This is a genomic window from Rhizobium sp. LARHSG275 (assembly GCF_052871115.1).
The window spans coordinates 1-56898 of sequence record NZ_JBIXJN010000018.1 but is presented as its reverse complement, the minus strand read 5'-3'; the positions used below and the strand labels follow the sequence as shown (position 1 = coordinate 56898).

Below are 56898 nucleotides of genomic sequence, written 5' to 3'. Positions count from 1 at the left end.
CCCTGCTGGCTGCTGCTCGACGAACCGGTCTCGAGCCTTGACATTAGCCACCAGCTGACCATCATGACGCTTGCCCGCAATTTCTGCGAACGTGGCGGCGGTGTCATCGCCGTCATGCACGATCTCAACCTGACGGCGCTCTTTGCCGACCGCATTGTGCTGATGAAATCCGGCCGGCTCGCCGCCGCTGGCAGCATCGGCGAAGTGCTGACGAACGAAACGATGCTCTCGGTGTTCGGCTGCGCGCTGCGGATCAACCAGGTACCGTCAGACGGCACGCCCTTCGTGCTCGCCCACAGCGCCGTTTCGCGCTCCTGAGCACCGCGCGAGCGGAACTTTTGATCGCCCGGCACGTTTCCGGCATGATCTGGGTCAATGCCGAGCGATATCATTCATGCAACGGACGGTGGTGACCCTCGTGCGAAACAGGCGGGCTTGTGCGCGCCCCAGCCAATGGAGACAGCCATGAGCTATTCTATCTTCCAGTCCGGCCGCAGCCGCCGCAACGGCACCTTCCACAATCTGGAATCCGGCATCGAGGAACAGATCGAAGCGTTGCGCGACGAACTCGCAGAACTGACGCGCCTCGTCGGCAAGAGTTCGCGCCACCAGGGTGAGAAAATCCGTAGTCAGGCCGGCGCCGGCTATGAGGAACTGCTCGGCCGCAGCGAGGATCTGCTGCGCGAATTGCAGCACGGCTATGAGCGTGGAGCGACGGAAATGCGGGAGACGGTGCGCAAGCATCCCTTAGCAACCATCGGCGCCGCAGCCGCTTTCGGCCTTGCCATCGCCTTCCTCGCCCGGCGCTGAGGAAGCGCGATGCTCTTCTCGATCCTCGGCCTGCTGACGGGCGCAAGCGTGCACCGAACCGTTGCGCGCGCCAAGCGCAATGGCATCTTCATTGCGTTTGCCGTGCTCTTCCTCCTTACTGCCTACGCGCTGGCCGTCACTGCCGGCGCCATCTGGCTCGCCGGCATATACGGTCCGATCGGCGCTGCTCTTTTCCTGGCCGCCTGCGCGCTGCTGATCGCCATCATCGCGCTGGTGGTAATGTCGATCATCAACGCCCGGGAAGCCCGCCGCACCCGGGAACGCCGCGCGGCGCTGGAATCGCTGGCAACGGTCGGGCTCGGCCTTATCCGTGCTCAGCCGCTCCTGACCGCCGGTGTTTTGGCAGCAATCGTCGCAGCCAATCTGGTGGGATCGAAGCGCGAGGATTGATTGAGGAGACGGCAACAGGCGGCGGCCCCTCACCCTAGCCCTCTCCCGGTAAAAACGGGGAGAGGGGACGTGCCATACGAGACGCGAGAGAGGGACGGAGAGGTTGCGGCATATCCCCTTCGCCCCGTTTATGGGGAGAAGGTGGCGGCAGCCGGATGAGGGGCGGATCCACAATCATATCAATGATATAGTCGACAACCCAAAAAAGCCCGCTCCCCGACGGGCGACCGGCTTTCTTCCCAAATGTAACTCTTTCAGAATGCGAAGGCCTTCGACGTCAGCGGCGCCGAGGTGGCGTCGGGGCCGAAATCGGCCTCGCCTGATATCTGCAGCAACTCTTGCAGCCGCTGCCGGGCTCGGTTGACGCGGCTCTTGATGGTACCCACGGCACAGCCGCAGATTTCGGCCGCCTCCTCGTAAGAAAAACCCGAGGCGCCGACGAGGATGATCGCCTCGCGTTGATCCGGCGGCAGCTGGTCGAGCGCCTTCTTGAAGTCCTGCAGATCGAGCGCGCCATATTGCGAGGGGTGCATCGCCATCGATTCAGTGAACAGCCCGTCGCTGTCCTGCACTTCGCGGCCGCTCTTGCGCATCTGGCTGTAGAGTTCATTGCGCAGGATCGTAAAGAGCCAGGCCTTCATATTGGTGCCCATCTCGAAATGATCCTGTTTGGCCCAGGCTTTCATGATGGTGTCCTGGACGAGATCGTCGGCACGGTCGTGCCGCCCGATGAGCGAGATCGCGAAGGCGCGAAGACTTGGGAGTGCCGCCAGCAGTTCCCGCTTGAAGCTGGGTTGCGATTTGTCTTCCATGCGGCGAGATCCTATTCGGCCATCTTGGCAGAAGCCATCATTTCAGCATGGTCGAGCTTTTCGAGAAGGTCGAGAAAACGATCGGGGATCGCCTCACCCTGTGCGGCCGCATAAAGCGACCGCAGCCTGACGCCGATCTGATTGTTCGGGTCCAGGATGTCGCTCGCCCGCAGCTCCAGCTTTCGCTGATCGGCTGCTTCTTTCTTGCGTGTAGTCATCAATTCGTCTTCTCGCCGGTTGTCTGTCCAGAGTATGATGCCGAAAAGTGTGAGCGGTTTTCGGATGACATCATGCCCTAACTTTCTAATTTAGAACAGGATTCGGATTTTAGGCCGACCCGGCCGAAAATCATCCTGTTCTAGGGGGCGTGGATGGGATCAATCACGATTTCAACCATCGACATCGAACGTTCGATCGATATCGCTGGTATTTGCCGCTGCATGGGTCAAAACGCTACGCCCTTTCTTCGTCGGCTGGAATAATGCGGCGCGACGAAAAAAGTTCCTGCCATTCCGGAACTTTTTTATGAAGGCAGCGTTAACCGCTCATTGAAGCCGATGCCGGTCTGCATTCAGGAGCCATTAATGACACTTTCTACTCGAATTGCGCCGCACCTTCCTTATCTGCGCCGCTATTCCCGCGCCCTTACCGGCACTCAGACTTCGGGCGACGCTTACGTCGCCGCCGTTCTCGAAGCCATCATCGCCGATCTGTCGATTTTCCCGGATACGGCGAATGACCGGGTCGCACTTTACAAACTGTTCACGCAACTGTTTGGTTCCACCGCAGTCCAGATTCCGGAGCCGACCTCGCCCTATGCCTGGGAGCAACGCGCCACGCTGAACCTTTCCAAGGTTTCGCCGCGCGCCCGTCAGGCCTTCCTGCTCGCCTCCGTGGAGAATTTCCGCGTCGCTGAAATTGCCGAAATCCTGGAAACCGAGGAGCAGGATGTCGTGCAGCTGCTCGACGTAGCGTCGCAGGAGATTTCCCGTCAGGTCGCAACCGATATCATGATCATCGAGGACGAACCGCTGATCGCCATGGATATCGAGCAGATGGTCGAGAGCCTCGGCCATCGCGTCACCGGCATTGCCCGTACGCATGCCGAGGCCGTGGCGCTCTACAATAAGACCAAGCCGAGCATGGTGCTGGCCGACATTCAGCTTGCCGACGGCAGCTCCGGTATCGACGCAGTCAACGACATCCTCAAGACGTCGAGCGTGCCGGTGATCTTCATCACCGCTTTCCCGGAACGCCTTCTGACCGGCGAGCGCCCGGAACCGACTTTCCTTGTCACCAAGCCCTTCAATCCGGACATGGTCAAGGCACTGATCAGCCAGGCTCTTTTCTTCAATGAATCGACCAGAGTGGCCGCCTGAGACGTAATTTTCCGGCTTTCGGAACCAAATCGCCAAAACAGGCGTTCCGGTGCTACCGGGACGCTCCGATGGCTTTAACGGTTTTTGCAGCGCTTTGTTCTAGAGTTGGCAGGCGCTGTATGGAAGGGCGCTCCCTTCAGCGACGGTCAAGATGTCACAAGGAAAGGCGGCCGAGTGAATACGACTGAACCATTGTCCGGCATGCCTTTTACCTTCGAAGGCAAAGCCGCAATGATGGAGCGCGCGCTCGGCAGCGCCGGGGTTTCGATCCTCTGCCAGGATGCTCGACTGTCGATCTTCTACGTCGAAAATCTGCCGCCGCATTTCGCGGCGCTCTTTATGCCCGGCGGCAGCGACGCCGCCCTTTTCGGCGAGGCCCATGGGCGATATCTGACAGCGCTGAAACACAAGGTCCTGGAAACCGGCATTCCCAACAATGCCGAAGTCGAAATCGATGTCGACGGCGAAAGGCGCACTTATGAACTGAAGATCCAGCGCACCGGCGAACGCAGCGCACATGGACTTCTGTCCGTCATGACTGAAGTCACCGAAAGCCGGCATCGCGAAAAAGTTCTGAAATCGCTGCTGCGCGAGCTCTCACACCGCTCGAAGAACCTTCTGGCCATCATCCAGGGCATTGCCACGCAGACGGCGCGCAACACGCTCTCTCTCGACAGCTTCCTCCTCAAGTTCCGCGGACGGCTGCAATCGCTTTCCAATTCGCAGGACCTGATCACTGATTCGAGCTGGCGCGGCGCCTACCTCTTCGAACTCGCCGAAAAGCAATTCGCCCCCTATTGGCCGGAGACGGCCGGCACCATGCCGATCTATGGCATCAACGCTCATCTGACACCGAATGCCGCCGTGCACCTCGGGCTCGCCCTCCACGAACTCATCGTCAATTCCGCCTCCTTCGGCGCAATATCAGGCGGCGCCGCCTCCATCACGCTGAATTGCCGCGAAGCCATGATCAACGACAGGAGGGCGATCGAAGTTGCCTGGGCGGAAGTTCTGCATGATCAGTCGGAAGTCCACGAATTCAGCGACAACAGCTTCGGCCGCACCGTGCTGGAGCGTGTCGTGCCTTCATCGGTCAATGGCAAAGCGGAGTTGAACCTCGTTCCCGGCCGCATCGAGTACCGTCTGACCATTCCGGAAACCGAATTCGAGATCTTCAAGCGGGTGTGACAAGCCCTGGAGACAGCCGAGAACGAAAAACAGCTGGTGCGAGGGCGGCGCACCAGCTGTCTTCACTCACCGGGAGGGGACCGTGAGTACGTCCGGATAGTGGGTTGGGGGCGCGCATGTTGGGTCGATGCGATCACCATCCGGATATCGCAATAACGACGACCTCAAACTTTGGTTCCCTGCCATCCGAAAAAAATTCGACTTTTTTGAATCTTTTTTCGGATGCCCTTCCCTCATCACTCGCTCAGCCGTTTCACCGATTTAGGTCGAATAAATTTTCTCAGCAAAAACAGAGGATTACTTGCGAGTCAGCAAGGGAAAATCGTCAAAATTTTACCGTTTGATAAATTTTTAAACCTGAGTTACGCTTTCCCTCACAGGCCGTTTACCAATAATGAGGGAACTTCAATGGAACGACTGGAAACCGGGATTCATCCCGGCCGGCTTTCGCCCGCCGAGTATGAGGCTAATTTTTCCGATCTTCATCCGCGCCTCGATAATCATGAGGCGCTGGTCGCCGCTGACCGCTGTTATTTCTGTTATGACGCGCCATGCATGACGGCCTGTCCCACCTCGATCGACATTCCGCTGTTCATCCGCCAGATTTCGACCGGCAATCCGATCGGCTCGGCAAAGACGATCTTCGACCAGAACATCCTCGGCGGCATGTGCGCCCGCGTCTGTCCCACCGAAGAACTCTGTGAACAGGCCTGTGTGCGCAACACGGCTGAAGAGCGGCCGGTCGAGATCGGCCGCCTGCAGCGTTATGCCACCGATGCCGCCATGCAGGCCGACAAACAATTCTATGCCAGGGCCGAGCCGACCGGAAAGACGATCGCCGTTGTCGGCGCCGGCCCGGCCGGCCTTGCCGCCGCCCATCGCCTGGCCGTGAATGGCCATTCCGTCGTCATCTATGATGCCAGGGAAAAATCCGGCGGTCTCAACGAATACGGTATCGCCACTTACAAGACCGTCGACGACTTCGCCCAGAAGGAAGTCGATTACGTCCTTTCGATCGGCGGTATCGAGGTTCGGCATGGCCAGTGTCTCGGCCGCGATTTTTCACTTTCCGATCTGCAGGCGCAATATGACGGCGTCTTCCTCGGTATCGGCCTTGCCGGCGTTAACGCGCTACGCATCGAGGGCGAAAACCTTGCAGGCGTCGACGACGCCGTCGATTTCATCGCCGCACTCCGCCAAGCCGAAGACAAGGGCGAAATCGCCATCGGCCGCCGCGTCGTCGTCCTTGGCGGCGGCATGACGGCGATCGACGCTGCCGTGCAGGCAAAGCTGCTCGGCGCCGAGGAGGTGACGATCTGTTACCGTCGCGGCAAGGAGCACATGAATGCCTCCGAATACGAGCAGGATCTGGCAAGCTCCAAGGGCGTCATCATCCGCCACTGGCTGGCGCCGAAATCGATCCTGTCGCAGGACGGCAAGGTCGCCGCGATCGAAGTGGAATATACCAAAATCCTCGATGGCCGTCTCGTCGGCACCGGCGAGACCGGTGTGATTGCCGCCGACCAGATCTTCAAGGCGATCGGCCAGAGCTTTGACGCCTCTGGTCTCGGTTCGCTGCGCATGGAATCCGGCCGCATCGCCGTCGATGGCGAAGGCCATACCTCGCTTGACGGCGTCTGGGCCGGCGGCGACTGCGTCTTCGGCGGCGACGATCTCACGGTTTCCGCCGTCGCCCACGGTCGCGATGCGGCTGAATCCATCCATCGTGCCCTCACCGCAGCAGCCGCTCCGGCTGTCGCGGTTGCCTAAAGGGGAGAATGAACAATGGCTGATCTCCGTAATAATTTTGTCGGCATCAAGTCCCCGAACCCATTCTGGCTGGCGTCTGCGCCGCCGACCGACAAGGCCTACAATGTCGAGCGCGCCTTCAAGGCCGGCTGGGGCGGCGTGGTCTGGAAGACGCTGGGCGAGGAAGGCCCGCCCGTCGTCAACGTCAACGGCCCGCGCTACGGCGCGATCTGGGGCGCCGACCGCCGCCTGCTCGGTTTGAACAATATCGAGCTCATCACCGACCGCGACCTCTACACCAACCTGCGCGAAATGAAGCAGGTGAAGATGAACTGGCCGGACCGGGCACTGATCGCCTCGATCATGGTACCTTGCGAGGAAGAGGCCTGGAAGGCGATCCTGCCCTTGGTCGAAGAAACCGGCGCCGACGGCATCGAGCTCAATTTCGGCTGTCCGCACGGCATGTCGGAGCGCGGCATGGGTTCCGCGGTCGGTCAGGTGCCGGAATATATCGAGATGGTCGTGCGCTGGTGCAAGCAGTACACCCGCATGCCCGTCATCACCAAGCTCACGCCCAACATCACCGATGTCCGCCGCCCCGCCCGCGCCGCCAAGGCCGGCGGCACCGATGCCGTCTCGCTGATCAACACGATCAATTCGATCGTCTCCGTCGATCTCGACAACTTCGCCCCTAACCCGACGGTCGGCGGCAAGGGCAGCCATGGTGGTTATTGCGGCCCGGCGGTAAAGCCGATCGCCCTCAACATGGTGGCCGAGATCGCCCGCGATCCCGAAACCTATGGCCTGCCGATCTCGGGCATCGGCGGCATCACCACCTGGCGGGACGCTGCCGAATTCCTCGTGCTCGGCGCCGGCAACGTCCAGGTCTGCACCGCGGCGATGACTTACGGCTTCAAGATCGTCCAGGAGATGATCACCGGCCTCTCCGACTGGATGGACGAAAAAGGCCACCGCAGCCTCGACGACATTACCGGCCGCGCCGTGCCCAACGTCACCGACTGGCAGTATCTGAACCTCAACTACATCGCCAAGGCCAAGATCGATCAGGACGCCTGCATCAAATGCGGCCGCTGCTACATCGCCTGCGAGGACACCTCGCACCAGGCGATCACCAACTTCGTCGATGGCGCTCGCCATTTCGAGGTGATGGATGAGGAATGCGTCGGCTGCAATCTCTGCGTCAGCGTCTGTCCGGTTGAGAACTGCATCACCATGGAGCAGCTTCCCACCGGCGCCCTCGACAAACGTACCGGCCGGGTCGTCGACCCCAACTACGCCAACTGGACCACGCACCCGAACAACCCGATGGCGCGCCAGGTGGCGGAGTAAGAATCTGCTACGCCGCGGAGAAGATCGATCCGCGGCGTTGTATCATGCCGCCAACATTCGAAGCGTCAGGCCAGTCTAACCACCGAATGATTTTCGATAGGCATGGGGGCTTGTCCCGAGCCGCCTGCGAAAATGATGCCGCATGGTTGCCAGTGTTCCAAAGCCGCTGGCAGCGGCGATGTCATCGAGCGAAACGGCAAGTTCCTTCTCCAGCAGATCGCGGGCATGCCGCAGCCGCTCCGTGAGCAGCCATTCGCCGACGCTGAGGCCCGTCGTCGCTTCGAAGCGCCGCTGGAAGGTGCGCATGCTCATGCCCGCTCTTTTCGCAAGCAGGCTGATCGGCTGGTCCTCGGAAAGGTTTTCGCGCATCCATTCGATCAGCGGCCCCAAGCGGATACCCTCGCGTTCCTCGGGAACCGGCGCGTGAATGAATTGCGCCTGTCCGCCTTCGCGGTGCGGCGGCACGACGAGGCGTCTTGCAACGCTGTTTGCGGCTTCCGAACCGAAATCGCCGCGCACCACATGCAGGCAGAGATCGATGCCGGCAGCACTGCCCGCCGCCGTCAACAGGCTGCCATCGTCCATGTAGAGAACGTCGGCATCGAGTGCGATATCGGGATAACGCGCGGCGATCGAGGCGACATAACGCCAATGCGTCGTCGCCCTGCGGTTCTTTAGCAGGCCCGACCCGGCAAGAACGGCAACACCCGAGCAAAGCGACATGATCCGTGCGCCGCGTTGATGCGCTGCCTTGAGCGCTGAAACAAGCGGCTCGGGAACGACGGCATCGATCGACCGCCAGCCCGGCACGACGATCAGGTCCGCTTCGTCAAGCACTTCCAGTCCCTGGTCGACTGCGACCGTCAGCCCTCCCGCTGCGCGAAGCGGACCCGGTTCGATGCCGCAGACCGAAAAGCGATACCAGCCTTCGCCCATTTCCGGCCGTGGCAGGCCGAAGACTTCGTAGGCGATGCCGAATTCGAAGGTGCAGAGCCCGTCATAGGCAAGTGCGGCGACCAGCGGTCCTTTCGTCTGCTGCGGCAATGAGTTTGGCATGATCTTTACGCTGTCAGACATGATGGCCAATTTCGCAAAGCTCTAGCATCGGCGATACCAGGCGGCAACTTCAGAAAAAGGAAGACCGATGCCAAGCCCCGTTTCCCAAACACCTGCTGCAGCTCCGGATGCCGCTGTCGCTCACTTTGCCGCCAAGCTCGCTTTCGAAACCGACTGCTCGGATGTGCATGCCGCCTTTGCGGCCGGCAACGTCGATTTCGTTCTCCTCGACGTGCGCTCGCCGCAGCTCTTCGCGGAATCCCATATTCCCGGCGCCATCAACCTGCCGCACGGCAAGATGACGGCGCACCGAATGTCGGCATGGGCAAGCGATACACTCTTCGTCGTCTATTGCGCCGGCCCGCATTGCAACGGCGCCGACAAGGCCGCCTTCCGCCTCGCCAATCTCGGCCTCCAGGCCAAGCTGATGATCGGCGGCATGACCGGATGGGCCGATGAAGGCTTCGCCTTCGAACAGGGCGTCCCTGCTGCCGCATGATGGCCTCCCGTCTCCCCCTGCAATTATGGCAACGGGGAGAAGGAAAATCGTGACCGTCAGAACTCGACGACCACCTTGCCGAAAGGCCCGCGATAGAGATGATCGAGCGCCTCAGGGAATTCGTCGAAGGCATAACGCTTGTCGATCACAGGCTTCAGCCCGGTCTGGTCGATTGCCCGCACCAGATCTTCAAGCGCACGGCGATGGCCGACGGAAATGCCCTGCACAACAGGCGCCTTGAGCAGCAACGGGCCGGCCGGGCCGGAAACCTCGAATCCCTCGAACACGCCGATGACGGAAATGCGGCCATTGATCGCCACCGCCTTCAGCGCCTGGCCGAGATGTGGGCCGCCGACGATCTCAAGCACGTGATCGGCCCCGTAGCCGCCGGTCAACTGATAGAGTTGTTCCACCCAGTCGCCCTCATGGCGATTGATCGCGTGATCGGCGCCAAGGGCAACGGCGCGGCCGAGCTTCTCGGCGCTGCCTGATGTGATGAAGACCTCCGCACCATGCGCCTTGGCGATCTGCAGACCGAAGAGCGCCACCCCGCCGGTGCCTTCCACCAGCACCTTGTCGCCGGCCTTCAGACCGCCGCGTTCGATCAGTGCGAACCAGGCAGTCAGCCCGGCGCAGGGCAAGGTGCTCGCCTGCGCCGCATCCAGCGTGTTAGGCGCGCGTGAATACCATTCTTCGGAAAGCACGGTGTATTGCGAGAGGACGCCGGGATAAAAGCCGCCGCGCGTCTTGTAAGGCGGCGTGCGCGCATCGCCTAACCCGCGTCCGTCGATCCAGTCGGGCGAAAACGTCGAGATGACCCGATCGCCCGGCTTGAAACGGCTGACCTCCGGTCCGACTGCCTCGACGACCCCCGCCATATCGGAAGCCGGCACGAAGGGAAACTGCAGCGGCAACCCCATGCCGCTCTCCATCACCAGCCGGTCGCGGAAATTGAGCGAAACGGCTTCCGTCCGGACCAGAATCCTGTTTCCCGAAACCGGTTCGAGCCTCCGCTCGCCGATCGTCAGCTGGCGCTCCGGCCCAACCGCGTCGATCTGCCATTGCCGTGTTGTTTGCATTGCCTTGCTCCTTGTTCATTGCAGGGAGGACAAGGATATCGTTGAATATTTCGCACCAGTTGCGATATTAATTCACCAGAATGGTTCCAAAGAGGAAACAAATGGAACAGCTGAAGGGTATCTCGATCTTTGTCGAAGCCGTTGAGGCAGGTGGCTTTTCGGCTGCCGCCGAGCGGCTCCATCTCACGCGTTCGGCCGTCGGCAAGACGATCGCACGTCTGGAACAGCGTCTCGGCGTGCGCCTCTTCAACCGTACGACACGCATGCAGAGCCTTACCGAGGAAGGCCGCTTCTTCTACGAGCGCTGCCTGCGGGCGGTCGAGGAAATCCGGCTCGGGGAAGCCATGCTGGAATCCGGCCGGCGTGACGTGCGCGGCCGATTGCGCATCTCGATGCCCGTGCTTTTCGGCCGCCACTGCATCGCGCCGATCCTCGCACGCCTGCTCGATGAACATCCGAACCTCGAACTCGACCTTTCCTTCAACGACCGTATCGTCGACCTGCTCGAGGACGGGTTCGATCTTGTCATCCGCAACGGGCCGCTGAAGGACAATCCGGATCTGATGGCCCGGGCGATCGCGCGCCAGCGCATGACGGTCTGCGCATCGCCCGCCTATCTGGAAAAACATGGCGCACCGCAGACGGTCTTCGATGTTCCGAGGTATGAGGGCATCGTCTACAGGCGGGGCGATGATGACAAGGGTTGGATCTTTCCGACTGCGACTGATCCCGGGCGGCGGCTGGTGCCAAAGGCGCGACTGCGGCTCGACGACCTCGCTTCGATTTCCGATGCCGCCGTCGCCGGGCGCGGTCTTGCCTGGCTGCCCTGCTGGCTGGTCCGCGAGGAGGTGCTGGCAGGCCGGCTCATTCAGGTATTGAAGCACGAACCGCCCAATATCTCCGATGCCCATGCCGTTTGGCTCCGCTCACCGGTCATGCTGCCGAAGGTGCGGCTCGCGATCGATACGCTCGCTGCGGGACTGCCGGCAATGATGGGCTGAAGCGCTCGACGTCGATCTTGGCGATGAGATGAGTTTCGGGATTGTCGATCGACTGGCTGCTGACGGCGTGCCCTTCGTTTTCGCCAGGGGGTATGGGGAGGGCATCACTCAGGCGAGTAGCCACTCCGACGCGCCCGTGCTGCAGAAGCCTTATACGATGGAGGGCATGACGCATATTCTTGCCCGGGTGCCGCTTCCGAGGAGAGGGTAAAGCCTCATCCTCCAAGGGAATCCGGTCGCAGCCCACCGATGAAGAGCTGTTCCAGAAACCGCGCCGCATCCTCGAAGCGCCCCTCACCCGAATGTTCCTGCCCCAGCACGGCACGCACCTGAACGTCGAAATCCGCGTAATGCTGCGTCGTCGACCAGATGGAGAAGATCAGGTGATAGGGATCGCATTTGACGATCTTGCCTGATTTCGCCCAGGCGCGGATGACCTCCGCCTTCTCGTCGACCAGTTCCTTCAGCGGCCCCTTCAACTCGTCTTCGATATGTGGCGCGCCCTGCAGCACCTCGTTGGCGAAGAGCCGGCTCTCGCGGGGAAAATCGCGGGCCATCTCCAGCTTGCGTCGGATGTAGCTGCGGATTTCTTCTTCCGGATTACCCTCGGCGTCGAAAGCCCGTAACGGCTCCAGCCAGGTATAGAGCACCCGGTCGATCAGCGCCCGGTGCATGGCTTCCTTGGTGCGGAAATAATAGAGCAGGTTGGGTTTCGACATGCCGGCCACTTCGGCAATCTGGTCGATTGTCGAGCCGCGAAAGCCGCTTGCCGAAAACACATCGAGGGCAGCTTCCAGGATCTGCTCTTCCTTCTCTTCCTGGATTCGCGTCCGCCTCAGGGTTTTCGCTGCTCTCGGTATTGTCACAGGCTGTCGTTTCCCCTTGAAATTCAACTTCTTCGCTCAAGTTTGCGTTGGGGACGACCCTCGCCGCTTCCTTGAGCAACTGCCCGCATTTTTATCGGCAATTTTCGTGATTTTCGTCTTGAGCCCGGCGGTGGAAGTTGTAATGTTTACCAATCGGTCAAATTATCCGTCAGATGTAAAACAAAGGCAACTGGCGATTTTCCGGCGCTCGACAAAACCAATAAGGGGGCGCAGGAAAGGACCACGGGAACGAGCGGGCATGCCTCTTTGCATGACCGCTGCAAACAGGTGAGGGCATAAAGAATGGTGGCAGCACCAGGCGAGAACATGCGCGTCAATGGCGACCGTCTCTGGGACAGTCTCATGGACATGGCGAAGATCGGCCCCGGCATAGCAGGCGGCAACAACCGCCAGACGCTGACGGATGCCGATGCGCAGGGCCGCAGCCTCTTCAAAAAATGGTGTGACGATGCCGGTTTGACCATGGGTGTTGACCGGATGGGCACGATGTTCGCCACCCGCCCCGGCACCGATCCCGATGCCTTGCCGGTCTATGTCGGCTCGCATCTCGACACCCAGCCGACCGGCGGCAAATATGACGGCGTGCTCGGCGTGCTTGCGGCCCTCGAAGTCGTGCGCACCATGAACGATCTCGGCATCAAGACCAAACATCCGATCGTCGTCACCAATTGGACGAATGAGGAAGGCGCGCGTTTTGCCCCTGCCATGCTGGCGTCAGGCGTCTTCGCCGGCGTGCACAGCCTGGACTTTGCCTATAATCGCAGGGACCCCGAGGGCAATCTGTTCGGCGACGAATTGAAGCGTATCGGCTGGGTCGGCGACGAAGAGGTCGGCGCCCGCAAGATGCACGCCTATTTCGAATATCACATCGAGCAGGGACCGATCCTCGAAGCCGAGGAAAAGCAGATCGGTGTCGTCACCCATTGCCAGGGCCTCTGGTGGCTGGAATTCACACTGACCGGCAAGGAAGCCCATACCGGCTCGACGCCGATGAACCTGCGCGTCAATGCCGGCCTTGCCATGGCCCGCATCCTGGAAATGGTCCAGGACGTGGCGATGGGCGAACAGCCGGGTGCCGTCGGCGGCGTCGGCCAGGTGTTCTTCTCGCCGAATTCCCGCAACGTGCTACCCGGCAAGGTGGTCTTCACCGTCGACATCCGCTCGCCCGACAAGGAGAAGCTCGACCGCATGCGGGCAAAGATCGAGGCAAAGGCGCCTGAGATCACCAATGCACTCGGCGTCGGCTGTTCCATCGAGGCGATCGGCCACTTCGAACCGATCACCTTCGATCCGAAACTGGTCACGTCGGTGCGCGAAGCCGCCGAGCGGCTCGGCTACAGCCACATGAACATCATCTCCGGCGCCGGCCACGACGCCTGCTGGGCCGCCAAAGTGGCACCTGCGACGATGGTCATGTGCCCCTGCGTCGGCGGGCTCTCGCATAACGAGGCTGAAGAAATCTCCAAGGAATGGGCGATGGCGGGCGCCGATGTGCTGTTTCATGCGGTGGTCGAGACGGCGGAGATTGTGGTGTGATGGCTTATGTCGAGCCCGGAGCCCCCTCATCCGCCCTTCGGGCACCTTCTCCCCGAGGGGAGAAGGGGGAGGCCGCGACGTCTACCGATCCCTTCTCCCCAGCGGGGAGAAGGTGGCCCGAAGGGTCGGATGAGGGGGCTCCGGGCGCGACGAAAATTATCAAGCAGGATATCCGGAAACATCGCATCAACAAGACCGACCAGGCCAGAACGCTTCGCCGCAACGAAACTGAAGAGGAATACCACCTCTGGAGCGACCTCCGCGCCCGCCGCTTGAACGGCTATAAGTTTGCAAGGCAAGTTCCCCTCGGCCCATTCATCGTCGATTTCCTCTGTCGTGAACAGCGATTGATCGTCGAATTCGACGGCTTCCAGCATGCTGATAGCACGTCGGATCAGCGCCGAACTGAATGGCTCAATGTGAATGGCTATTCCGTCCTACGCTTCTGGAATCGGGAAATCTCGCGCGAACGTCGCTCAGTACTCGAAACGATTCTAGCTGCCTTGCAGGGCCGGATCGAGGTCAGCTCAGAACTGCTCGGCTTCTATTCGCCGGCCCAAACTGCAGATAAGAACGGGGAATGATCATGACCACAGTCATCAAGAACGGCACCATCGTCACGGCCGACCTCACCTACAAGGCTGACGTGAAAATCGACGGCGGCAAGATCATCGAGATCGGGCAGAATCTCTCGGGCGACGAGACGCTGGATGCCACCGGCTGTTACGTCATGCCCGGCGGCATCGATCCGCACACTCATCTCGAAATGCCCTTCATGGGCACCTATTCCTCCGACGATTTCGAAAGCGGCACGCGCGCCGCCCTTTCCGGCGGCACCACCATGGTGGTCGATTTTGCCCTGCCCGCTCCCGGCCAGTCGCTGCTCGAAGCGCTGACCATGTGGGACAACAAATCGACCCGCGCCAATTGCGATTATTCCTTCCACATGGCAGTCACCTGGTGGAGTGAGCAGGTCTTCAAGGAGATGGAGACCATCGTCCGCGACAAGGGCATCAACACCTTCAAGCATTTCATGGCCTATAAGGGCGCGCTGATGGTCGACGATGACGAGATGTTCGCCTCTTTCCAGCGTTGCGCCGAACTCGGCGCGCTGCCGCTGGTGCACGCCGAAAACGGCGATGTTGTCGCCTCGATGTCGGCAAAGCTGCTCGCCGAAGGCAATAACGGCCCCGAGGCGCACGCCTATTCCCGCCCGGCCGAAGTCGAGGGCGAGGCGACCAACCGCGCCATCATGATCGCGGACATGGCCGGCTGCCCGGTCTATATCGTCCACACCTCTTGCGAACAAGCGCACGAGGCGATCCGCCGTGCGCGCAGCAAGGGCATGCGCGTCTATGGCGAACCGCTGATCCAGCACCTGACGCTCGACGAGAGCGAATATTCCAATCCCGACTGGGATCATGCGGCCCGCCGGGTGATGTCGCCGCCCTTCCGCAACAAGCAGCATCAGGATTCGCTCTGGGCAGGTCTCGCCTCCGGCTCGCTGCAGGTCGTCGCCACTGACCATTGCGCCTTCACCACGGCGCAGAAGCGCTTCGGCGTTGGCGATTTCACCAAGATCCCGAACGGCACCGGCGGCCTCGAAGACCGCATGCCGATGCTCTGGACGCATGGTGTCAACACCGGGCGGCTGACGATGAACGAATTCGTCGCCGTCACATCGACCAACATCGCCAAGATCCTCAACATCTATCCCAAGAAGGGCGCGATCCTTGTCGGCGCCGATGCCGATATCGTCGTCTGGGACCCGCAACGTTCCAAGACCATTTCGTCCAAAGCCCAGCAGTCGGCGATCGACTACAACGTCTTCGAAGGCAAGGAAGTGACCGGCCTGCCGCGCTATACGCTGACGCGCGGCGTCCTCGCGATCGAGGAAGGCGCGATCAAGACCCGCCAGGGCCACGGCGAATTCGTCAGGCGCGAGCCGGTCACGGCCGTCAGCAAGGCGCTTTCCCAGTGGAAGGATATCACCGCACCGCGCAAGGTGACGCGTAGCGGCATTCCGGCAAGCGGCGTATGACGATGGCGCATGACGATACGGCCATCAATCGGGGACCGCTGCCTCTATGCCAATGACCTCACGCCGGCACCAAAGCGTCCAACTCCGGCAGAAGCACGACGCTTTCCTGCTCGTTCGGATCGGTGCGCGCGATGATCGCTGTGCACGGCGTGCTGCTGAGGTTGGCCGGCAGGTGCGGCACGCCGGCCGGGATATAGAAAAGTTCGCCGGCATGAACGATGACGTGATGCTCGAGCCGGTCTCCGTACCAGGTATGAGCCTCGCCGGAGAGCATGTAGATCGCCGTCTCGTGCGCCTCGTGCAGATGCGCCTTGGCGCGCACGCCGGGCGGGATCGTCAAAAGATGCATGCAGATGCCCTTGGCGCCGACCGTTTCGGCGGCGATGCCTGCGAAATAGCTCAGCCCCTGCTTGCCGTCATAGGCATGATTGGGGCGAACGATGTGGCAGGTGGGCTTTGATGTCACGTCCATCCTCATCCTCCATGGAGTGTGTCGTCGATAAAACCGGCGGTAATGATAGCACGCAAACCGCGTTCAAGCGGGGAAAACAAGACTGGTCGCATTGATGCAAGCACCCTCCGTCGTATCCGCCAAGGATCTCTGTCTCACCTACCAGGCCAATGATGGCCCGGTGAGTGCACTGAGCAATGTCAATCTCGATGTTCGCAAGGGCGATTTCGTCTCTTTCATCGGCCCGTCGGGCTGCGGCAAGACCACCTTCCTGCGTGTCATCGCCGATCTCGAAAAGAGCACCTCGGGCGAGATCTCGATCAACGGCATGACGCCGGAGGAGGCTCGCAAGGCCCGCGCCTATGGCTATGTCTTCCAGGCGCCGGCGCTCTATCCCTGGCGCACCATCGAAAACAACATCGCTCTGCCCTTGGAGATTATGGGCTATTCCGGCGCCGAGCGGACGCGGCGCATCGCCGAAGCGCTCGATCTCGTCAGTCTTTCGGGCTTCGAGAAGAAATTCCCCTGGCAGCTTTCCGGCGGCATGCAGCAGCGGGCCTCGATCGCCCGCGCACTCGCCTTCGACGCGGACCTGCTGCTGATGGATGAGCCCTTCGGCGCCTTGGACGAGATCGTCCGCGACCATCTGAATGAAGAGCTGCTGAAACTCTGGACCCGTACGAACAAGACGATCTGCTTCGTCACCCATTCCATCCCCGAGGCGGTCTATCTCTCGACCAAGATCGTGGTGATGTCTCCGCGACCGGGCCGGGTGACCGATGTGATCGACTCGACCCTGCCGGCCGAGCGCCCACTCGACATCCGCGAAACCCCCGAGTTCCTGGAGATTGCCCACCGCGTTCGCGAGGGACTGAGGACGGGGCACGCATGAGGAGCGGGCGCGTGTTGTTTGGCAAGACCCCTCCCCAACCCCTCCCCACAAGGGGGAGGGGCTTGAGCGCCGAATTCTTTGGCAACCTCGCTACTCATCCGCAACGGTGGAAAGAGAATTCGCCGAGCGCCGCGAGCTTGCCCCTCCCCCTTGTGGGGAGGGGTTGGGGAGGGGTCTAGATGCCACACTCAAACATCACCCTCAAAACCCGCCAAACGGCAAAACGGCTCCGCCGTGAGCTGACAAAGGCGGAGGCTGCCATGTGGGATATGCTTCGCGATCTCAGGCCGTATGGCGCCCGATTCAGGCGCGAGACGCCGATAGGCCCCTATATCGCCGATTTCGCCTGGCTTTCAGCACGACTGATCGGCGAGGTCGACGGTGACAGCCACGAGACTGCCGACGGCCGCCGCCACGATCTTGCCAGGGATGCATTCCTGCGCAACGAGGGTTTCAAAGTGCTGCGCTTCGACAATGCCCAAGTACTTGATGGACCCGATTACGTGTTTCTCACCGTCGAGAAATATGCCGCGCCATTCTTGAAGGAGCCTTTGGCATGAAACCCGACACCTTCAAGGACAAGATCGTCCCGGTCACCACCATCCTGCTGGCCCTCGTCGTCATCTGGTATGTCGCCGCCATCCTCATGAACGCGCCGTTCCAGCGCGACATGGACGGCCGCGCCGGCGTCACACCTTCGACCCTCGAATTCATCGGCAAGACGCTGGCGCAGCCGAAGCCGGTCCTGCCGGCGCCGCATCAGGTGGCGCAAAACGTCTACGAGAACACATTTCTGCGCAGCCTTTCGAGCAACCGCAGCCTCGTCTATCACAGCTGGGTAACGCTCTCCTCCACCCTGCTCGGCTTTGGCTTCGGCATGCTGCTCGGCATCCTTCTCGCCGTGCTGATCGTCCACAACCGCGCCATGGACCGCTCGCTGATGCCCTGGCTGGTGGCCAGCCAGACCATACCGATCCTCGCCATCGCACCGATGATCGTCATCATCTCCTATAACGTGCTGACCGGCGACAATGCTATTGCACATCTCCTCAATCTCGATTCCGACGCTTCCCGGCTCGTGTCGAAGGCGCTGATCTCCACCTACCTCTCCTTCTTTCCGGTCGCCGTCGGCATGGTGAAAGGGTTGCGTTCGCCTGAGATCATGCATCTCGACCTGATGCGCACCTATTATGCCAGCCCTATGCAGACTTTCTGGAAGCTGCGCGTTCCAGCCTCGATCCCTTTCCTCTTCACCTCGATGAAGGTAGCGATTGCCGCCAGCCTCGTCGGCGCCATCGTCGGCGAGTTGCCGACGGGTGCTGTCGCCGGCATCGGCTCGAAGCTGCTCGCCGGCTCCTATTACAGCCAGACCATCGATATCTGGGCGGCCCTCGTCGCCGGATCGCTGCTTGCCGGCATCCTGGTCGCGATTGTCGGCGTTGCGGCGAAAATCGTTGACCGCGCCATGGGCGGGAGGCCGGCATGAGACATTTGACCTTCACCTGGCAAGGCGTGGTTGCTCTCCTCCTCTGCATCGGAGCACTGATGGCCCTGCCGCTCCTGGCCGACGGCGCGACGCGACCCCTCACCGATGGCACGGCAAGCCTCATTTTCATCATCGTCATCGCGGCTGCCCTGCTGTCTCTAGCGCCGCAGCCGCCGGCCTATCGGGCCACCGTGCTGTTTATCGGCGCGCATGGCGCCGCCTGGATGCTGCTTTCGGCTCTTTCCGGCAACGATGGTGCGGCGACGCGGGCCTTCTTCCTGCTGCTGTTCGCCTGCTGGCTGCTTGCCTGGCGATGCGTCACCGAGCTGTCGAAAATGCAGCCCGTCAAAACGTCCGGCAAGTCGGCACTCCAGCTCCTGATCCCAGCGATCTTCGGCGCCTGGATCCTCATTCTCTGGGAGGCGGTCACGCGTGGCGCCGGCGTTCCCTTCATCCTGCTGCCGCCGCCGAGCGCCATCGGCGCGCGGTTCATGGCATCGCTGCCGATCCTCGGCGCAGACGTCAGACAGACGATCTTCAAGGCGGTGCTGATCGGTTATATCGTCGGCTGCCTCAGCGGCTTCGTCGTCGCGGTGCTGGCCGACCGCATCGCCTTCCTGCGCCGCGGCCTTCTGCCGATCGGCAACATGGTTTCGGCCCTGCCGATCATCGGCGTCGCCCCTGTCATGGTCATGTGGTTCGGCTTCGATTGGCCGTCGAAGGCCGCCGTCGTCATCATCATGACCTTCTTCCCCATGCTGGTGAATACCGTCGCCGGCCTTGCCGCCTCAGGGAACATGGAGCGCGACCTGATGCGCACCTATGCGTCCGGCTATTGGCAGACGCTGCTGAAGCTCAGGCTTCCCTCAGCAATGCCCTTCATTTTCAACGCACTGAAGATCAACTCGACGCTGGCGCTGATTGGTGCCATCGTTGCGGAATTCTTCGGAACGCCGATCGTCGGCATGGGCTTCCGCATCTCCACCGAGATCGGCCGCATGAATGTCGACATGGTCTGGGCGGAAATCGCCGTCGCGGCGCTGGCCGGCTCGATCTTCTATGGCATCATCGCCCTGACCGAACGGGCGGTGACGTTCTGGCATCCGTCTATCCGTGGTGGCTAGGCGCGCGCGGGCTCCAGAAACGGGTCCGGGCATAACTTCAGAGGGTAAGGATAAGAAAATGAGAAAGTTGATGGTTGCAATGATGGCGAGCGCGATGTCGCTTGCATCGGCCCATGCCATGGCCGCCGACAAGGTGGTGCTGCAGCTGAAATGGGTCACGCAGAGCCAGTTCGGCGGTTACTACGTCGCCAAGGAAAAGGGCTTCTATAAGGAAGAAGGCCTTGACGTCGACATCAAGCCAGGTGGCCCTGATATCGCCCCCGAGCAGGTGATCGCCGGCGGTGGCGCCGATGTCATCGTCGACTGGATGGGCGGCGCCCTTGTTGCCCGCGAAAAGGGCGTTCCGCTCGTTAACATCGCCCAACCCTACCAGAAGGCGGGCCTGGAAATGGTCTGCCGCAAGGATGGCCCGGTCAAGACCGAAGCCGACTTCAAGGGCCACACGCTCGGCGTCTGGTTCTTCGGCAACGAGTATCCCTTCTTCGCCTGGATGAACAAGCTCGGCCTGTCCACAGAAGGCGGTCCGAACGGCGTCACCGTGCTGAAGCAGAGCTTCGACGTGCAGCCGCTTGTCCAGAAGCAGGCGGACTGCATCTCCGTCATGACTTATAACGAATACTGGCAGGCGATCGATGCCGGCTTCAAGCCGGAAGAACTGACGGTCTTCAACTACACTGAAATGGGCAACGACCTTCTTGAAGACGGTCTCTATGCGATGGAAGACAAGCTGAAGGACCCCGCCTTCAAGAAGAAGATGGTCAAGTTCGTCCGCGCTTCGATGAAGGGCTGGAAATATGCCACCAAGAATCCCGACGAAGCCGCCGAGATCGTCATGGACAACGGCGGCCAGGACGAGAACCATCAGAAGCGTATGATGGGTGAAGTCGCCAAGCTGGTCGGCGACAGCTCCGGCAAGCTGGACGAGGCACTCTATGCCCGCACCGCAAAGGCGCTGCTCGACCAGAAGATCATCAGCAAGGAGCCGTCGGGCGCCTGGACGCACGACATCACCGACGCCGCTTCCAAGTAGGTTCGTCAACGCGGCGAAGCGAAACGCGCGGGAGATTTTCCGCGCGTTTCGTGTTTTTCCGTGCGAGGTGGAAAAAACGCCTTGCAGCTGTCGCATTTATCGGACGTCAAACGTCATGGGGTAAGAGCGCGATCAATCTTCGTAATGTTGACATAACCTTGCGGTGATTGATTGACGTCGGAATGGTAATTATTATCGCCTGATGGGGAATTGTTTTCTGCCGGACTTGTAGATTGAGCAAATCGATACCACCTACAAGCCGAATTTGCCGGCGAGGGATGAAGACGGCAAAGGATCGGCGGAAACCTCTGAGAATGCAGGAAGGGCAATGGCCTGATCGCGCGCTGAGTGGCAGACGCTCGAGTTCGGCCAACCTTATCATAAGATTGGACGAAGACGCATGGCACGCAAGCCGACTGGAATTCTAGGCGCCTCTACTCTTTTTGCAGCGGCACTTGCTGCATCCACCGCATTTTCGCAGGAAGCGCCGGTCGCAAAACCGCAACAGAACCTGCCGGCGATCGTCGTCACCACGGCTGTCAATCGCACCCTCGTCGACCGTGTCATCGGCACCGGAACAGTCAAACCCGTCGAAGAAGTCTATATCCAACCGCAGGTCGAAGGCCTCTCGATTCGCACCCTGAAAGCCGATGTCGGCGACAAGGTTCAGGCCGAAAGCACGCTGGCGACGCTCAACGATGACGCGCTGGTCCTGGAAAAGAGCCAGATGATGGCGACGAGGGCCAAGGGCGAGGCAAGCCTCGCCCAGCTGCGCGCCCAGCTCATCGAGGCGCAGGCCAATGCCGAACAGGCAAGGCAGCAGCAGGCCCGCGCCCAGGAAATGGTCAAGAAGGGCACGGTTTCCACCGCCCAGGTCGAACAGGCCGATGCGACTGCTGCCGCCGCCAATGCTCGCGTCGTCTCCGCCGAACAGGCGATCGAGGTCGCCGAAGCGGATCTCAAGGTCTTCGACAGCCAGATCGCCGATGCGGATTTGAAGCTGGCGCGCACCGATGTGAAGACGCCGGTCGCCGGCACGGTCTCGGCGAAGAACGCCAAGGTCGGCGCCATTGCCGCCGGCAACGGCGATCCGCTGTTTACTATCATCCGCGACGGCGATATCGAGCTTGTCGCTGAGGTCGCCGAAAGCGATGTTGTCAGGATCGAGGCCGGCCAAAAGGCAACGATTTCGCTTTCCGGCAGCCGTGAGAAACTTTCCGGCGCCGTACGCCTGGTTTCGCCGACCGTCGATCCGGTCACCCGCCTCGGCCTCGTGCATATCTCCATCGATGATGACAGCAAGGCGCGTTCCGGCATGTATGGCAGCGCCGAAATCATCGTGCGCGAGACTGAAGGCGTAGCGCTTCCTCTGACCGCAGTACTCACCGGCAACGAAGGCTCCTCCGCCCGCAAAGTCGAGGACGGCGTGGTGAAATTCGCCAAGATCGAGACCGGCATCCAGGACGGCGCCTATGTCGAGGTCGTCAATGGATTGAAGACCGGCGACGAGGTCGTAGCCAAGGCGGGCGCTTATGTCCGCGACGGCGACCACATCACGCCGGTGCGTGAACAGCCCCCGGCTTCCAACTAAAGAGACCATCCGATGAATTTCTCAGCCTGGTCCATTCGAAATCCCGTTGCGCCGCTGCTGGCCTTCTGCCTGCTGGTGTTCATCGGCATGCAGTCATTTAATTCGCTGCCGATCACGCGTTTTCCCAATATCGACGTGCCGCTCGTCTCGATCAGCGTGACGCAGAGCGGCGCTTCGCCGGCTGAACTCGAAATGCAGGTAACGAAGGAGATCGAAGACGCGGTCGCCTCCATCACCGGCATCGACGAAATCCAATCGACGGTCACCGACGGCAGCTCGCAAACGAACGTCATGTTCCGGATGGAAGTGCCGACCGAACAGGCTGTGCAGGACACCAAGGATGCGATCGACCGCATCCGCAGCGATCTGCCGGCGACGGCCGAAGCACCGATCGTCTCCAAGGTCGATGTCGAGGGACAGGCGATCCAGACCTTCGCCGTTTCCTCGCCTGCGATGTCGCTGGAAGAACTTTCCTGGTTCGTCGACGATACGATCAAGCGTTCGTTGCAGGGCCAGGCCGGCATCGGCCGTGTCGACCGTTACGGCGGCGCAGAACGCGAAGTACGCATCGAACTCACCCCTGACAAGCTCAATGCCTATGGTATCACCGCCGCCAGCGTGAACCAGCAGCTGCGCGGCACCAACATCGACCTCGGCTCGGGCCGCGGCCAGGTGGCGGGCAGCGAACAGGCGATCCGTGTTCTCGGTGACGCCCGCAACGTCGCCGACCTCGCCAATACGACCATTGGCCTGCCGAACGGCCGCTTCGTCAAACTATCCGATCTCGGCGTTATCAAGGACACTTATGAGGAGCCGAAATCCTTCTCGCGCTTCAACGCCACGCCGGTCGTTACCTTCGGCGTTTTCCGCTCGAAGGGCGCCAGCGAGGTCAGCGTCGCCGAAACCGTGGCGCAGAACCTCGACAAAGTGCGAGCCGAAAATCCCAATGTGAAGATCGAACTGATCGATGATTCGGTCTATTTCACCTACGGCAACTACGAAGCCGCCATTCATACGCTCCTCGAGGGTGCGCTGCTCGCTGTCATTGTCGTCCTCCTGTTCCTCAGGAACTGGCGTGCGACCCTGATCTCTGCAATCGCCCTTCCGCTGTCTGCGATCCCAACCTTCTGGGTCATGGACATGATGGGCTTCTCGCTGAACCTCGTCAGCTTCCTTGCTCTGACGCTCGCCACCGGCATTCTCGTCGACGATGCGATCGTCGAAATCGAAAACATCGCCCGCCACATCAAGATGGGCAAGACGCCCTATCGGGCGGCGATCGAGGCAGCCGACGAAATCGGCCTTGCCGTCATCGCCACCACCTTCACGATCATCGCTGTCTTCGTGCCCGTTTCCTTCATGCCGGGTATTCCGGGCCAGTATTTCATCCAGTTCGGCCTGACCGTCGCCTTCTCCGTCTTCTTCTCGCTGATGGTGGCGCGCCTCATCACCCCGATGATGGCCGCCTATCTCATGCGCGCCGAGGACGGAATAGAAGATCATCACGACAATGACGGCCTGCTGATGCGGGGATACACGCGTCTCATACGTGGCACGACCGGCCGCTGGTACACGCGTTATGCGACTCTGCTTGTCGCGTTCGGCTTCCTCGCCGGCTCCATTATGCTGCTGATGCAGGTTCCGGGCAGCTTCCTGCCGCCCGAAGACGCCTCGCGCATCGTGCTCTCTGTCGAGCTGCCGCCCAATGCACGGCTTGACGACACCGAGAAGACGACCGATGCGATCTATGACAGGGTCAAGGACATCAACGGCGTCGAAAGCGTCTTCGTCCTCGGCGGCGCGTCGCCGAAGGGCGATCTCGAACTGCGCCGTGCGACCATCACGCTGGCACTCGACAAGCTCGACCAATCGCTGGTCAAGAAGATGGTCAACGACGTGCTCGGCCGTATCCCCGTCATTGGCCCGAAACTGCCGAAGGTGGAGGTCCACGGCCGTGAACGCCCGCAGTGGGATATCGAAAAGGAAGTCTTCGCCAAGCTGCGTGACATTCCCGACGTCCGGATCCTGAAGCTCAATGACCGCGGCGAACGCGACCTCTCCTTCAACTTCCTTTCCAAGAACGACAAGGACCTGAACGACGCCGTCGGCATTCTGGAATCCAAACTGCGCGCCGATCCGCTGCTTGCCAATGTCAGCGCTGACGGCTCGCTGCCCCGTCCGGAACTGCAGGTTCACCCGCGCATGGATGAGGCCGCCCGCTTGGGCATTACGCCACAGCAGATCTCTGAGACGATCCGCGTTGCCACCATTGGCGATGTCGATGCCGCCCTTGCCAAGATCTCGCTCGATGATCGCCAGATCCCGATCCGCGTTCAGGCCGCACTCGACATGCGTCGCGATCTCGCGGCCATCCGGACGTTGAAGATCCAGACCGCCAGCGGCGGCACCGTTCCGCTCGCAAGCGTCGCCAATATCGACTATTCGGAAGGCGTAAGCTCGATCAAGCGCAACAACCGCAACCGCGTCGTTTCGATCGGTTCCGACCTGCCGCAGGGCGTCGCACTCGACACGGCTTCGGCCCGCTTCCGCCAGATCGTCAATGACGCAAATATCCCGGCCACGGTGCACCTTGCCGAAAGCGGCGACACCAAGGTGCAGAGCGAGATGCAGCAGAGTTTCGTCAACGCCATGTTGATGGGCCTGCTGCTGGTGCTGACGGTGCTGATCCTGCTCTTCAAGGACGTGATCCAGCCTTTCACCATCCTGTTCTCGCTGCCGCTCGCCATCGGCGGCGTCGCAGCCGGCCTGATCATCACCAGCAATCCGCTGTCGATGCCGGTCATGATCGGCATTCTGATGCTGATGGGTATCGTCACCAAGAACGCCATCCTGCTCGTCGATTTTGCAATCGAGATGCGCCACCAGGGCATGTCCCGCGTCGAGGCCATGGTCGAAGCCGGCCGCAAACGCGCCCGGCCGATCATCATGACCTCGATCGCCATGTCGGCAGGCATGCTGCCTTCCGCGCTCGGCGTCGGCGAAGGCGGCTCGTTCCGCGCGCCGATGGCGATCGCCGTGATCGGCGGCATCATCGTCTCGACCGTGCTCTCGCTCGTCGTCGTGCCCTCCTTCTTCCTGATCATGGACGATCTGTCCCGCCTGCTCGGCTGGGCTTTCGGCCGCCTGGTCGGCAAGAAGGACAACGAGGAACTGCCGCTGTCGCGCGAGGATCTCACCCGCGTCACCCGGGAGAACCGCGGCGACATCGACGCGCTGGAGGAGCGCCTGACGGCGATCGAAAAGCCGGAAGACAAACGCAAGAGCGCCAAGGGCAACGACACCAACGTGCTGCGCCTGCCGCCCTTCGCGGCGGAATAAGCAAAACCCAGGAAACGAACGGGCCGGGAGCGATCTCCCGGCCCGTTTCGTTTTCGTTCATTTCCAACGCATGTCGCGCAAAAGTGTGCAGCGGCTTTGTGCGACATGCGTAAAAACAAAGACCTGAAGCGGGCGGTGTTCGGACGACATGCTCTAATTCTTTGATTTTGATCCGGATGTTTTAGGCCGATCCGGCCTAAAATCCGGATCTAGAGTCCGCCCTGCTCCCTGAGGAAGCTGACGATCGAGCTGACGCCGTCGCCGCGCTTCATGTCGGAGAAGACGAAGGGGCGCGAAGCGCGCATGCGCGTCGCATCCCGGTCCATCACGTCGAGATCGGCGCCGACATAGGGCGCCAGATCCTTCTTGTTGATGACGAGCAGGTCCGACCGGGTGATACCCGGCCCGCCCTTGCGCGGGATTTCCTCGCCCTGGCAAACGGAGATGACATAGATGGTGATATCGGCAAGATCGGGCGAAAAGGTCGCCGCTAGATTGTCGCCGCCGGATTCGATGAAGACGACGTCGAGATCGGGGATCCGCTGGTTGAGGCCGGCGATCGCCTGCAAATTGATCGTCGCATCCTCACGAATGGCGGTATGCGGGCAGCCGCCTGTCTCGACGCCGACGATGCGGTCCGAAGTCAATGCCTGCATCCGCACCAGCGCCTCGGCATCCTCGGTCGTATAGATATCGTTGGTGACGACGGCGACGGAATAGTCGTCGCGCATCGCCTTGCAGAGCTTTTCGGTCAGCGCTGTCTTGCCCGAGCCGACTGGCCCGCCGATGCCGACACGCAAAGGTCCGTTTCTTGATTTCATGTGCCTTACTCCAATCGAACCCCGATGATAACGAAGCCGCCCGCCCGCGCCACCGTCAAATGACTTAGAGCGCTTGTTTTTCTTCGAATCACCGAAGCGCTCTATCTCTTTGTTTTCACGCAATTCCGGACGCAAAACCGCTGCGCACTTTTGCTGGAATTGCTCTCGCCGCCGCGATAATTTCGGACAATCACGAGCGGAACAGCCGCGTCGCCTGCGTCTCATGGCGCAGGCTTGCAATATCGGCCTGCACCGTCGCCGAACCCAGATCATCGAGCGTCGAGATAGCCGCCCGCCGGGCGATCTTCGCGAGGTGCTCTTCAAGGCCGGCAAGCACGACAACGCCATCCCTCTGCCCAGCGATGCCGAGGCGGATGCCTGACGAAACCGCTTGCGAGGCATAGGCGTGCAGGAAGACTGCGAGCACCTTCTCGGATCCTATGCCATGTGCACCCGCAACCGCTCCCACCGCGACAGGATAAGCGGCCTTGCCGGGCAGCCTCTCGAACACATCGTCCGGCCAAGCGCCTGCCGCCGCCAGGAAAGCCTCGCCGAGCAGCATCGTTTCCTGATGGCGCTCGCGTGATCCGGCAAGCGCCTCGGCGAGCGCGGCGATCTCGGCAAGGCGCGCGGCTTCAGCCTGGTGCCTGTGGCTTTCGGCCAGCAGCACCGCATCGTTCCAGACCGAACCATTGCCGATTAAAGTGCCGGTCCAGGCCGCAAGCGAGGCCGCATCCGTGACCAACCCGTCGGCAACCGCCCGCTCCAGCCCGCCCGAATAGGCAAAGCTGCCGATCGGAAAGGCCGGTGAGAGCCATGCCGTCAGGCGCAGCAGTGCCTGCAACTCGCGATCCCCAGTCATCAAGGCTCAGTCGTGCTTGTGGTCGTGATGTCCGTGGTCATGACTATGATCCCGTCCGTGCTCATGACCATGATCCCGCCCGTGGTCATGATCATGACCGCGATCGTGGCGGTGCTCATGCTCATGCTCGTAGCCATGTTCGTGATCATGGTCATGGCCGTGATCATGGCCGTGGTCATGATTGTGATCGTGATCATGCCCATGCGAATGCCCGCCTTGGGAATGGTAGGCGCCGCGTGCCGGCTGGAACGGCTCGTCGATCTCGAGGACGACGGCGCCGAGGCCCTGCAGCATGGTGCGGATGACATGATCGCGCAGGATGACGATGCGATCTTCCTCGATCTGGGCCGCAAGATGCCGGTTGCCGAGATGCCAGGCGAGCTCGACCAGATGGGTGCGGTCGCGTCCGCGAACCTCGAAGAGCTTCTCGTCGGCGGCGAGGATCTCGATCAGTTCGCCGTCGTCGCGCACCAAGAGGTCGCCATTGGCGAAAAGCACCGGATCCTTGAGATCGAGCATGACCATTTCGCCATTTTCCAAATGCAGCAGCTTGCGGCGCAGATGGCGCAGATCATGCGGCAGCTTGACTTGGGCGATCGGATGGGAGGAAGGGGTTCCGGCGGGAAGATAGGACGTGACGCGCTGCATGATATGTCCGTTTTGCTGAGAGGACGACCATGCAAAATAGCTCTTCCCGATGCAAGCACCAATGCCCTTTCGTCCGGGTGTGACTTTTATATTCCGTAAGCCTGCATCACGTTGTCGCTCTCCGGCCCTCTGTTCTCGCCATCGGCGCCGTTGTCGACAAGCCCGTGCCAGGCGTGATGCAGACCTTCTCGTTCGTGGACGACGCGATTGCGCCCAAGTGCCTTGGCGAGATAGAGCGCCCGGTCGGCGGAAGCATAGACCGCCTGCTTGGTGCGCCCGGTGACGAGATCGGCAACGCCGCCGGAAACAGTGATGCGGATATCGTGCCCCTCGGCTTTCATGGCGCCGCCGGCGATCCGGGCCCGGACGCTTTCGACGCGCTCCATACGCGCATCGAGCGGCTCGCCGGAGACGATGACGCCGAACTCCTCCCCACCCAGCCGTGCGACGACGGACATCTCATCGAAGGCGGATCTCAGCATGGCCGAAACGGCGATGATGACGGCATCGCCGCAGCCATGGCCGAAGCGGTCGTTGATCGCCTTGAAACGGTCGACGTCAAAAATCACCAGCGACGCATCGCCATCGGTATTCTCAAGCGCCTCGGTAAAAGCGCGCCGGTTGAGCAGCCCGGAAAGCGTATCCGTGCGGCTGAGCTTTTCGAATTCCGCCCGCGAGAGCGCGAGATCGCGCATGGCAAAGCCGGCAAACAGTGACAGCATGCCGGAAACGGTACCGCCGATCAGCCAGGAAAAGATCGCGCTGAAGCCGATTGCATGGGCGAGCGTCACCGGTAGAAGCCCGAGAAGATCGAGCGACGGCATCGTCAATGCGATAATGACTCCTGAGAGAATAACGGCAAGAAAAGCCATCTTCAGGGCGAAGACATAGACGTTTCTGCGGTATTGAAGATCGCCGAAATCGGCCTGCAGCAAAATCCAGTTTCTCATGAGAATCAACCTTCCTGCTCGGCGTTTCCAGGCATTGATAAGAGCCCAATTGCTGCGGGTGTCTTAATCGACCCGTTAAAATTCGAACGGTTCGGACGTTTCGGTGGACAGAATTTTTCTAGCAGGGGATGCAGCTTTCCAATCCCTGAATCGAACAGCGCGAAGAGACAGTTAAACGACTGATATAAAAGGGGTTCATCAGGTTTCGTGATGCAGTTGTTCCAGAATGGATTAGCTTGACAAAATACCGGGTTTTCCACCGATTTTTACAACCATATGGAGAGCGCTATTCACAATTCACTTTAAGAGCGGACCGACCCGACGGCTGCTTCAATTGTAGACCGCAACAGACAACCGCAATGTTTGTGGAAGCGGGTTCCATATGCCGGTTCGAAACCCAGCCGAGCGCAGGGCAGCGGCGGTCCAGGTGTTGCAGCCGAAGAGTGCGTTGAAGTATCCCCTGGCTTCGAAGAACCGGTCGATCTCGCCGTAACCCGCATCCGGAATCGGCACCACCGCGCCCGCGTCGCGGACGAAACTCTCGGAGATAAAATCGCGCAGCTGCGCCAATTGATCCTCACTGACATTGAATGCCGTAACGGTGGACTGCGGCTCGGTGATATGACCGGCAAGGTCCACATGCAGCACTGAACGGTCGATCGTCAGCGCGCGCAACACCGGCAGCGGCTTCAGCTCCGCCCATGTGGGAGTTTCCAGATAGAAGGCACGTCCGCCCCAGCCGATAATTAGCCACTCCGCATTCGGATGGCCGAGCGGAAAACCAGTATTGTCGAGGAAGGAAAAGGCAGCCCGCGTTTCCGCGTCGAGCGGAATGGCAATATCGGTATGGATCGGGCCCCACAGCAGCAGAATTCGATGCGTCACTGCGGCAGACGACGCCTCGACCGGCGCAATCAGCGGCCGGGGAATAAAGGTGCCGCAGGCCGCCGAGAGCACAAGCAGAAATACGATCCGCAACAACCAGCGGATACCGGTCCTCATCGAGGCCGTCCGTCGCACATGGGCGTGGGCTTAGAACAGGAAATAGCGCTGCGCCATCGGCAGCACCGTCGCCGGCTCGCATGTCAGCAATTCGCCGTTCGCCCTGACCTCGTAGGTCTCCGGATCGACCTCGATCTCGGGTGTCAGGTCGTTGTGGATCATCGATGCCTTGGAGATGCCGCCGCGCGTATTCCTCACCGCGACCAGTTCCTTGGCAACGCCGAGCCGGCCCTTCAGGCCGGCGTCAAGCGAGGCCTGGCTGACGAAAGTGACGGAGGAATTGGTGAGGCTCTTGCCATAGGAGGCAAACATCGGCCGGTAGTGTACCGGCTGCGGCGTCGGGATCGAGGCGTTCGGATCGCCCATCGGCGCGGCCGCGATCGACCCACCGAGCAGTACCATATCGGGCTTCACGCCGAAAAAGGCAGGATTCCACAGCACGAGATCGGCGCGCTTGCCGACTTCGACCGAGCCGATCTCACGGCTGAGACCGTGGGCGATCGCCGGGTTGATCGTATATTTGGCGATATAGCGGCGAACGCGGAAATTGTCGTTGTCGCCCTTTTCCTCCTTCAGCCGGCCGCGCTGACGCTTCATCTTGTCGGCCGTCTGCCAAGTGCGGATCGCCACCTCGCCGACGCGGCCCATGGCTTGGCTGTCGGACGAGATGATCGAGAAGGCGCCGATATCGTGCAGGATGTCTTCGGCGGCGATCGTCTCCTTGCGGATCCGGCTTTCGGCAAAGGCGATATCTTCGGGGATCGACGGCGACAGATGGTGGCAGACCATCAGCATGTCGAGATGCTCGGCGATGGTATTGACCGTATAGGGACGCGTCGGATTGGTCGACGACGGGATGACGTTCGGCTGGCCGCAGATCTTGATGATGTCAGGCGCATGCCCGCCGCCGGCTCCTTCCGTGTGGAAGGCATGGATGGTGCGGCCCTTGATGGCACCGATCGTATCCTCGACGAAGCCGCTTTCATTCAGCGTATCGGTGTGGATCATCACCTGCACGTCGTATTCGTCGGCAACCGACAGGCAGCAGTCGATGGCGCCTGGTGTCGTGCCCCAATCCTCGTGCAGCTTCAGCGACGTGGCGCCGGCCAGCACCATTTCGGTCAGCGCCCCTGGCAGCGAGGCATTGCCCTTGCCGGCAAAGGCAAGGTTCATCGGGAAGGCGTCGGCCGCTTCGATCATGCGCGCGAGATGCCAGGGACCGGGCGTGCAGGTGGTGGCAAGCGTGCCGTGCGCCGGTCCCGTACCGCCGCCGAGCATGCAGGTCATGCCGCTCATCAGCGCTTCCTCGATCTGCTGCGGTGCGATGAAATGGATATGGCTGTCCATACCGCCTGCGGTGACGATCTTGCCTTCGGCAGCGATCGCCTCCGTGCCGGGGCCGACGATGATGTTGACACCCGGCTGCATGTCGGGATTACCGGCCTTGCCGATCGCAAAGATGCGACCGTCTTTGAGGCCGATATCGGCCTTGTAGATGCCCGAATGATCGACGATCACCGCATTGGTGATGACCGTATCGACCGCGCCATCCGCCCGCGTCACCTGGCTCTGTCCCATGCCGTCGCGGATCACCTTGCCGCCGCCGAACTTCACCTCCTCACCATAGGTGGTGAAATCCTTCTCGATCTCGATGAAGAGCTCCGTATCGGCAAGGCGCACCTTGTCGCCGGTGGTCGGTCCAAACATGCCAGCATAGGCGGCGCGCGAGATCTTGTAGGGCATCTATCAGGCTCCTTGGGAGGAAGAGACGAGTGTTTCTCCGCCGAGCCGCTTGAGGCGGCCAGCGGCAATATAGCTATCGACAAGCTGTCGTTCGGCCGAAAACGGGTGCCATTCCCAGCCGGCGTGGCCAAAGCCGGCAAGTGTCGCCTCGGCCTCGGCATATGTGTTTAGCACCTCGGCAATGACGATCATCCCGCTGCTCGGCACGACATAGGGCGCTGGAGAAAACGCCGAAAGCGACGCATCCACGGCCTCGTGAACCGATTTGCCGATAATGACGTGCCTTTTGCCGGTGTCTGCGCAAAAGGCGCTGAACTCAGCGGTATAGTCGTCGCAAAAATCATCAAGTTCGGGATGAGAGACGGCAAGCGGCGCCCGCATCGCGGCGAATTTTTCCGGGTCGCGCACGCTCCAGATTTCGCCAGCCGAAACGACGCCCGGATGGGCGCGCCACTCACGCGAACCGAGCATCGCCTTTGCCGGCCTACCGGTGTTGCAGACCGCGACGGCATCCGTGCGGCTGCCGCCGGCGCCATAGGAGCGGCAATCATTGAAGCGGATGACAATATCGGCGGCATCGATGATGCCAGCCCCACCCTCCTCGATATCGCCATTGCCGACGATCATGATTTTTCTGATCACCCTAGTTGCTCATCGTATCTTCGAGCTCTTTCAGCTCTTTCGTGCGTTTGTCCGTAATGTTGGCGAGACACCCGGCGACCAGCATCGGCTCCATCGTGCCGCCACGGGCCTGAAAGCCAAAGGCGTCGCATTCGGCGTCGCGATAGTCGATCCAGGCGCGTTGCGCCTTGACCAGCGCCTGCTCTGCGCCCTTCATGTCGCCATCCAGGTCCTTGTCGATCGCCGCCAGGGCGGCGCGCGTCTTCTTATACTGCGCATTCAGCGCCTTGTCGGCAGTCTCGTGGCGCGCCGCCTCGCAGCCAGTCATGTCCGATTGCGTCTTGGGATTGTTGCAATCGATATCCTGAGCAGAGGCAGCACCTGCCGTCATCAGCATCGCCGCCCCGACGAGGCAGATATTCAAGCGCATGCACTTCTCCCGTATTTTGTTCTTAAAGCTTGCCCATCACCAGTTGACGGAAACCGTAGACCTCGCGCTTGCCGGAAAGCGGGATCAGCGTCACCGAGCGCGTCTGCCCCGGCTCGAAGCGCACCGCCGTCCCCGCCGGGATATCGAGCCGCTTGCCGTGTGCTACCGCGCGATCGAAGGAAAGCCCGGCATTGGTCTCGGCGAAATGATAATGGCTGCCGACCTGCACCGGCCGATCGCCCGTATTGGAAACCTCCAGCGTCACCGTCGGCGCGCCGGCATTCAGTTCGATGTCGCCGCTTGCGGCAATGATCTCGCCTGGAATCATCTCGTCCTCCTTAAGCCGCCTTGGGCGCGCAGCCCTCGGCCTTCAGTACGCGCTTCGTCGATGCCGGATTTTTGGCGAGCATCGCCGCCGGCCGAATAGGCCTCGCGACGAGATTGCCGCCGCAGTTCGGGCAGACACCCTTCAGCACGCCGTCTACGCAATCGGCGCAGAAGGTGCATTCATAGGTGCAGATCCGTGCTTCAATGCTATCAGGCGGCAGATCCTTGTCGCAGCATTCGCAATTGGGCCTGAGCTCGAGCATTCCTATCTCCTCAACGGATCGGCTCGTGCACGGTGACGAGCTTGGTTCCATCAGGGAACGTCGCCTCCACCTGCACGTCGTGGATCATCTCGGCAATCCCCTCCATCACCTGGTCGCGGCCGATCACATGGGCGCCTGCTTCCATCAACTCGGCAACCGGGCGGCCGTCGCGGGCGCCTTCGACGACGAAGTCGCTGATCAGCGCGATCGCTTCGGGATAATTCAGCTTGACGCCGCGCTCCAGCCGCCGCCGCGCCACCATCGCCGCCATCGAAATCAACAGCTTGTCTTTTTCTCTCGGAGTGAGGTTCATCGCTTGTCCATCTGCTTGATCGAATGCTGAAGTTCATAGATTCCAGACTTTCGGCACAGGCGCACCATTGCGCAAGGCGGAAATGACCGGGATCAGGATTTTTCTGAGTGAGAAGCCGTCGGCCGCTGCCAGGCGGACGACGAGCTTGCCATTCCAAGCGCTCGCACCGCCCATCGATCCTTCGACGAGCGGCCGGACCTTGCCGAGATAGGCTTCTGAAAGCGGCCCTGCATAAAACAGCGTCACAAAGGCCACCTGTCCGCCGAGCACGGCCTGCCGCGCCGCCAGCGCCGCCACGCCTTCGGAAAGTCTGAGTTCTTCGGCGTGGATCAGTTGACCCGAGCGGCGGACGCGCCAGCGGTCACGGAACAGCCCTGATATCACCGCCTCACCCATCGCCTTGCGGCCGAGCAGCACGGCTTCGACGGCCAGAAATTCGCCGCTCTCGTCAAGATCGACGTCCAGCCGGCGAAAAAGTGCGGCCCGGTCGAAGAGGATCGTTTCCTGCGGCAGCCAGTCGACGCGGGCTTGGGCTCCGACCGTGATGCTGGTCGCCACCTCGGCGATGCCGGCCGATGCCTTGTAGATCTTCTCGCAAGCTTGGGTGGTGACGTCGATGCGCGTGCCGGCACCGGCAACGACGCTCCAGGACATGCGGTCACCGCCTGTCAAACCGCCAGCAGTGTTGATGATGACGGCTTCCATGGAGGCATCGAAGGTATCGGGCAGGCGGATTTTCGCTGCCCCCTCCTGATAGAGTTCACGGATGCGCGTGCGGCCATCGAACAGCTTTGCCGCCAGATGCCCGCGCCCTTCCGCTCTTTGCGGTCTCGTGCCTGCCGCCGCAATCGTCATATCGTCCCTTTCGGTCGCGCCCCTGGTTTTCATTCAAGCGCGCGGACAGCGGAAAGCAAGCAATTCCTATGCCGCACCGGGCAGACCTTTGGCGGCGGCGGAAGGTTTTCCAGGCGCCGCGCCCTCTGCTGCAAATTGCGGCATCTGCCGATCAGACAGTCAGGTGGCGGCGGGCCTCCGGCGTATCCAGCGTCTCGGCAAGCCCTTCATGCACGATTTCGCCGCGGTCCATGATGTAAACATAGTCGGCAAGCTCGCGGCAGAAATCGAGATACTGCTCGACGAGCAGGATCGCCATGCCGGTGGAGTCGCGCAGGTAACGGATCGCCCGGCCGATATCCTTGATGATCGACGGCTGAATGCCCTCGGTCGGCTCGTCGAGCACGAGAATCCGAGGCCGCGTCACCATGGCCCGCCCGATCGCCAACTGCTGCTGCTGCCCGCCGGAAAGATCGCCGCCGCGACGTGACAACATCGACTTCAGCACCGGGAAGAGACTGAAGATGTCATCGGGGATGTTGCGGTCGCGGCGGCCAAGCGGAGCAAAGCCGGTTTCGAGATTTTCCTTGACGGTGAGCAGCGGGAAGATTTCGCGCCCCTGCGGCACATAGCCGATACCCTGCTTGGCGCGGGCAAAGGGCGGCAGGCCGTTGAGCTTGGTATCATTGAAGGTGACGGTACCGGCCGACAGCGGATGCTGGCCGGTAACGGCGCGAAGAAGAGAACTCTTCCCCACGCCGTTACGCCCCAGCACGCAGGTGATCTTGCCCATCTCCGCTTTGATCGAGATGCCGCGCAGCGCCTGAGCGGCACCGTAGTGGAGGTTTGCGTTTTCGATTGTCAGCATGATGCCGTCTCCTGAATCTTTGCGGGTCCAAAAAAGACCCCTCCCCAACCCCTCCCCACAAGGGGGAGGGGCAAACTCGGAGCTGCCCTCCCACTCCCCAGGAGATCATAGACAAGCTGGCGCTCGTAGCGATGAGCGAGCCTCTTGGTTAAGCCCCTCCCCCTTGTGGGGAGGGGTTGGGGAGGGGCAACACACCCACAAACATCCGATGCATCCATCGTCCCTCACCGCCCCAAATAGTTCTCGATGACCTTCGGATCCGAACTCACAAAGTCGATCGAGCCTTCCGCCAACACCGAGCCTTCAGCAAGGCAGGTCACCTTGACGCCGAGGTCTCGGATGAAGCCCATGTCATGTTCGACGACGACGACCGACCGGGTTTTGGCGATATCCTTGAGCAGGATTGCAGTTTCCGCCGTCTCCGCATCGGTCATGCCGGCCACCGGCTCGTCGACCAGCAGGAGCTTCGGCTCCTGCGCCAGCAGCATGCCGATCTCCAGCCATTGTTTCTGCCCGTGCGAGAGATTGGCGGCGAATTCGTCGCGGCGATGCGTCAGCCGCACCGTTTCGAGGATCTCCTCGATGCGCGTCTTGTCCTCGCCCGAAAGCCGGTAGAACAGCGTTGAGAACACGCCGCGACGGCGGTTCAACGCCAGCTCCAGATTGTCCCAGACCGTATGGCTCTCGAAGACCGTCGGCTTCTGGAACTTGCGGCCGATGCCGAGCTGGGCGATATCGGCCTCGTCCTTCTTGGTGAGATCGATCGTGCCGTTGAAGAAAACTTCGCCCTCGTCGGGCCTGGTCTTGCCGGTGATGATATCCATCATCGTCGTCTTGCCGGCGCCGTTCGGGCCGATGATGGCTCTGAGTTCACCGGGTTCGATGACGATCGACAGCGAATTCAGCGCCTTGAAGCCGTCGAAGGAAACCGAGACGCCGTTGAGATAAAGCACGCTGGTGGGTTTGACGTCGGGGATCATGGCGCTCACTCCGCTGCCTGGATTTTCGGCTCGATACCGTCTTCCTCAACAGCCGGCGGGGCAGCCTTGGAGACGACCTTCCGCTTGCCGAGATATTGCGAAATCGTGCCGACGACGCCCTTCGGCAGGAACAGCGTGACGGCGACGAAGAGACCGCCCAGCGCAAACAGCCAGAACTCCGGGAAGAGGCCGGTGAAGATCGTCTTGCCGCCGTTGACGAGGATCGCGCCGATGATCGGACCGATCAGCGTCGCCCGCCCGCCCACCGCCGTCCAGATGACGACTTCGATCGAATTGGCAGGCGCGAATTCGCCGGGATTGATAATGCCGACCTGCGGCACGTAGAGCGCACCGGCAATACCAGCCATCATCGCCGAGACGACGAAGGTGAAGAGCTTGAAGTGCTCGACGCGGTAGCCGAGGAAGCGCGTGCGGCTTTCCGCATCGCGCAGGCCGACCAGCACCTTGCCGAACTTCGAGCGCACGATCGCCGAGGCAAGCAGCAGCGACAGAGCCAGGAAGATCGCAGTTGCCGCAAAGAGGACTGCACGCGTGCCGTCAGCCTGGACGTTGAAACCGATAATGTCCTTGAAATCGGTAAGGCCGTTATTGCCGCCGAAGCCCATGTCGTTGCGGAAGAAGGCCAGCAGCAGCGCGTAAGTCATCGCCTGGGTAATGATCGAGAGATAGACGCCATTGACGCGTGAGCGGAAGGCAAACCAGCCGAAGACGAAGGCGAGCAGGCCGGGCACAACGAGCACCATCAGCGCCGCAAACCAGAAATGGTTGAAGCCGTACCAGAACCAGGGCAGATCCTTCCAGTTCAGGAACACCATGAAGTCGGGCAGAACAGGGTCTCCGTAGCTGCCGCGCGTGCCGATCTGGCGCATCAGATACATGCCCATCGCATAGCCACCGAGCGCAAAGAAGGCACCGTGGCCGAGGGAGAGGATGCCGCAGAAGCCCCAGACGAGATCAAGCGCCAGCGCCAGCAGCGCATAGGTCAGATACTTGCCGAACAGCGACATGATATAAGTCGGCACGTGCAGCGGATTGGCCGGCCCCGTCATCAGGTTCAGGACCGGCACGAGGACCGCGACCAGAAGCAGGAGGGCGATGGCAACGACGATCTTGCGATCGAGTGATCGGAGAAGGAAGGCCGTTATCATGCTTCCACCGCCCTTCCTTTGAGTGCGAAGAGCCCGCGGGGACGCTTCTGGATGAAGAGAATGATGAGGACGAGCACCAGAATTTTGCCGAGCACGGCGCCGGCGAAGGGCTCGAGGAACTTGTTGACGACACCGAGGGAGAGTGCACCGACCAGCGTACCCCAGAGATTACCGACACCGCCGAAGACGACGACCATGAAGCTGTCGATGATGTAGGATTGACCGAGGTTCGGCGAGACATTGTCGATCTGACTGAGCGCCACGCCGGCGATGCCGGCAATGCCCGAGCCGAGCGCGAAGGTGAAGGCATCAACCCAGCCGGTGCGGATGCCCATCGACGACGCCATGCGCCGGTTCTGCGTAACCGCACGCATCTGCAGGCCGAAGGCGGACCGCTTGAGCAGCAGGAGCAGCGCCACAAAGACCACCATCGAAAAGACGATGATCCACAGTCGGTTCCAGGTGATGGAGAGCCCGCCGAGATCGAAGACGCCGGACATCCAGGTCGGATTGCGGACCTCGCGGTTGGTCGGGCCGAAGATGCTGCGCACCGCCTGCTGCAGGATGAGCGACACGCCCCAGGTGGCGAGCAGCGTTTCGAGCGGCCGGCCGTAGAGATAGCGGATGACGGCGCGCTCGATCACCAGACCGACGAAGCCGGTAAAGACGAAGGCCGCAGGCACGGCAAAGGCCAGCGAATAATCGGCAAGTTCAGGAAAGGCGGAGGTGATGTACTCCTGCACCACATAGGTGGTGTAGGCGCCGATCATCACCATCTCGCCATGCGCCATGTTGATGACGCCCATGACGCCGAAAGTGATGGCAAGGCCGATCGCGGCAAGCAGCAGTACCGAGCCGAGAGACAATCCGTACCAGATGTTCTGGACGACATCCCACAGCGCCAGGCTGCGATTGATGGTGCTGATATCCGCCTGGATCGCCGGCTTCAGGTCGTCAGGCGCGGTTTCGAGAGTGGTCGTGAGGATGGTCAGTGCATCGCGGTTACCGCGCGCCGCGATCGTATCGATCGCAGCCTTCTTGTCTTCGACGCTCGCATCCGTCTTGAGCAGCAGCACTGCGCGCGCCGCTTCCATCGTATTCTTGATCTCAGCGTCCTTTTCGGCCGCAAGCGCCGAGTTCAGCAGGTCGAGATTGGCGGGATCGGCATCTTTCAGAAGGCCCTGCGCCGCGGCAAGCCGCGCGGAACGGTCCGGGCTCATCAGCGTCAGCTGGCTGGTAGCGGCGCCGATGACGCCGCGAAGCGCGTTGTTGATCTTGACCTTCGTCATCAGATCCGGATCGACATCGGCAGCGGCTTCGCCGGTGATCGGATCGGAATAGGTCGGTTCGTCATCGGTACCGCCCTGGAGGAGAACCGGGCCGCCATCGGAATTGACGTAGAGAAGGCCGTCGCTCAACTGCTGCAGGATCTGGCTGACATGCTGGTCCTTGGATGCGACCAGCGCTTTGATGGCCGCTTCCCGTTCCGGGAAATCGCCGACGCCGAGCGCGTCGACAAGCACGTGGATATCGTCCTGGGCCTGGACTTCGCTCGAGATTATCACGCCCGAAAAAGCAAAGCCTGAAAATACGAGGCCCGAAAATGTCAGGCAAATCGTGATGAGGAAAATCTTTATGGCGCGATACATCGGCTTTCTCGCCCTTGATAGTGTTGGCCTCGCGGCGCAATCGCTGGGACGGAGCTTCCGCCCGGGATCAAACCGGACGGAAGCCTTCATGCAATCATCGGATCGCGGTCGTACTCAGGAGCCCTTGCCACCGCACTTGCCGGTAGCGACGTTGAAGTTGCCGCAGGACATCGGCTTGCGCCAATCGGAGATCAGGTCCTTGGAGTCAGGGAGGAAGTCCGACCATTCGTCGCCGACGACGGCAGGTGTCTGCTGGACGATTTCGAACTGGCCGTCGGCCTGGATTTCACCGATCAGCACCGGCTTGGTGATGTGGTGGTTCGGCATGACCGTCGCATAACCGCCGGAGAGGTTCGGAACGCTGACGCCGATGATGGTGTCGAGAACCTTGTCGGTATCGGTCGTGCCGGCAGCCTGGACGGCCTTAACCCATGCATTGAAGCCGATATACGCAGCTTCCATCGGGTCGTTCGTCACGCGCTTGTCGTTCTTGGTGAAGGCGTGCCAGTCCTTGATGAACTTCTTGTTGGCAGGGCTTTCGACCGACTCGAAGTAGTTCCAGGCAGCGAGATGGCCGACGAGCGGCTTGGTGTCGAGGCCGGCAAGCTCTTCTTCGCCAACCGAGAAGGCGACGACGGGGATGTCTGTTGCCTTGATGCCCTTGTTGCCCAGTTCCTTGTAGAACGGAACGTTGGCATCGCCGTTGATCGTGGAGACGACGGCGGTCTTCTTGCCGGCCGAACCGAATTCCTTGATCTTGGAAACTTCGGTTTGCCAGTCGGAGAAGCCGAACGGCGTGTAGTTGGTCATGATGTCTTCTTTCGGAATACCCTTCGAAATCAGGTATGCCTCGAGAATCTTGTTGGTCGTGCGCGGATAAACGTAGTCCGTACCTTCGAGAACGAAGCGCTTGACGCCTTCTTTTTCCATCAGGTAGTCGACGGCAGGGATGGCCTGCTGGTTCGGAGCAGCACCGGTGTAGAAGATGTTGCGCGAGGACTCTTCGCCTTCATACTGGACCGGGTAGAAGAGGATCGAGTTGGTCTCTTCGAAAACCGGCAGAACGGACTTGCGCGACGAGGACGTCCAGCAACCGAAGACGGCGGCAACCTTGTCCTTCTGGATCAGCTCACGTGCCTTTTCGGCAAACAGCGGCCAGTCGGAAGCCGGGTCGACGACGACAGCCTCGAGCTTCTTGCCGAGAAGGCCGCCCTTCTTGTTCTGCTCGTCGATGAGCATCAGCATGGCATCCTTGAGCGTGGTCTCGGAGATCGCCATGGTGCCGGAGAGCGAGTGCAGAATGCCGACCTTGATCGTGTCGTCGGCGGCAACTGCACTGCCGAAGGCAGCCGACGCCGCCATGATGGCGCCGAGCGCTGCGCCCGTAATAGTGGATTTGAGATTCATCTGGTTGAACTCCCCTCTTCTTGTTCCGCAACAGACCGGAAACGGAGATTAACTGTTGCTTAAAGAACTATCGGGTGCTGCAGCGCGAAAACACATACGTCGATTGACGTAGGCGCCGGGGGCAAACAGGCAGGCCGGAAGAGGTGGCATCCCCACGAAGCGGGAGATGCCCGGTCGATCCTCTCGCAGGAATTATCCGTCGATCGTCAAGACGATCGACGTCGGACCGTAAGAGAGGCTCGCCCTATGGCCTGCGACGGTCAGCTTTTCGAAGGCGCCAGTCACGGCGCTCGCCTTCAGGATCTCGATCTTGGTTCCAGGCGTCGGGACAAACCCGTCGGCAAGCGTCACATCGAGCTCGCCGGCCAGCACCGCCTTGCCATGGACGATCAGCGTACCCTCGCCGTTCGCGCCGAGCCTCGGCTTCAACACGGCCGTGGCAAGCTGCTGATAGTCGCCGCCGACGGTCACGGGCTTTTCCGCCGCCAGAACGAGCGAACCGCGGTCGGCCGTCAGGCCGCCTGTACCGAAGGCCGAGGGCGATAGGGCCACCAGTGCGCCCTCTTCCAGCACGGTACCGCCGGCATAGCTGTTGGCGCCCGACAGCCCGAGAATGCCGCTGCCGCGCTTCACCAGCCTGCCATTGCCGGTGATGTCGTTCCGCCAGGTGTCGATCGAATTGAAACCGCCCTTTGCCGCGTCCATCGTCACGGTCACGTCCTGTTCGAACGCACCGTAACCGTCGGCCGCCGCAAAGAGGTTGAGACGGCCGTAACCTTCCGCATCGTCGAGCAGCGGGTAGCCGGAGGCGATCTCCGTCGACTTCAGCACGGCGCGGCGCTGCTCGCCGCCCAGATAGGGCAGACGCGTTTCGAGAAGCGCTTCGGCGCCCTGCGGCACGCGCGCCGGCTGATCGGTCGCATGGATCGTCGGCAGGCCGTAGCTCAAGCGCTGCAGCACGTAGGCGCGATTGGCGTCATGATCGGCGAAACGGTCTGCGGCCAACGGTGCTGCATGGGCCGCAACCTCGAGTGCACCCGCATCCGCAACGCCTGATTTGGCGACGAGCCATGACTGCGCTTGGGCGTAGGCATCGCTCTTCAGCGCGGCATTGTCGGCCTTGTTCAGATTGTAGACGACCGTGGCCGTGCCAAGCATCCGGCCGCCCATCACGTCGAGAGGAGAATGCATGCCGGCGAGGATGCGGTCTTCGCCCAGCTCGCTGGCACCCGTGATCATTTCCTGAAAGCGCTGCGGCACGAGATAGGCCATGGCCAGTGCATCCCGCCAGGCTTCCGCCGTATGCCCGCTCGGGAAACCGCCGTCCTCGGCCGGCTTGCCACCCTTGGCCGGCTCCAGCGTTGGGACGACCGATACGTCCTGGCTCCAGCGGTAGGGGCGGGCATATTTGAAATAGCGTTTGGCCGGCTCCGTCGAGCCGTCACCGCTGGCGGCGTTGATGAAGTCGATCGCAAGTCCCATATCGGGGTTAGCGTCGGTCTTGTTTTCCGCATCCGGCTTGCTGCCGGCGCCGCGATTGTTGCCCTTGTCATCATATTTGACCGTCGTCGCATCGGCTGCCACCTCGGTGATCGTGGTGGTCTGCTTCGAGCCGGCCTTCCAGGCATCCGTCAGCGGACCGAGGCCATCGACGATGCTGGCATTCTTGCCGCGCCGATCGTCGAGATAGGCGGCGACGGCCTGATCGGCCGTCCGCGCCCGCGTCGCTTTGACGACATAGGCGATGTTGGCGTCATGGACGGCCTGGTTGACGATATGGCCGTCGGTCTTGCTGGAAGGAATGCCGTCCCAATCCGTCTTGGCGACCGCCGGGCAATTATGCTTGGCCGGGGCCTCGACACCCGCATCGACGAAAGGCGTGCGCGGGGTCCAGATTTCGAGGAAGCCGGAGAGAAGATGAACGGCGGCGTTGGTGTCCACCGTCGAGAAGCAGGCGTCACCACGTTTGTTGGTGTTTCCGGCCTGCGCATAAGGCGCTTTCGCCGCCGTCGCCTGCTCGGCGCTGGCAAGCGATGGCACGATGGAAAGAAGGCAGACGAGGGCGGTGCTCAGGCGGCAAAGGCTTAAAACAGACATGGTGATACCCGAAATGATTGAACGAACGCCGGGAGAGTTAGAGCTCTCATGTGACAGATCAATTGCAAAAATATTGCCATTCTGTGAACCTGTCGGTGCCCGCCTCTTGCCTTTCCCAACCATCCCGCCAAAACTGCCGGAGAGACGATGAGCCCAACCGGAATGCCGGAAAGGAAGACATGGCAGCGCGCCAACGCATCATTCCGGTGAGACGCGAATACAATCGCTGGGTCGCCAACCAGACGCTGGAAGATTACGCGTTGCGCTTCACCGCAAAGAGCGCTCGCCATTTCTCCTCGCAGCGGATCTCGCAGACGGCGATCGGCGCGATCTCCTTTCTGGCGCTGGAGGCGATCGGCGGCGCGATCACTCTTTCCTACGGCACGACCAACGCCTTTTACGCCATTATCGTCGCCTCGGTCGCCATGCTGGCGATCGGCCTGCCGATCAGCCGCTACGCCATCCGCCACGGCGTCGACATCGATCTTCTGACGCGTGGCGCGGGCTTCGGCTATATCGGCTCGACCATCACCTCGCTGATCTATGCGAGCTTCACCTTCATGCTGTTTGCGATCGAGGCATCGATCATGTCCGGCGCGCTGGAGCTCACCCTCGGCATCCCGCTCTGGATCGGCTACATCATCAGCGCCGTCATGGTAATCCCGCTGGTGACGCACGGCGTGCGGCTGATCAGCAAGTTCCAGCTGATGACCCAGCCCTTTTGGATCGTGCTGAATATCCTTCCCTTGATCTTCATCGCCTTGTTGGACTGGGAAAAATTCGATCTCTGGCGCGCCTTCGCCGGCATCCGCCATGCCTCCGGCCCGCCCGGCACCATCGCCGAATTCGATCTGGTGGAATTCGGCGCTGCCTCCGCCGTCATCCTGGCGCTGATGTCGCAGATCGGCGAACAGGCCGACTTCCTGCGCTTCCTGCCGCCGGACCCGCAGCGCAAGTGGCGCCACCGCCTGGCGATCTTTCTCGCCGGGCCCGGCTGGGTCATCATCGGCGCGCCGAAGCTGCTTGCCGGTTCATTTCTGGTCGTGCTGACCTTCACCTCGGGCGTCCCCCTCGATCGCGCCGCCGACCCGGCGCAAATGTATCTGACCGCCTTCGGCTACATGGTCCCCTGGCACAATGCCGCGCTGCTGTTGATGGCCGCCTTCGTCGTCGTCTCGCAGCTGAAGATCAACGTGATGAACGCCTATGCCGGCTCGCTCGCCTGGTCCAACTTCTTCTCGCGGCTAACCCACAGCCATCCCGGCCGCGTCATCTGGCTGGTGTTCAACGTCGCAATCGCCCTGCTTCTGATGGAACTCGGCATCTACCGGCTGCTGGAGGAAACACTCGGCATCTTCTCGATCATTGCGATGGCCTGGCTCTGCACGATCTCCGCCGATCTCTTCATCAACAAGCCGCTGGGCCTTGCTCCCCCCGGCATCGAGTTCAAGCGCGCCCATCTCTACGACATCAACCCCGTCGGCCTCGGCGCCATGACTTTGTCGGCGGCCGTATCGCTGATCGCTCATTTCGGCGCCTTCGGCGATATTGCCGCCTCGCTCGCGCCCTATATCACCCTCGTCGTCGCATTGATCGCCTCGCCTGTCATCGCCTGGGCGACCAAAGGCAAGTTCTATCTCGCCCGCAAGCCACGCCACAGCTGGAAGAACCTGACGAGCATCACCTGCTCGGTCTGCGAACATCCCTTCGAACCGGAGGACATGGCCTGGTGTCCGGCCTATGCCGCGCCGATCTGCTCGCTCTGCTGTTCGCTCGACAGCCGCTGCCACGACATGTGCAAGCCGGCCGCCCGTTTCAACGCCCAAGTCGGCACCGTCGCCAAGGTGCTGCTGCCTCAGACCATCATCGAGAAGCTGACGACTCGCCTCGGCCGCTACGGCACCGCCGTCGTGCTGGCATTGACCGCCATCGGCGCCATCCTGGCAATGATCGCCCATCAGGTCGCCGCCGCCTCGCCTGAAACGGCCGAGGTCGTCAACCGCACCATCCTCATCGTCTTCTTCGTCTTCTCGGTGATATCAGGCGTCGTCTGCTGGTTCTATGTGCTTGCCCATGACAGCCGCGTCGTCGCCGAGGAGGAATCCTCGCGCCAGAACACGCTGCTGCTCAAGGAAATCGCCGCCCACAAGAAAACCGACGCCGCCTTGCAGAACGCCAAGGAAACCGCCGAGGCCGCCAACCGGGCCAAGAGCCGCTATGTCGTCGGCTTGAGCCACGAGTTGCGCACACCGTTGAACGCCGTGCTCGGCTACGCCCAGATCCTCGAGCGCGACGAAACGATCCCGACGCCGCGCCAATCTTCGATCAAGGTCATCCGCCGCAGCGCCGAACATCTCTCCGGCCTGATCGACGGCCTGCTCGATATCTCGAAGATCGAGGCCGGCCGCCTGCAGGTCTATTCGAACGAGATCAACATCCAGGATTTCCTCGACCAGATCGTCGATATGTTCCGCCCGCAGGCCCAGGCGAAGGGGCTCGTCTTCATCCATGAACGCCCGCCGGCCTTGCCGCAATTCGTTCGCACCGATGAGAAACGGCTGCGCCAGATCCTCGTCAACCTGCTCTCCAACGCCATCAAGTTCACCGACGAGGGTAGCGTCACCTTCGATGTCGGCTATCGCAGCCAGGTCGCGACTTTCACCGTCGCCGATACCGGGCGCGGCATCAGTGAGAAAGACCTGACCCGCATCTACGAGCCTTTCCAGCGTGGCGAGGCCGAAAGCGTGCGGCCAATGCCGGGGCTCGGCCTCGGCCTCACGATCACCCGGCTTCTGACCAACACGCTGGGTGGCGAGATCTCGGTTTCGAGCGTGAAGGACGAAGGCTCGAGCTTCCGCGTCCGCCTGATGTTGTCCGCCGTCATGCGCGCCGTGGCCGCCGCACCGCAGGAAAAGCGCATTGTCAGCTATGACGGCCCGCGTCGGACGGTCGTCGTCGTCGACGATAACGAGGACCATCGCGAGATGATGCGCGAAATCCTGGCGCCGCTCGATTTCATCGTGCTGACGGCAGCGGGCGGCGGCGAATGCCTGACGCTGATCGAGGGCATTATGCCGGACCTCTTCCTTGTCGATATCCTGATGCCCGGCATGAACGGCTGGCAGCTCGTCTCGCGTCTGCGTGAGGCCGGCCAGACGGCGCCAGTGCTGATGCTCTCGGCCAATATCGGTGACGCGGCTGTTCTCAGCGACAGCGACGACAGCCACAATGATGCCATCGGCAAGCCGGTCGATATCCGCCAACTCCGTGATAAGCTCGCCCTGCATCTTGGCCTGAAGTGGATCTATGCCGATGCCGCGCCAGCCGTTCCCGTTAAGATCGAAGCGCCGATACTGAGCCCCGGTGCTGCCCATGTGCAGGAACTGCTGCGGCTCGGCGAGATCGGCTATATCAGAGGCATCGAAGCCAAGCTTTCGGACCTTGCCAGGGTGGAGGCAAATCAGCCATTCACCGATGAACTTCGCACCTATGTCGCCGCCTTCGATCTCGCCGGCTTCATGACCTTCCTGCACGACTTCGACGAAAAGGTGGAATCCATTGGCTGAGCCGGCCTCCCTCCCCCGTGACATCGTTCTGCTCGTCGACGACTCGGCCGAAGCACTCGGCTTCTTGACCGACGCACTCGAACAATCCGGCTTCTCCGTGCTGATCGCCACGTCGGGCACGGCGGCGCTTGGTATCGTCGAGCGCATCACGCCCGATCTCATCCTGCTGGACGCGGTGATGCCGAGCATGGACGGCTTCGAGACCTGCCGTCGGCTGAAGGCGAACGCTGCGGCGGCGCAGGTACCTGTCATCTTCATGACGGGCCTGACCGAGACTGAGCATGTTGTGCACGCGCTGGAATCCGGCGGCGTCGATTATCTCAGCAAGCCGATCAACATCGACGAACTGCGCGCCCGCATCCGTGTCCATTTGCGCAACGCTCGCTCGGCCCAAAGCGCCCGCATTGCGCTGGACGCAGCCGGCCGCCATCTGCTGGCAGTCAAGGGCGACGGCGCCATCCACTGGTCAACGCCGCAGGCGACACGGCTGGTCAATGCCGCGATGGGCAGCGACGACGGCATGGAAATCGTCGTACGCCATATCGCTGGCTGGATGCGCGACCGGGTCGCGGCCGTGCGCGACGGCATCATCTCGATCGCCCATGCTGGCCAGGCAGCGCTGCAGCTCGCCTTCCTGGGCGCAATCGGCCCTGACGAATATCTCTTCCGCCTCACCGCCGCCAATCAGCGCAGCGACGACGAGGTGCTGCGTCAGCGCTTCTCGCTCACCCAGCGCGAATCCGAAGTGCTGCTCTGGATCGCCAAGGGCAAAGCCAACCGCGACATCGGCGAAATATTGGGACTGTCGGCGCGGACGGTAAACAAGCACCTCGAACAGATTTACGTGAAGCTCGGCGTCGAGAACCGGGCCTCGGCCGCCGTGAAAGCCACGCATGTGCTGTACGAGATGTGAGATGGTGTTGGAGGCTGGAACAGGATGATCTTAGGCCAGTTCGGCCTAAAATCTGAATCCTGTTCTAAATTAAATAGTGAGGGCATGATGTCGTCCGAAAACCGCTCATGCTTTTCGGCATCATGCTCTAGGCGCTAAACCACCCGATTCGGCGCATCCCTGCCCTCGAAAAACGCCGTCACGTTGTCGACCACCTTCATGCCCATGGCGGTCCGCGTCTCTTCCGTGGCACTGCCGAGATGCGGCAGTACCACGACGTTCTCCATCCGCCGCAGTGCCTCCGGCACATCAGGTTCCGCCTCGTAGACGTCAAGCCCGGCGCCGCGGATCTTGCCCGCCTTGAGGGCTGCAATCAGCGCCGCCTCATCCACCACGTCGCCACGCGCCGTATTGATGAGAAAGGCGCCCGGCTTCATCGCCGCAAGCCGTGCCGCATTCATCAGGTGTCGGTTCTCTGCTCCACCAGGGCAATGCAGCGAGACGAAATCGGCCACCGCCAGCACGGCCTCGATCGTCGGCAGCTGCCGCGCGCCGCAACGCGCCGCCTCCGCCGGATCGATCGGCGAACGGTTGAAGAACACCACATCCATGCCGAATCCGAAATGGCAGCGTTGCGCGAAGGCCTTGCCGATCCGACCGAAACCGATGATGCCGACCGTCTTCCCGGTCACCTTGGTGCCGACCATATGCGTCGGGCACCAGCCCTTCCATTCACCAGTGCGTACCTGCCTCTCGCCCTCGCCGCCGCGCCGGGCAATGGAGAGCAGCAGCAGCATGGCGATATCGGCCGTGCAGTCGGTCAGCACGCCCGGCGTGTTCGTGACCGCAATGCCTCTCTCCCTGGCAGCTGATATATCGATGTGATTGTAGCCGACGCCGAAATTGCCGAGGATCTTGGTGACGACAGGGGCGCCGTCGAAGACGGCGGCCGGCAACCGGTCGGAAACCGTCGGCAATACGGCATCATAGGTCGAGAGCGCCAGCCGCAGCTCGTTTTCGCCGAGCGGAATATCGTCACGATTGAACGTCGCATCGAAACGTTCGGCAAGGACAGTTTCCACCGTGGCTGGCCAGCGCCGGGTGACGAGAATGCGGGGTTTGGACATGGACAGTTCCGCTCAATGCTTCAAAACGATGCCAAGAGTTAGACCAGCCAGTCGAAAATTGAAACGTCCGCAAAAAGAAAGAAGCCCGGCCGGAACCGGGCTTCGATAATTTTATCCCATAAAGGGGAGCGAGGCTTACATGCCCTGCGGGAAGTAGCTGTACTTGCCGTCCGGACCCTTCTTCCATTCGTACATGATGTAGCCAGGGATCTTCGGGTCGCCCTTTTCGTCGAACGAAATGTCGCCGAGAACGGTCGGGAACGGGCCCTTTTCCTTCATGGCCTTGGCAACGGCCTCAGGATCCAGCGAACCGGCAGCCTTGGCGGCCCCGGCGATCGTCTGCATCGCAGCGTAGGAGTAGAGCGTGTAGGCTTCCGGATTGAAACCAGCGGCCTTGAACTTTTCGACGAGTTCCTTGTTCGCAGGGTTCGCCGTCGGATCGGGGCCGAAGGTGTTCAGCGTACCGGCGACGGCGTCACCAGCAATCGAGGCCAGTTCGTTCGAAACGATACCGTCGCCCGAAACCAGCGTCGCCTTCAGACCCTGGTCAGCCGCCTGGCGGATGATGAGACCAGCTTCGGTGTGCAGACCACCCCAATAGATGATCGAGACGCCGGCTTCCTTCATCTTGGCGATGAGGGCCGAGAAGTCCTTGTCGCCGACGTTGATGCCTTCATAAATGACTTCCGTGACGCCGGCGGCGTTCATAGCCTTCTTGGTTTCGTCGGCAAGGCCCTGACCGTAGGGGGTCTTGTCGTGAACGACAGCGATCTTGGCGTCCTTGAAGTGATCGGCAAGATACTTGCCGGCGATGGCACCCTGCTGGTCGTCACGGCCGCAGGTGCGGAACGTGTTCCAGAGGCCCCGTTCGGTGAAGGTCGGGTTCGTCGCGGCCGGGGTGATTTCGAGGATGCCGTTTTCGGCATAGACTTCCGAAGCCGGGATCGAAACGCCCGAGTTGAAGTGGCCGATGACGAACTTGACGCCGTCAGCAGCGAACTTGTTGGCGACCGAGATGCCCTGCTTCGGGTCGGAGACGTCGTCGCCGAGTTCGATCTTGATCTGTTCGCCGTTGATGCCGCCAGCCGCGTTGATGTCGGCGACCGCCTGCTCCGCACCCTTCTGGAGCTGAGCGCCGAACGCAGCGTTCGGGCCAGTCAGCGGACCAGCGACAGCGATGAGAACGTCGGCCCACGCGTTGCCGCTGAAGGCGAGCATCGCCGTCAGAGCCACTGCCGACAGAAGAGACTTTTTCATATTATTACTCCCAATTTTTGGGCGGGTTCCGGTCCAAGGCCCAGCGCACTACCCACCATTGACTGCGCCAGGAAAGCTGTTCCACTCGGAAGGCGATTCATGCCTAGTTTCAACGGACTGTCAATGTTTGTCCTTCCACGAAAACGCGGAAGTTTTTTCGTACAGCCAGTAATAGTTGTTAACCATCTGATTGGTGCGGCGGTAGCGGAAGCCGGCCGTAGAGAACACCAGCAGCGTCACGAAGTCGAGGATATAGTAGAAGGCGCTGAGCATCGGGCCATTGAACAGGGCATGATGCAGGAACTGCATCGCCCAGGCGAGCAGGAATGTATAGACGATGACCAACGGATAGTCGGCCCAGCCTTCGGCAACCGCTTTGCCGGCGCGCCATGCCGTCCAGAAGCCTAAGAGCAAGACGATGACACGGATCGCCACAAGGGAGCCGGCATCCGCTTCGAAGAAAAGTCCCTGCATGTCAAACTCTCCTTTCGACCTAGTGTCTTCCGCCTTCGAGATAGGCGGCGCGAACCTCGGGATTGGCAAGAAGCTCCTTGCCGGAGCCGCTCATCGTCACCTTGCCGTTCACCATCACGTAGGCGCGGTGAGAAAGCCTGAGGGCGGCGAACGCGTTCTGCTCGACGAGGAAAACGGTCAGCCCCTCCGCCTCGTTGAGCTTCTTGATCGCCTCGAAGATGCCCTTGACGATCAGCGGCGCAAGACCGAGCGAGGGTTCATCGAGAAGCAGCAGCTTCGGGCGCGCCATCAGCGCGCGGCCGATCGACAGCATCTGTTGCTCACCACCCGAAAGTGTTCCGCCCCGCTGGGCGTGACGTTCCTTAAGCCGCGGGAAGAGCGTAAAGATCTTCTCGACGTCTTCGGCGAAGTGTTTCAGATTGTCGAGGCCGGCGCCCATCTGAAGATTTTCCAGAACCGTCATGCGCGGGAAGATGCGGCGGCCTTCCGGCGACTGTGCAATGCGTAGACGGGCGATTTCATGCGTCGGCATGCGGGTGATGTCGCGGCCCTCGAAGACCACCGAACCGATGCGGGCCTGCGGGCTGCCGCAGATCGTCATCATCAGTGTCGACTTGCCGGCGCCATTGGCGCCGATCAGGCTAACGATCTCGCCCTTGTTGACGTGGACATCGACGCCGGCCAGCGCCCGGATATTGCCGTAATAGGTTTCGACGCTATTCACCTGAAGGAGCGGTTGACCCGTCATTACTTCATCGCCCATCAGTTTGCGCCTCCTTCGAGCTGCTCGACGGCTGCGATCACCTCTTCCACTTCTTCATCCTCGACGCCAAGATAGGCCGCGATGACCCTCGGATCGTTCTTCACGTGATCCGGCGTGCCATCGGAAATCTTCTGACCATATTCGAGGACGACGACGTGGTCGGAGATTTCCATGACCACCGACATGTCGTGCTCGATCAGCAGGATCGACGTTCCTGTTTCGGCGCGAATGCTCTTCAGCAGCGCGTTGAGCGTTGCCGATTCCCGTGGGTTGAGGCCGGCAGCCGGCTCGTCCAGGCAAAGCAGCTCCGGACCGGTACACATGGCGCGGGCAATTTCGAGACGCCGCTGGGCGCCATAGGGCAGGTCGCCGGCCGGGTCGTCGGCGCGGTCGATCAGGTCGGCCTTCTCGAGCCAAAAACGGGCGAGCTCGATTGCAGCGGCCGCTTCCCGCCTATAGGGGCCGACACCGATAAGGCCGAGGATCGTATAACCCGATGCCTTCATCAGCTTGTTGTGCTGGGCAACCAGCAGGTTTTCGAGAACGGTCAGGCCGGAGAACAGCCGGATGTTCTGGAAGGTGCGTGCGACCTTGGCTTCCCTGGTGATGCGAAAGTCCGGCAGACGCTCGAGCAGATATTGCTTGCCGCTCTTCTGGTTGAACGTGATCATGCCCATCGTCGGCTTGTAGAAGCCGGTGATGCAGTTGAAGACAGTGGTCTTGCCGGCGCCGTTCGGCCCGATCAGCGCGGTGATATCGCCGCGCTTGGCTTCGAAGGAGAAGTCGTTGATGGCCATCAGGCCGCCGAACTTCATCGACAGGTGCTCGACCTTGAGAAGAGTGTCGTCAGACATCGTATTCTTTACAGGGCTCATCAACCATGGCCCTCCTTGATGAAGCTTCCGGATATCGCCTTGCGCGCTCTGAGGAAGGCTGTCGGCTCACGCGAGCCGACGAAGCCGCGCGGCTTGAACAGCATGACGACGACCATGGCGAGGCCGAAGATCAACATGCGGTAGAGTTCGGGCGTAAAATCGGGTCCGAAGATCAGTTTTAGGAAGCCCATGCTGCGCAACAACTCGGTGCCGCCGACCATGACGATGGCGGCGATCGCGATGCCGGTCAGCGAGCCCATGCCGCCGAGAACGACGATGGCCAGAATGACGGCCGATTCCAGGAAGACGAAGGATTCCGGCGAAACGAAGCCCTGGCGGGCGGCGAAGAACGAGCCGGCGAAACCGGCAAACATCGCGCCCGTCGCAAAGGCAGTGAGCTTGGTCGTCACCGTATTGATGCCGAGGGAACGGCAGGCGATCTCGTCTTCGCGCAAGGCTTCCCAGGCGCGTCCGATCGGCATGCGGCGCAGGCGGATGGTGACATAGGCCGTCAGCATGCAGAGCGCCAGGATCAGGTAAAAGAGGAAGATCTTGTAATAGGCCGAAGAGATCGGCAGGTGAAAGAGCTTGGCAAAGCCGCCGGCCGTCGCATCGAAGGGAATGCCGAAGAGTGTTGCCTTCGGGATGCTCGAGATACCGAAGGTGCCCTTCGTCACTTGAGTCCAGTTGATGAGGACGAGACGAATGATTTCACCGAAGGCAAGCGTCACGATGGCGAGGTAATCGCCGCGTAGGCGCAGCACCGGGAAGCCGAGAATGACGCCCCAGAGTGCCGCGAACATGCCCGAAAGCGGCAATAGCATCCAGAAGGACAGGCCGAAATAGGTCGAAAGCAGCGCGTAGGAATAAGCGCCGACGGCATAGAAGGCGACATAGCCGAGGTCGAGCAGGCCGGCGAGGCCGACGACGATGTTCAGCCCCCAGGCCAGCATCACATAGATCAAGATCTGGATGCCGAAATTGTCGACATATGTCAGCGAGCCCTGAGGGCCTTTGATCGCCACCACCACCATAGGATAAAGCAGCAGCGCGATCAGCGCGATCTTCAGGAAATGCCGGTGGAAGAAGCTCTTCTCGGTTGAGATGTCGAGTTCGCCGTGTCTCGCCTTTGCCAGCTTGCGGCTGTCGAGATGCGGCCGCAGGAAAACCACCGTGGCGAAGCGGCCGATGGCGGCGATCGCGACGAAGATCGCAAGCAGGCCCCAGCGCTGGACAATGATCAGTTCGTTGCTGATGTTCTGGTCGGTCTTGAGGCCGACATAGAGAACGAACATGCCGAACGACAGGACTGCGGCGAAAAGAGCTTCGGTAAGGCCTTTGCGGACAAGTCCGGCATCGGGCTTGCCTGCAGAATTTTCGATTTTTGCCATGACGTTATACCTTCTCGACTTCCGGCCGCCCGAGGATGCCGGTCGGCTTGAAGATCAACACGAAAGCCAGGATCGCAAAGGTCGCGACGTCCTTGTAGGCGATGGTGAAGTATGCCGACCACAGCGACTCGATAAGGCCGATAAGTAGGCCGCCGAAGACGGCGCCGGGTAACGAACCGATACCGCCGAGAACGGCTGCCGTGAAGGCCTTCACACCAGGCGTGAAGCCGTCGTTAAACGAGGCGACGCCATAATACATCAGGTACATCGTGCCGGCGACGGCTGCGAGTGCCGCACCCATAACGAAAGTGATCGAGATCGTCTGGTCGACGTTGACGCCGAGCAGCGCCGCCATCTTGCGATCCTGCTCAGTGGCGCGCTGGGCACGGCCGAGTGCGGTACGATTGACGATGTACCAGAAGATCGTCAGCAGCACCGCCGTGATCACGATGATGATGATCTGTTTCAGCGACACCGAGATGTTGCCGAACTGGTAGACCGAGCTCACCATCGGCGGAATCGGCTTGTTGCGCGGACCCTGTGTCACCTGGATGAAGTTGGACAGCGTGATCGACATGCCGATCGCGGTAATCAGCGGCGCCAGGCGGAAGGAACCGCGCAGGGGACGGTATGCGACGCGCTCGATCGTCCAATTCCATAAACTCGTCATCAACATCGCGACGACAAGCATCGCCAACAGCAGAACTGCCACCGGGAGACCTGCGAAGATGGATGTGAGGACGAGGAAGACGATAAGAGCGGCGAAACCACCAAGCATGAAGATGTCGCCATGGGCGAAATTGATCATGCCGATAATGCCGTAAACCATCGTATAGCCAATAGCCACAAGGCCATAGATGGATCCGAGCGTCAGCCCGTTTAAGAGCTGCTGGACGAAATACTCCATATGTCGTTTTCCCCTGGATGCGAGCGAAACACGCTGCATCTCTTTTTGGTTCTTCAGTTCTCCGTTTCAGAGAACCTCATAGGCCGAATGCATAGCGGTTTCGTTGGAAATGTGAAGACAAAAAGGATTTACTCCGACAGATTCTTGTCAGAACAGGCCTAAATGGCGCGTTTTGAACCAAAATCCACAGAAAAACGGCAGAGCAGGGCCTATTTTTAGCCAGAAACTGCCACTGGATTAACCATCCGGAGATATCGCCGTCGATTTCTTGCTCCACTTGCCGCGTAAGCTATTCCACAGAATTGGAAGATGGAGCAAATTCAGACCCCAAGGCAGCCTCTTTGACGAATGTCATTTCACGAGCGATGCCTGATCTTCGTCTGACAAGGCTGAAAACTTATGGTAGCATCATCTGGCTGTGCATTGAGGGATGCGGAGCACGACGGGGAACACCATATAAACTCGAGTATCTGGTTGTGACAGGGGGTTTGCGGACGAGCGACAATGGGTGCTCGCCGCGTGGCGAACGGCAAAAGGACAATGCTGAGGACATTTGAAAAGGCGGCGCTCGAAGCCGGCAGGGCCATCATCACGATCCTGCGCGAAGGCTTCCCCGTCGCTATGAAGGCGGATGCAAGTCCGGTCACGGTCGCCGATGAGGAAGCCGAACGCATCATCCTCGCTCATCTCGCCAGAGATTATCCCGAAATACCCGTCGTGGCGGAAGAATCGGTTGCCGCCGGCAAGGTGCCCGACATTGCCGGCCGTGGCTTCTTCCTGGTCGACCCTCTCGACGGCACGCGCGAGTTCGTCGACGGGCGGCAGGAATTCACCGTCAACATCGCCTATATCGAGAACGGCGCCCCGGTGGCGGGCATTGTCTACGCGCCAGCGCTCGGGCTTGCCTTTTCGGGAGAACGCGGCCACGCCGAAAAGCTCGTCGTCACGGACGATTTCGCAGTTGGCGCTCGCAGCACAATCACTGTGCGCGAACAGCCCGCCGACAGGCTGGCGCTTGCAAGCCTTCGCCACAACAGCCCCGAGACCGGAAGCTTTCTCGCCGACCACGCGATCTTCAAATGCACCAATATCGGCTCCTCGCTGAAATTCTGCCTGCTGGCCGAGGGAAAGGCCGACGTCTATCCGCGCTTTACCCGCACGATGGAATGGGACACCGCGGCCGGCGATGCGGTGCTGCGCGCCGCCGGCGGTTCGACGGTGACGCTGGACGGAATGCCGCTGACCTACGGCAAGACGGGAAAGGCGGCCGATTTCGACTTCGCCAACCCGAACTTCATCTCCTGGGGCGGCAGGAAACGCATCCTCGAACCGGCGTGACCATCCTCAGGATCGCTGAAGACCGGCAAGCGGCGCGATTCTCTGCATCGTAACCATGAGCTCAGACCTGTCGCGACAATCCGCGACCGGCCTCCGGCGTGCGCGCCTCAACTGAGCAAGCGTCCCTCCTTAAAGCGCGTCCACGATTCCCTTTCCAGCTGTGAAGTGATTCGCGTTATCGGCCCTCATTGAGCGATTCGGCGGCGAATCCGTTGCCCTGCATCTTTTCAAGACGCCGCGCGCCAACAATCCTGCCTTGGTTTTGTCACATTTCAGCACGCCTTCGACAGTGCTCGATATCTTCATCCGAAAAATTTCGCCGCGTGTTCCGTTAAGAAATATGCTTAAGAGACCCGGCGCACGTGTCGAAACAGCACGTCGCCAACCCCCGGTGAACCCCTGCCAAAGGCCTAAAAACTTTGACAAAATTCCAATTATTAACGAAATATCATGAGCTTGCCTCAACTTAACGCAAGTGCGAAAGATTTGTTGCGATGCGATATTTCTCTGGACACCATTACACAATTGTCGCATTTTTCCGTTTTAGTAGGGTTACTAAGACCTGAGTGCAGCCCTGGTGACAGGGTTAACCATTGATCGCCTATTGCCGCCGCGCCCCCTCGAAGACAACAGAGTACGATCCTTGAGCATCACGGAACTAAACAACAGCATTTCGACAGAGTCCTTCCGGCCGAGCCGCCGCCAGCAGCCCAGCCTGAAGATCCAGACCCCTGTTATCCATAGCGATGCGCCGCAGGCGCCGTTGGTGGATCTCGTCCTGAAGAGGGCGTTCGACATTTTTTCGTCGTTGAGCGCCCTCCTCGTCCTCGCCCCTTTCCTTCTGTTCGTCGCCCTGCTGATCAAGCTTGACAGCCCGGGACCAGTGCTTTTCAAGCAGACCCGCTGGGGCAAGAACTGCAAGGCCATCAAGGTCTACAAGTTCCGTTCCATGCGCACCGACCTTTGCGACGTCTCCGGCATTGCCCAGACGGTCAAGGACGACCCGCGCGTCACCCGCATCGGTGCCATTCTACGCCGGACGAATGTCGATGAATTGCCGCAGCTGCTGAACGTGCTGCTGGGCCATATGTCGATCGTCGGCCCGCGTTGCCACGCAATCGGCATGCGCGCCGGCGGCGTGCTCTACGAAGAGCTCGTACCGGAATACCATCAGCGCCATGCGATGCGTCCAGGCATGACCGGTCTTGCCCAGATGCGTGGCCTGCGCGGCCCGACCGATCGTCCGGCCAAGGCGCGCGCCCGCATTGCCAGCGATCTCTACTACGTCGGGAATTTCTCGATCTGGATGGACATCCGCATCATTGTCGGAACCGTCGTTTCGGAGCTGACCGGCGGTAAAGGCTTCTAAGCTTTAAGCTTTGTGAGAAGGGGCCGGCTGCCTTATGCATGTCGCCCACAAATGTGCAGCGGTTTTGGGAAACCGACATGCACGAGACAAAGACCTAAAGCGCGATGTAACGCGCTTTAGAGCGGTTCATCGCTTCTCGGAATCGCTAGATTCTCGAATCAGCAAATATGTGATTCCTGATGGGTACTGGAAAGGAGGCCAGTATCCATGACACGACCATATTCCAATGATCTTCGTGAAAGAG

The 56898-nt window shown here is 60.9% G+C and carries 53 protein-coding genes and 2 pseudogenes (1 of these 55 only partly in view); 24 read left to right on the top strand and 31 right to left on the bottom strand.

The genetic code is table 11. The annotated features are described in order from the left end of the window. The 3 genes from ACIPSK_RS23345 to ACIPSK_RS23335 form a co-directional block, all read left to right on the top strand. Positions 1-318, top strand: the 3' end of a protein-coding gene (locus ACIPSK_RS23345) for a heme ABC transporter ATP-binding protein (RefSeq protein WP_017965787.1). It extends 477 nt beyond the left edge of the window; only the last 318 of its 795 coding nucleotides appear in the window; its start codon lies off the left edge, out of view; it ends in the stop codon at positions 316-318. A 147-nt stretch (positions 319-465) separates the two neighbouring features. Beyond that, positions 466-810, top strand: a complete 345-nt coding sequence (locus tag ACIPSK_RS23340; RefSeq protein WP_017965788.1) for a DUF883 family protein — start codon at positions 466-468, stop codon at positions 808-810. A gap of 9 nt (positions 811-819) precedes the next feature. Next, positions 820-1221, top strand: a complete 402-nt coding sequence (locus ACIPSK_RS23335; protein ID WP_017965789.1) for a hypothetical protein — start codon at positions 820-822, stop codon at positions 1219-1221. 254 nt (positions 1222-1475) lie between these two features. On the opposite strand, the gene ACIPSK_RS23330 is transcribed toward ACIPSK_RS23335, so the two are convergent. Together ACIPSK_RS23330 and ACIPSK_RS23325 are read right to left on the bottom strand one after the other, a co-directional pair. Further along, on the bottom strand, positions 1476-2033 hold the full coding sequence (locus tag ACIPSK_RS23330; protein WP_003542247.1) for an RNA polymerase sigma factor: 558 nt from the start codon (positions 2031-2033) through the stop codon (positions 1476-1478). An 11-nt stretch (positions 2034-2044) separates the two neighbouring features. Further along, positions 2045-2251 carry a NepR family anti-sigma factor gene (locus ACIPSK_RS23325; RefSeq protein WP_017965790.1) on the bottom strand — a complete coding sequence of 69 codons (207 nt, stop codon included), beginning with the start codon at positions 2249-2251 and terminating at the stop codon, positions 2045-2047. 366 nt (positions 2252-2617) lie between these two features. Between ACIPSK_RS23325 and ACIPSK_RS23320 the strand changes: the two genes are divergently transcribed. The 4 genes from ACIPSK_RS23320 (at position 2618) to preA (ending at position 7699) form a co-directional block, all read left to right on the top strand. Further along, complete coding sequence (locus ACIPSK_RS23320) at positions 2618-3412, top strand: response regulator (protein ID WP_017965791.1); 795 nt, start codon at positions 2618-2620, stop codon at positions 3410-3412. 192 nt (positions 3413-3604) lie between these two features. Continuing rightward, positions 3605-4600: a sensor histidine kinase gene (locus ACIPSK_RS23315; RefSeq protein ID WP_210254203.1), complete on the top strand. Its 996-nt coding sequence runs from the start codon at positions 3605-3607 to the stop codon at positions 4598-4600. A gap of 408 nt (positions 4601-5008) precedes the next feature. After that, entirely contained in the window at positions 5009-6370 is a 1362-nt protein-coding gene (locus ACIPSK_RS23310; protein WP_162117979.1) for an NAD(P)-dependent oxidoreductase, read from the top strand. A gap of 15 nt (positions 6371-6385) precedes the next feature. Then, a complete protein-coding gene (preA, locus tag ACIPSK_RS23305; RefSeq protein WP_162117978.1) occupies positions 6386-7699 on the top strand; it encodes an NAD-dependent dihydropyrimidine dehydrogenase subunit PreA in 1314 nt (437 codons plus the stop codon). A gap of 75 nt (positions 7700-7774) precedes the next feature. Here the strand turns inward: preA and ftrA are convergent, their stop codons facing one another. Beyond that, complete coding sequence (gene ftrA, locus ACIPSK_RS23300; protein WP_162117977.1) at positions 7775-8776, bottom strand: transcriptional regulator FtrA; 1002 nt, start codon at positions 8774-8776, stop codon at positions 7775-7777. 67 nt (positions 8777-8843) lie between these two features. Here ftrA and ACIPSK_RS23295 point away from each other — a divergent pair, with 67 nt between their 5' ends. Further along, entirely contained in the window at positions 8844-9254 is a 411-nt protein-coding gene (locus tag ACIPSK_RS23295; protein ID WP_162117976.1) for a rhodanese-like domain-containing protein, read from the top strand. Positions 9255-9310: 56 nt separating this feature from the next. On the opposite strand, the gene ACIPSK_RS23290 is transcribed toward ACIPSK_RS23295, so the two are convergent. After that, a complete protein-coding gene (locus ACIPSK_RS23290; RefSeq protein ID WP_162117975.1) occupies positions 9311-10333 on the bottom strand; it encodes a zinc-dependent alcohol dehydrogenase family protein in 1023 nt (340 codons plus the stop codon). A gap of 101 nt (positions 10334-10434) precedes the next feature. On the opposite strand from ACIPSK_RS23290, the gene ACIPSK_RS23285 reads away from it, so the two are divergent. Next, entirely contained in the window at positions 10435-11334 is a 900-nt protein-coding gene (locus tag ACIPSK_RS23285; RefSeq protein WP_162117974.1) for a LysR family transcriptional regulator, read from the top strand. Positions 11335-11338: 4 nt separating this feature from the next. Next, a pseudogene (locus ACIPSK_RS23280) lies at positions 11339-11545 on the top strand (hypothetical protein); the annotation flags it as partial. 4 nt (positions 11546-11549) lie between these two features. Here the strand turns inward: ACIPSK_RS23280 and ACIPSK_RS23275 are convergent. After that, complete coding sequence (locus ACIPSK_RS23275; protein WP_162117973.1) at positions 11550-12227, bottom strand: TetR family transcriptional regulator C-terminal domain-containing protein; 678 nt, start codon at positions 12225-12227, stop codon at positions 11550-11552. Between the two features lie 276 nt (positions 12228-12503). Between ACIPSK_RS23275 and ACIPSK_RS23270 the strand changes: the two genes are divergently transcribed. The 3 genes and pseudogenes from ACIPSK_RS23270 to hydA all read left to right on the top strand — a co-directional run bounded on the left by ACIPSK_RS23270 (position 12504) and on the right by hydA (position 15798). Next, positions 12504-13757 carry a Zn-dependent hydrolase gene (locus ACIPSK_RS23270; protein WP_162117972.1) on the top strand — a complete coding sequence of 418 codons (1254 nt, stop codon included), beginning with the start codon at positions 12504-12506 and terminating at the stop codon, positions 13755-13757. Next, positions 13757-14341 (top strand): annotated as a pseudogene (locus tag ACIPSK_RS23265) (endonuclease domain-containing protein). Before ACIPSK_RS23270 ends, ACIPSK_RS23265 begins: the two are co-directional and overlap by 1 nt. 2 nt (positions 14342-14343) lie before the next feature. Beyond that, a complete protein-coding gene (gene hydA, locus ACIPSK_RS23260) occupies positions 14344-15798 on the top strand; it encodes a dihydropyrimidinase (protein ID WP_162117970.1) in 1455 nt (484 codons plus the stop codon). A 58-nt stretch (positions 15799-15856) separates the two neighbouring features. Here the strand turns inward: hydA and ACIPSK_RS23255 are convergent, their stop codons facing one another. Continuing rightward, complete coding sequence (locus ACIPSK_RS23255) at positions 15857-16270, bottom strand: cupin domain-containing protein (RefSeq protein ID WP_018073737.1); 414 nt, start codon at positions 16268-16270, stop codon at positions 15857-15859. A gap of 94 nt (positions 16271-16364) precedes the next feature. Here ACIPSK_RS23255 and ACIPSK_RS23250 point away from each other — a divergent pair, with 94 nt between their 5' ends. From ACIPSK_RS23250 to ACIPSK_RS23220, 7 genes are all read left to right on the top strand, one after another. Beyond that, positions 16365-17141, top strand: a complete 777-nt coding sequence (locus tag ACIPSK_RS23250; RefSeq protein WP_003542281.1) for an ABC transporter ATP-binding protein — start codon at positions 16365-16367, stop codon at positions 17139-17141. 179 nt (positions 17142-17320) lie between these two features. Then, entirely contained in the window at positions 17321-17701 is a 381-nt protein-coding gene (locus ACIPSK_RS23245; protein WP_446532971.1) for an endonuclease domain-containing protein, read from the top strand. After that, positions 17698-18627 carry an ABC transporter permease gene (locus ACIPSK_RS23240; RefSeq protein WP_064248347.1) on the top strand — a complete coding sequence of 310 codons (930 nt, stop codon included), beginning with the start codon at positions 17698-17700 and terminating at the stop codon, positions 18625-18627. The genes ACIPSK_RS23245 and ACIPSK_RS23240 overlap by 4 nt, the downstream gene beginning before the upstream one ends. Further along, positions 18624-19751, top strand: coding sequence for an ABC transporter permease (locus tag ACIPSK_RS23235; RefSeq protein ID WP_162117968.1), 1128 nt, complete (start codon positions 18624-18626; stop codon positions 19749-19751). The genes ACIPSK_RS23240 and ACIPSK_RS23235 overlap by 4 nt, the downstream gene beginning before the upstream one ends. A gap of 58 nt (positions 19752-19809) precedes the next feature. Continuing rightward, on the top strand, positions 19810-20781 hold the full coding sequence (locus ACIPSK_RS23230; RefSeq protein ID WP_162117967.1) for an ABC transporter substrate-binding protein: 972 nt from the start codon (positions 19810-19812) through the stop codon (positions 20779-20781). 400 nt (positions 20782-21181) lie between these two features. Continuing rightward, positions 21182-22372, top strand: coding sequence for an efflux RND transporter periplasmic adaptor subunit (locus tag ACIPSK_RS23225; protein ID WP_017965815.1), 1191 nt, complete (start codon positions 21182-21184; stop codon positions 22370-22372). 12 nt (positions 22373-22384) lie between these two features. Then, the gene (locus tag ACIPSK_RS23220; RefSeq protein WP_162117966.1) at positions 22385-25711 is read left to right on the top strand and encodes an efflux RND transporter permease subunit; all 3327 of its coding nucleotides are present in this window, start codon (positions 22385-22387) and stop codon (positions 25709-25711) included. A 209-nt stretch (positions 25712-25920) separates the two neighbouring features. Here ACIPSK_RS23220 and ureG read toward each other — a convergent pair whose 3' ends face one another. The 18 genes from ureG to ACIPSK_RS23130 all read right to left on the bottom strand — a co-directional run bounded on the left by ureG (position 25921) and on the right by ACIPSK_RS23130 (position 42695). Then, complete coding sequence (ureG, locus tag ACIPSK_RS23215) at positions 25921-26532, bottom strand: urease accessory protein UreG (RefSeq protein ID WP_017965817.1); 612 nt, start codon at positions 26530-26532, stop codon at positions 25921-25923. A gap of 190 nt (positions 26533-26722) precedes the next feature. Then, positions 26723-27394, bottom strand: a complete 672-nt coding sequence (locus ACIPSK_RS23210; RefSeq protein ID WP_162117965.1) for an urease accessory protein UreF — start codon at positions 27392-27394, stop codon at positions 26723-26725. A 6-nt stretch (positions 27395-27400) separates the two neighbouring features. Then, positions 27401-28042 carry an urease accessory protein UreE gene (gene ureE / locus ACIPSK_RS23205; RefSeq protein WP_017965819.1) on the bottom strand — a complete coding sequence of 214 codons (642 nt, stop codon included), beginning with the start codon at positions 28040-28042 and terminating at the stop codon, positions 27401-27403. A gap of 86 nt (positions 28043-28128) precedes the next feature. Then, on the bottom strand, positions 28129-28992 hold the full coding sequence (locus tag ACIPSK_RS23200; RefSeq protein WP_162117964.1) for a GGDEF domain-containing protein: 864 nt from the start codon (positions 28990-28992) through the stop codon (positions 28129-28131). Positions 28993-29322: 330 nt separating this feature from the next. After that, entirely contained in the window at positions 29323-29994 is a 672-nt protein-coding gene (locus tag ACIPSK_RS23195) for a TIGR02117 family protein (RefSeq protein ID WP_162117963.1), read from the bottom strand. 30 nt (positions 29995-30024) lie between these two features. Further along, a complete protein-coding gene (gene ureC, locus ACIPSK_RS23190) occupies positions 30025-31737 on the bottom strand; it encodes an urease subunit alpha (protein WP_162117962.1) in 1713 nt (570 codons plus the stop codon). A 3-nt stretch (positions 31738-31740) separates the two neighbouring features. Further along, the gene (locus ACIPSK_RS23185; protein ID WP_162118040.1) at positions 31741-32364 is read right to left on the bottom strand and encodes a Urease operon accessory protein; all 624 of its coding nucleotides are present in this window, start codon (positions 32362-32364) and stop codon (positions 31741-31743) included. A gap of 16 nt (positions 32365-32380) precedes the next feature. Further along, positions 32381-32788 carry a lysozyme inhibitor LprI family protein gene (locus ACIPSK_RS23180; protein ID WP_162117961.1) on the bottom strand — a complete coding sequence of 136 codons (408 nt, stop codon included), beginning with the start codon at positions 32786-32788 and terminating at the stop codon, positions 32381-32383. Positions 32789-32810: 22 nt separating this feature from the next. Beyond that, complete coding sequence (locus ACIPSK_RS23175) at positions 32811-33116, bottom strand: urease subunit beta (RefSeq protein ID WP_003561953.1); 306 nt, start codon at positions 33114-33116, stop codon at positions 32811-32813. 10 nt (positions 33117-33126) lie between these two features. Next, positions 33127-33378 (bottom strand): DUF1272 domain-containing protein, encoded by a 252-nt coding sequence (locus tag ACIPSK_RS23170; RefSeq protein WP_018493803.1) that lies wholly within the window; start codon positions 33376-33378, stop codon positions 33127-33129. Between the two features lie 10 nt (positions 33379-33388). Continuing rightward, positions 33389-33691, bottom strand: coding sequence for an urease subunit gamma (locus ACIPSK_RS23165; RefSeq protein WP_003561955.1), 303 nt, complete (start codon positions 33689-33691; stop codon positions 33389-33391). A 33-nt stretch (positions 33692-33724) separates the two neighbouring features. Continuing rightward, the gene (locus ACIPSK_RS23160; protein ID WP_162118039.1) at positions 33725-34546 is read right to left on the bottom strand and encodes an urease accessory protein UreD; all 822 of its coding nucleotides are present in this window, start codon (positions 34544-34546) and stop codon (positions 33725-33727) included. A 151-nt stretch (positions 34547-34697) separates the two neighbouring features. Further along, positions 34698-35393, bottom strand: a complete 696-nt coding sequence (gene urtE, locus ACIPSK_RS23155) for an urea ABC transporter ATP-binding subunit UrtE (protein ID WP_162117960.1) — start codon at positions 35391-35393, stop codon at positions 34698-34700. 224 nt (positions 35394-35617) lie between these two features. Beyond that, positions 35618-36373: an urea ABC transporter ATP-binding protein UrtD gene (urtD, locus tag ACIPSK_RS23150; protein WP_020486145.1), complete on the bottom strand. Its 756-nt coding sequence runs from the start codon at positions 36371-36373 to the stop codon at positions 35618-35620. 5 nt (positions 36374-36378) lie between these two features. Then, complete coding sequence (gene urtC, locus ACIPSK_RS23145; protein ID WP_222280940.1) at positions 36379-37542, bottom strand: urea ABC transporter permease subunit UrtC; 1164 nt, start codon at positions 37540-37542, stop codon at positions 36379-36381. Continuing rightward, the gene (urtB, locus tag ACIPSK_RS23140; RefSeq protein ID WP_162117954.1) at positions 37539-39191 is read right to left on the bottom strand and encodes an urea ABC transporter permease subunit UrtB; all 1653 of its coding nucleotides are present in this window, start codon (positions 39189-39191) and stop codon (positions 37539-37541) included. Before urtB ends, urtC begins: the two co-directional genes overlap by 4 nt. Before the next feature lie 114 nt (positions 39192-39305). Next, entirely contained in the window at positions 39306-40598 is a 1293-nt protein-coding gene (gene urtA, locus ACIPSK_RS23135; RefSeq protein WP_017965831.1) for an urea ABC transporter substrate-binding protein, read from the bottom strand. A gap of 192 nt (positions 40599-40790) precedes the next feature. Next, positions 40791-42695, bottom strand: a complete 1905-nt coding sequence (locus tag ACIPSK_RS23130; RefSeq protein WP_162117953.1) for an acid phosphatase — start codon at positions 42693-42695, stop codon at positions 40791-40793. Between the two features lie 179 nt (positions 42696-42874). Between ACIPSK_RS23130 and ACIPSK_RS23125 the strand changes: the two genes are divergently transcribed. Both ACIPSK_RS23125 and ACIPSK_RS23120 read left to right on the top strand, forming a co-directional pair. Then, on the top strand, positions 42875-46261 hold the full coding sequence (locus ACIPSK_RS23125) for a hybrid sensor histidine kinase/response regulator (protein ID WP_162117952.1): 3387 nt from the start codon (positions 42875-42877) through the stop codon (positions 46259-46261). Further along, the gene (locus tag ACIPSK_RS23120) at positions 46254-47174 is read left to right on the top strand and encodes a response regulator transcription factor (protein ID WP_017965834.1); all 921 of its coding nucleotides are present in this window, start codon (positions 46254-46256) and stop codon (positions 47172-47174) included. The genes ACIPSK_RS23125 and ACIPSK_RS23120 overlap by 8 nt, the downstream gene beginning before the upstream one ends. A 134-nt stretch (positions 47175-47308) precedes the next feature. On the opposite strand, the gene ACIPSK_RS23115 is transcribed toward ACIPSK_RS23120, so the two are convergent. From ACIPSK_RS23115 to ACIPSK_RS23085, 7 genes are all read right to left on the bottom strand, one after another. After that, positions 47309-48280, bottom strand: coding sequence for a 2-hydroxyacid dehydrogenase (locus tag ACIPSK_RS23115; protein ID WP_162117951.1), 972 nt, complete (start codon positions 48278-48280; stop codon positions 47309-47311). A 135-nt stretch (positions 48281-48415) separates the two neighbouring features. Further along, positions 48416-49537, bottom strand: coding sequence for a branched-chain amino acid ABC transporter substrate-binding protein (locus ACIPSK_RS23110; protein ID WP_162117950.1), 1122 nt, complete (start codon positions 49535-49537; stop codon positions 48416-48418). 120 nt (positions 49538-49657) lie between these two features. Then, positions 49658-50011: a DUF6867 family protein gene (locus ACIPSK_RS23105; RefSeq protein WP_017965837.1), complete on the bottom strand. Its 354-nt coding sequence runs from the start codon at positions 50009-50011 to the stop codon at positions 49658-49660. A gap of 19 nt (positions 50012-50030) precedes the next feature. Continuing rightward, a complete protein-coding gene (locus ACIPSK_RS23100; RefSeq protein WP_017965838.1) occupies positions 50031-50774 on the bottom strand; it encodes an ABC transporter ATP-binding protein in 744 nt (247 codons plus the stop codon). Further along, entirely contained in the window at positions 50774-51649 is an 876-nt protein-coding gene (locus tag ACIPSK_RS23095) for an ABC transporter ATP-binding protein (protein ID WP_020486146.1), read from the bottom strand. The genes ACIPSK_RS23100 and ACIPSK_RS23095 overlap by 1 nt, the downstream gene beginning before the upstream one ends. Further along, complete coding sequence (livM, locus tag ACIPSK_RS23090) at positions 51649-53040, bottom strand: high-affinity branched-chain amino acid ABC transporter permease LivM (protein ID WP_017965840.1); 1392 nt, start codon at positions 53038-53040, stop codon at positions 51649-51651. The genes ACIPSK_RS23095 and livM overlap by 1 nt, the downstream gene beginning before the upstream one ends. Before the next feature lie 4 nt (positions 53041-53044). Next, the gene (locus ACIPSK_RS23085) at positions 53045-53947 is read right to left on the bottom strand and encodes a branched-chain amino acid ABC transporter permease (RefSeq protein WP_017965841.1); all 903 of its coding nucleotides are present in this window, start codon (positions 53945-53947) and stop codon (positions 53045-53047) included. Positions 53948-54487: 540 nt separating this feature from the next. Between ACIPSK_RS23085 and cysQ the strand changes: the two genes are divergently transcribed. Together cysQ and ACIPSK_RS23075 are read left to right on the top strand one after the other, a co-directional pair. Further along, positions 54488-55285: a 3'(2'),5'-bisphosphate nucleotidase CysQ gene (cysQ, locus tag ACIPSK_RS23080; protein ID WP_017965842.1), complete on the top strand. Its 798-nt coding sequence runs from the start codon at positions 54488-54490 to the stop codon at positions 55283-55285. A gap of 643 nt (positions 55286-55928) precedes the next feature. After that, positions 55929-56654 carry a sugar transferase gene (locus ACIPSK_RS23075; protein WP_026154324.1) on the top strand — a complete coding sequence of 242 codons (726 nt, stop codon included), beginning with the start codon at positions 55929-55931 and terminating at the stop codon, positions 56652-56654. Positions 56655-56898: the final 244 nt, after the last annotated feature.

Bases quoted from the DNA above. Each gene is read 5' to 3' on its own strand.
- ACIPSK_RS23270 (WP_162117972.1), top strand. From the start codon at position 12,504: ATGGTGGCAGCACCAGGCGAGAACATGCGCGTCAATGGCGACCGTCTC.
- ACIPSK_RS23230 (WP_162117967.1), top strand. From the start codon at position 19,810: ATGAGAAAGTTGATGGTTGCAATGATGGCGAGCGCGATGTCGCTTGCA.
- urtC (WP_222280940.1), bottom strand. From the start codon at position 37,542: ATGATAACGGCCTTCCTTCTCCGATCACTCGATCGCAAGATCGTCGTT.
- preA (WP_162117978.1), top strand. From the start codon at position 6,386: ATGGCTGATCTCCGTAATAATTTTGTCGGCATCAAGTCCCCGAACCCA.
- ACIPSK_RS23245 (WP_446532971.1), top strand. From the start codon at position 17,321: ATGCCACACTCAAACATCACCCTCAAAACCCGCCAAACGGCAAAACGG.
- ftrA (WP_162117977.1), bottom strand. From the start codon at position 8,776: ATGTCTGACAGCGTAAAGATCATGCCAAACTCATTGCCGCAGCAGACG.
- ACIPSK_RS23220 (WP_162117966.1), top strand. From the start codon at position 22,385: ATGAATTTCTCAGCCTGGTCCATTCGAAATCCCGTTGCGCCGCTGCTG.
- ACIPSK_RS23200 (WP_162117964.1), bottom strand. From the start codon at position 28,992: ATGAGAAACTGGATTTTGCTGCAGGCCGATTTCGGCGATCTTCAATAC.
- ACIPSK_RS23085 (WP_017965841.1), bottom strand. From the start codon at position 53,947: ATGGAGTATTTCGTCCAGCAGCTCTTAAACGGGCTGACGCTCGGATCC.
- ACIPSK_RS23175 (WP_003561953.1), bottom strand. From the start codon at position 33,116: ATGATTCCAGGCGAGATCATTGCCGCAAGCGGCGACATCGAACTGAAT.
- ACIPSK_RS23335 (WP_017965789.1), top strand. From the start codon at position 820: ATGCTCTTCTCGATCCTCGGCCTGCTGACGGGCGCAAGCGTGCACCGA.
- urtD (WP_020486145.1), bottom strand. From the start codon at position 36,373: ATGATCCCCGACGTCAAACCCACCAGCGTGCTTTATCTCAACGGCGTC.
- ACIPSK_RS23130 (WP_162117953.1), bottom strand. From the start codon at position 42,695: ATGTCTGTTTTAAGCCTTTGCCGCCTGAGCACCGCCCTCGTCTGCCTT.
- ureC (WP_162117962.1), bottom strand. From the start codon at position 31,737: ATGCCCTACAAGATCTCGCGCGCCGCCTATGCTGGCATGTTTGGACCG.
- urtA (WP_017965831.1), bottom strand. From the start codon at position 40,598: ATGAATCTCAAATCCACTATTACGGGCGCAGCGCTCGGCGCCATCATG.
- ACIPSK_RS23160 (WP_162118039.1), bottom strand. From the start codon at position 34,546: ATGACGATTGCGGCGGCAGGCACGAGACCGCAAAGAGCGGAAGGGCGC.
- ACIPSK_RS23095 (WP_020486146.1), bottom strand. From the start codon at position 51,649: ATGAGCCCTGTAAAGAATACGATGTCTGACGACACTCTTCTCAAGGTC.
- ACIPSK_RS23210 (WP_162117965.1), bottom strand. From the start codon at position 27,394: ATGACTGGGGATCGCGAGTTGCAGGCACTGCTGCGCCTGACGGCATGG.
- ACIPSK_RS23285 (WP_162117974.1), top strand. From the start codon at position 10,435: ATGGAACAGCTGAAGGGTATCTCGATCTTTGTCGAAGCCGTTGAGGCA.
- ureG (WP_017965817.1), bottom strand. From the start codon at position 26,532: ATGAAATCAAGAAACGGACCTTTGCGTGTCGGCATCGGCGGGCCAGTC.
- ACIPSK_RS23240 (WP_064248347.1), top strand. From the start codon at position 17,698: ATGAAACCCGACACCTTCAAGGACAAGATCGTCCCGGTCACCACCATC.
- ACIPSK_RS23115 (WP_162117951.1), bottom strand. From the start codon at position 48,280: ATGTCCAAACCCCGCATTCTCGTCACCCGGCGCTGGCCAGCCACGGTG.
- ACIPSK_RS23185 (WP_162118040.1), bottom strand. From the start codon at position 32,364: ATGATCGTCGGCAATGGCGATATCGAGGAGGGTGGGGCTGGCATCATC.
- ACIPSK_RS23250 (WP_003542281.1), top strand. From the start codon at position 16,365: ATGCAAGCACCCTCCGTCGTATCCGCCAAGGATCTCTGTCTCACCTAC.
- ACIPSK_RS23290 (WP_162117975.1), bottom strand. From the start codon at position 10,333: ATGCAAACAACACGGCAATGGCAGATCGACGCGGTTGGGCCGGAGCGC.
- ACIPSK_RS23170 (WP_018493803.1), bottom strand. From the start codon at position 33,378: ATGCTCGAGCTCAGGCCCAATTGCGAATGCTGCGACAAGGATCTGCCG.
- ACIPSK_RS23180 (WP_162117961.1), bottom strand. From the start codon at position 32,788: ATGCGCTTGAATATCTGCCTCGTCGGGGCGGCGATGCTGATGACGGCA.
- hydA (WP_162117970.1), top strand. From the start codon at position 14,344: ATGACCACAGTCATCAAGAACGGCACCATCGTCACGGCCGACCTCACC.
- ACIPSK_RS23165 (WP_003561955.1), bottom strand. From the start codon at position 33,691: ATGAACCTCACTCCGAGAGAAAAAGACAAGCTGTTGATTTCGATGGCG.
- ACIPSK_RS23325 (WP_017965790.1), bottom strand. From the start codon at position 2,251: ATGACTACACGCAAGAAAGAAGCAGCCGATCAGCGAAAGCTGGAGCTG.
- ACIPSK_RS23330 (WP_003542247.1), bottom strand. From the start codon at position 2,033: ATGGAAGACAAATCGCAACCCAGCTTCAAGCGGGAACTGCTGGCGGCA.
- ACIPSK_RS23100 (WP_017965838.1), bottom strand. From the start codon at position 50,774: ATGGGCGATGAAGTAATGACGGGTCAACCGCTCCTTCAGGTGAATAGC.
- ACIPSK_RS23255 (WP_018073737.1), bottom strand. From the start codon at position 16,270: ATGGACGTGACATCAAAGCCCACCTGCCACATCGTTCGCCCCAATCAT.
- ACIPSK_RS23310 (WP_162117979.1), top strand. From the start codon at position 5,009: ATGGAACGACTGGAAACCGGGATTCATCCCGGCCGGCTTTCGCCCGCC.
- ACIPSK_RS23125 (WP_162117952.1), top strand. From the start codon at position 42,875: ATGGCAGCGCGCCAACGCATCATTCCGGTGAGACGCGAATACAATCGC.
- ACIPSK_RS23295 (WP_162117976.1), top strand. From the start codon at position 8,844: ATGCCAAGCCCCGTTTCCCAAACACCTGCTGCAGCTCCGGATGCCGCT.
- ACIPSK_RS23195 (WP_162117963.1), bottom strand. From the start codon at position 29,994: ATGAGGACCGGTATCCGCTGGTTGTTGCGGATCGTATTTCTGCTTGTG.
- ACIPSK_RS23235 (WP_162117968.1), top strand. From the start codon at position 18,624: ATGAGACATTTGACCTTCACCTGGCAAGGCGTGGTTGCTCTCCTCCTC.
- cysQ (WP_017965842.1), top strand. From the start codon at position 54,488: ATGCTGAGGACATTTGAAAAGGCGGCGCTCGAAGCCGGCAGGGCCATC.
- ACIPSK_RS23225 (WP_017965815.1), top strand. From the start codon at position 21,182: ATGGCACGCAAGCCGACTGGAATTCTAGGCGCCTCTACTCTTTTTGCA.
- ACIPSK_RS23105 (WP_017965837.1), bottom strand. From the start codon at position 50,011: ATGCAGGGACTTTTCTTCGAAGCGGATGCCGGCTCCCTTGTGGCGATC.
- ACIPSK_RS23320 (WP_017965791.1), top strand. From the start codon at position 2,618: ATGACACTTTCTACTCGAATTGCGCCGCACCTTCCTTATCTGCGCCGC.
- livM (WP_017965840.1), bottom strand. From the start codon at position 53,040: ATGGCAAAAATCGAAAATTCTGCAGGCAAGCCCGATGCCGGACTTGTC.
- ACIPSK_RS23340 (WP_017965788.1), top strand. From the start codon at position 466: ATGAGCTATTCTATCTTCCAGTCCGGCCGCAGCCGCCGCAACGGCACC.
- urtE (WP_162117960.1), bottom strand. From the start codon at position 35,393: ATGCTGACAATCGAAAACGCAAACCTCCACTACGGTGCCGCTCAGGCG.
- urtB (WP_162117954.1), bottom strand. From the start codon at position 39,191: ATGTATCGCGCCATAAAGATTTTCCTCATCACGATTTGCCTGACATTT.
- ACIPSK_RS23110 (WP_162117950.1), bottom strand. From the start codon at position 49,537: ATGAAAAAGTCTCTTCTGTCGGCAGTGGCTCTGACGGCGATGCTCGCC.
- ureE (WP_017965819.1), bottom strand. From the start codon at position 28,042: ATGCAGCGCGTCACGTCCTATCTTCCCGCCGGAACCCCTTCCTCCCAT.